62 protein-coding genes and 10 tRNA genes (1 of these 72 cut by a window edge) are annotated in these 56485 nt (G+C 40.7%); 49 read left to right on the forward strand and 23 right to left on the reverse strand.

All coding sequences use genetic code 11. The features are described from left to right. Positions 1–297: 297 nt before the first annotated feature. From fbaA to tkt, 4 genes are all read right to left on the reverse strand, one after another. The gene (fbaA, locus tag AACV33_RS20215; protein ID WP_012549366.1) at positions 298–1374 is read right to left on the reverse strand and encodes a class II fructose-bisphosphate aldolase; all 1077 of its coding nucleotides are present in this window, start codon (positions 1372–1374) and stop codon (positions 298–300) included. A gap of 154 nt (positions 1375–1528) precedes the next feature. Next, positions 1529–2692: a phosphoglycerate kinase gene (locus AACV33_RS20220; RefSeq protein WP_017020416.1), complete on the reverse strand. Its 1164-nt coding sequence runs from the start codon at positions 2690–2692 to the stop codon at positions 1529–1531. Positions 2693–2858: 166 nt separating this feature from the next. Further along, complete coding sequence (epd, locus tag AACV33_RS20225) at positions 2859–3878, reverse strand: erythrose-4-phosphate dehydrogenase (protein WP_182699606.1); 1020 nt, start codon at positions 3876–3878, stop codon at positions 2859–2861. Between the two features lie 139 nt (positions 3879–4017). After that, positions 4018–6015, reverse strand: coding sequence for a transketolase (gene tkt, locus AACV33_RS20230; RefSeq protein WP_182699578.1), 1998 nt, complete (start codon positions 6013–6015; stop codon positions 4018–4020). A 386-nt stretch (positions 6016–6401) separates the two neighbouring features. Here tkt and metK point away from each other — a divergent pair, with 386 nt between their 5' ends. From metK to ruvX, 7 genes are all read left to right on the forward strand, one after another. Then, positions 6402–7556, forward strand: coding sequence for a methionine adenosyltransferase (gene metK / locus AACV33_RS20235; protein WP_017022762.1), 1155 nt, complete (start codon positions 6402–6404; stop codon positions 7554–7556). Positions 7557–7672: 116 nt separating this feature from the next. Beyond that, positions 7673–8158 carry a SprT family zinc-dependent metalloprotease gene (locus AACV33_RS20240; RefSeq protein ID WP_023604094.1) on the forward strand — a complete coding sequence of 162 codons (486 nt, stop codon included), beginning with the start codon at positions 7673–7675 and terminating at the stop codon, positions 8156–8158. Between the two features lie 99 nt (positions 8159–8257). Then, positions 8258–8962: an endonuclease gene (locus AACV33_RS20245; protein WP_023604093.1), complete on the forward strand. Its 705-nt coding sequence runs from the start codon at positions 8258–8260 to the stop codon at positions 8960–8962. 63 nt (positions 8963–9025) lie between these two features. Further along, entirely contained in the window at positions 9026–9757 is a 732-nt protein-coding gene (rsmE, locus tag AACV33_RS20250; protein ID WP_023604092.1) for a 16S rRNA (uracil(1498)-N(3))-methyltransferase, read from the forward strand. A gap of 13 nt (positions 9758–9770) precedes the next feature. After that, positions 9771–10727 carry a glutathione synthase gene (gshB, locus tag AACV33_RS20255; RefSeq protein ID WP_023604091.1) on the forward strand — a complete coding sequence of 319 codons (957 nt, stop codon included), beginning with the start codon at positions 9771–9773 and terminating at the stop codon, positions 10725–10727. Positions 10728–10801: 74 nt separating this feature from the next. Then, the gene (locus AACV33_RS20260) at positions 10802–11365 is read left to right on the forward strand and encodes a YqgE/AlgH family protein (protein WP_065611634.1); all 564 of its coding nucleotides are present in this window, start codon (positions 10802–10804) and stop codon (positions 11363–11365) included. Next, a complete protein-coding gene (gene ruvX / locus AACV33_RS20265; RefSeq protein WP_012549355.1) occupies positions 11362–11787 on the forward strand; it encodes a Holliday junction resolvase RuvX in 426 nt (141 codons plus the stop codon). The genes AACV33_RS20260 and ruvX overlap by 4 nt, the downstream gene beginning before the upstream one ends. 102 nt (positions 11788–11889) lie before the next feature. Here ruvX and AACV33_RS20270 read toward each other — a convergent pair whose 3' ends face one another. Next, a complete protein-coding gene (locus AACV33_RS20270) occupies positions 11890–12996 on the reverse strand; it encodes a PilT/PilU family type 4a pilus ATPase (RefSeq protein WP_012549354.1) in 1107 nt (368 codons plus the stop codon). 2 nt (positions 12997–12998) lie between these two features. Then, positions 12999–14036, reverse strand: coding sequence for a type IV pilus twitching motility protein PilT (locus AACV33_RS20275; RefSeq protein WP_017022756.1), 1038 nt, complete (start codon positions 14034–14036; stop codon positions 12999–13001). Positions 14037–14059: 23 nt separating this feature from the next. Here AACV33_RS20275 and AACV33_RS20280 point away from each other — a divergent pair, with 23 nt between their 5' ends. The 7 genes from AACV33_RS20280 to hemW all read left to right on the forward strand — a co-directional run bounded on the left by AACV33_RS20280 (position 14060) and on the right by hemW (position 18814). Beyond that, positions 14060–14764: a YggS family pyridoxal phosphate-dependent enzyme gene (locus tag AACV33_RS20280; protein WP_182699579.1), complete on the forward strand. Its 705-nt coding sequence runs from the start codon at positions 14060–14062 to the stop codon at positions 14762–14764. A 49-nt stretch (positions 14765–14813) separates the two neighbouring features. Further along, on the forward strand, positions 14814–15632 hold the full coding sequence (gene proC / locus AACV33_RS20285; protein WP_182699580.1) for a pyrroline-5-carboxylate reductase: 819 nt from the start codon (positions 14814–14816) through the stop codon (positions 15630–15632). Positions 15633–15706: 74 nt separating this feature from the next. Further along, positions 15707–16261 carry a YggT family protein gene (locus tag AACV33_RS20290; RefSeq protein ID WP_012549350.1) on the forward strand — a complete coding sequence of 185 codons (555 nt, stop codon included), beginning with the start codon at positions 15707–15709 and terminating at the stop codon, positions 16259–16261. A 28-nt stretch (positions 16262–16289) separates the two neighbouring features. Further along, the gene (gene yggU, locus AACV33_RS20295; RefSeq protein WP_026025546.1) at positions 16290–16583 is read left to right on the forward strand and encodes a DUF167 family protein YggU; all 294 of its coding nucleotides are present in this window, start codon (positions 16290–16292) and stop codon (positions 16581–16583) included. Between the two features lie 28 nt (positions 16584–16611). Continuing rightward, positions 16612–17043, forward strand: a complete 432-nt coding sequence (locus tag AACV33_RS20300) for a DUF4426 domain-containing protein (protein WP_182699581.1) — start codon at positions 16612–16614, stop codon at positions 17041–17043. Positions 17044–17053: 10 nt separating this feature from the next. Beyond that, a complete protein-coding gene (locus AACV33_RS20305) occupies positions 17054–17650 on the forward strand; it encodes an XTP/dITP diphosphatase (RefSeq protein ID WP_182699582.1) in 597 nt (198 codons plus the stop codon). A 3-nt stretch (positions 17651–17653) separates the two neighbouring features. Then, positions 17654–18814 (forward strand): radical SAM family heme chaperone HemW, encoded by a 1161-nt coding sequence (gene hemW / locus AACV33_RS20310; RefSeq protein WP_182699583.1) that lies wholly within the window; start codon positions 17654–17656, stop codon positions 18812–18814. A gap of 307 nt (positions 18815–19121) precedes the next feature. On the opposite strand, the gene glsB is transcribed toward hemW, so the two are convergent. Further along, positions 19122–20042 (reverse strand): glutaminase B, encoded by a 921-nt coding sequence (gene glsB / locus AACV33_RS20315; RefSeq protein WP_017022751.1) that lies wholly within the window; start codon positions 20040–20042, stop codon positions 19122–19124. A 106-nt stretch (positions 20043–20148) separates the two neighbouring features. Further along, entirely contained in the window at positions 20149–20865 is a 717-nt protein-coding gene (gene trmB, locus AACV33_RS20320; protein ID WP_017022750.1) for a tRNA (guanosine(46)-N7)-methyltransferase TrmB, read from the reverse strand. Between the two features lie 217 nt (positions 20866–21082). Here trmB and mutY point away from each other — a divergent pair, with 217 nt between their 5' ends. From mutY to AACV33_RS20390, 14 genes are all read left to right on the forward strand, one after another. Then, on the forward strand, positions 21083–22135 hold the full coding sequence (mutY, locus tag AACV33_RS20325) for an A/G-specific adenine glycosylase (RefSeq protein ID WP_182699584.1): 1053 nt from the start codon (positions 21083–21085) through the stop codon (positions 22133–22135). Positions 22136–22137: 2 nt separating this feature from the next. Further along, a complete protein-coding gene (locus tag AACV33_RS20330) occupies positions 22138–22410 on the forward strand; it encodes an oxidative damage protection protein (RefSeq protein WP_012549342.1) in 273 nt (90 codons plus the stop codon). 111 nt (positions 22411–22521) lie between these two features. After that, on the forward strand, positions 22522–23658 hold the full coding sequence (gene mltC / locus AACV33_RS20335; protein WP_182699585.1) for a membrane-bound lytic murein transglycosylase MltC: 1137 nt from the start codon (positions 22522–22524) through the stop codon (positions 23656–23658). 109 nt (positions 23659–23767) lie between these two features. Continuing rightward, positions 23768–23843: transfer RNA gene (locus AACV33_RS20340), tRNA-Phe, on the forward strand. Between the two features lie 76 nt (positions 23844–23919). After that, positions 23920–23995: transfer RNA gene (locus tag AACV33_RS20345), tRNA-Thr, on the forward strand. A 7-nt stretch (positions 23996–24002) separates the two neighbouring features. Next, positions 24003–24078, forward strand: a tRNA-Phe gene (locus AACV33_RS20350). 6 nt (positions 24079–24084) lie between these two features. Beyond that, positions 24085–24160, forward strand: a tRNA-Asn gene (locus tag AACV33_RS20355). Positions 24161–24203: 43 nt separating this feature from the next. After that, positions 24204–24279, forward strand: a tRNA-Thr gene (locus AACV33_RS20360). Positions 24280–24312: 33 nt separating this feature from the next. Then, positions 24313–24388: transfer RNA gene (locus AACV33_RS20365), tRNA-Asn, on the forward strand. Positions 24389–24463: 75 nt separating this feature from the next. Further along, positions 24464–24539: transfer RNA gene (locus tag AACV33_RS20370), tRNA-Thr, on the forward strand. A gap of 7 nt (positions 24540–24546) precedes the next feature. After that, positions 24547–24622, forward strand: a tRNA-Phe gene (locus AACV33_RS20375). A gap of 7 nt (positions 24623–24629) precedes the next feature. Then, a tRNA-Asn gene (locus tag AACV33_RS20380) sits at positions 24630–24705 on the forward strand. 151 nt (positions 24706–24856) lie between these two features. Beyond that, a complete protein-coding gene (locus AACV33_RS20385; protein WP_017022401.1) occupies positions 24857–25243 on the forward strand; it encodes a diacylglycerol kinase in 387 nt (128 codons plus the stop codon). Positions 25244–25318: 75 nt separating this feature from the next. After that, positions 25319–25576: a DUF2999 domain-containing protein gene (locus AACV33_RS20390; RefSeq protein ID WP_023604083.1), complete on the forward strand. Its 258-nt coding sequence runs from the start codon at positions 25319–25321 to the stop codon at positions 25574–25576. A 148-nt stretch (positions 25577–25724) separates the two neighbouring features. On the opposite strand, the gene AACV33_RS20395 is transcribed toward AACV33_RS20390, so the two are convergent. After that, positions 25725–25809, reverse strand: a tRNA-Leu gene (locus AACV33_RS20395). A 179-nt stretch (positions 25810–25988) separates the two neighbouring features. Here AACV33_RS20395 and AACV33_RS20400 point away from each other — a divergent pair. Beyond that, positions 25989–26453 (forward strand): RDD family protein, encoded by a 465-nt coding sequence (locus AACV33_RS20400; protein ID WP_026025514.1) that lies wholly within the window; start codon positions 25989–25991, stop codon positions 26451–26453. Positions 26454–26530: 77 nt separating this feature from the next. On the opposite strand, the gene lptG is transcribed toward AACV33_RS20400, so the two are convergent. Both lptG and lptF read right to left on the reverse strand, forming a co-directional pair. Next, entirely contained in the window at positions 26531–27607 is a 1077-nt protein-coding gene (gene lptG, locus AACV33_RS20405) for an LPS export ABC transporter permease LptG (RefSeq protein WP_182699586.1), read from the reverse strand. After that, on the reverse strand, positions 27600–28712 hold the full coding sequence (gene lptF / locus AACV33_RS20410) for an LPS export ABC transporter permease LptF (protein ID WP_012549336.1): 1113 nt from the start codon (positions 28710–28712) through the stop codon (positions 27600–27602). Before lptF ends, lptG begins: the two co-directional genes overlap by 8 nt. 189 nt (positions 28713–28901) lie before the next feature. Between lptF and pepA the strand changes: the two genes are divergently transcribed. The 3 genes from pepA (at position 28902) to AACV33_RS20425 (ending at position 33919) form a co-directional block, all read left to right on the forward strand. Continuing rightward, positions 28902–30410 (forward strand): leucyl aminopeptidase, encoded by a 1509-nt coding sequence (gene pepA, locus AACV33_RS20415; RefSeq protein WP_012549335.1) that lies wholly within the window; start codon positions 28902–28904, stop codon positions 30408–30410. 93 nt (positions 30411–30503) lie between these two features. Continuing rightward, complete coding sequence (locus AACV33_RS20420) at positions 30504–30947, forward strand: DNA polymerase III subunit chi (RefSeq protein WP_012549334.1); 444 nt, start codon at positions 30504–30506, stop codon at positions 30945–30947. A 110-nt stretch (positions 30948–31057) separates the two neighbouring features. Beyond that, positions 31058–33919 (forward strand): valine--tRNA ligase, encoded by a 2862-nt coding sequence (locus tag AACV33_RS20425; RefSeq protein WP_017022398.1) that lies wholly within the window; start codon positions 31058–31060, stop codon positions 33917–33919. A 134-nt stretch (positions 33920–34053) separates the two neighbouring features. Here the strand turns inward: AACV33_RS20425 and AACV33_RS20430 are convergent, their stop codons facing one another. Both AACV33_RS20430 and rraB read right to left on the reverse strand, forming a co-directional pair. Further along, complete coding sequence (locus AACV33_RS20430) at positions 34054–34890, reverse strand: glycosyl hydrolase 2 galactose-binding domain-containing protein (protein ID WP_017022397.1); 837 nt, start codon at positions 34888–34890, stop codon at positions 34054–34056. 87 nt (positions 34891–34977) lie between these two features. Then, positions 34978–35394, reverse strand: coding sequence for a ribonuclease E inhibitor RraB (rraB, locus tag AACV33_RS20435; RefSeq protein ID WP_012549331.1), 417 nt, complete (start codon positions 35392–35394; stop codon positions 34978–34980). A 152-nt stretch (positions 35395–35546) separates the two neighbouring features. Here rraB and arcA point away from each other — a divergent pair, with 152 nt between their 5' ends. The 5 genes from arcA to AACV33_RS20460 all read left to right on the forward strand — a co-directional run bounded on the left by arcA (position 35547) and on the right by AACV33_RS20460 (position 40080). Next, positions 35547–36767, forward strand: coding sequence for an arginine deiminase (arcA, locus tag AACV33_RS20440; protein WP_182699587.1), 1221 nt, complete (start codon positions 35547–35549; stop codon positions 36765–36767). Between the two features lie 96 nt (positions 36768–36863). Then, a complete protein-coding gene (gene argF / locus AACV33_RS20445) occupies positions 36864–37868 on the forward strand; it encodes an ornithine carbamoyltransferase (RefSeq protein ID WP_182699588.1) in 1005 nt (334 codons plus the stop codon). Between the two features lie 275 nt (positions 37869–38143). Further along, the gene (pyrB, locus tag AACV33_RS20450; RefSeq protein WP_182699589.1) at positions 38144–39073 is read left to right on the forward strand and encodes an aspartate carbamoyltransferase; all 930 of its coding nucleotides are present in this window, start codon (positions 38144–38146) and stop codon (positions 39071–39073) included. Between the two features lie 13 nt (positions 39074–39086). Further along, complete coding sequence (pyrI, locus tag AACV33_RS20455; RefSeq protein WP_012549327.1) at positions 39087–39551, forward strand: aspartate carbamoyltransferase regulatory subunit; 465 nt, start codon at positions 39087–39089, stop codon at positions 39549–39551. Between the two features lie 139 nt (positions 39552–39690). Continuing rightward, the gene (locus AACV33_RS20460) at positions 39691–40080 is read left to right on the forward strand and encodes a RidA family protein (RefSeq protein WP_012549326.1); all 390 of its coding nucleotides are present in this window, start codon (positions 39691–39693) and stop codon (positions 40078–40080) included. Between the two features lie 56 nt (positions 40081–40136). Here AACV33_RS20460 and idi read toward each other — a convergent pair whose 3' ends face one another. From idi to mlaF, 9 genes are all read right to left on the reverse strand, one after another. Then, a complete protein-coding gene (gene idi, locus AACV33_RS20465) occupies positions 40137–40679 on the reverse strand; it encodes an isopentenyl-diphosphate Delta-isomerase (RefSeq protein ID WP_182699590.1) in 543 nt (180 codons plus the stop codon). Positions 40680–40749: 70 nt separating this feature from the next. Beyond that, positions 40750–41475 (reverse strand): 1-acylglycerol-3-phosphate O-acyltransferase, encoded by a 726-nt coding sequence (locus tag AACV33_RS20470; RefSeq protein ID WP_017022392.1) that lies wholly within the window; start codon positions 41473–41475, stop codon positions 40750–40752. Positions 41476–41609: 134 nt separating this feature from the next. After that, entirely contained in the window at positions 41610–42878 is a 1269-nt protein-coding gene (murA, locus tag AACV33_RS20475; protein WP_012549323.1) for a UDP-N-acetylglucosamine 1-carboxyvinyltransferase, read from the reverse strand. Positions 42879–42890: 12 nt separating this feature from the next. After that, positions 42891–43148: a BolA family iron metabolism protein IbaG gene (gene ibaG / locus AACV33_RS20480; protein WP_012549322.1), complete on the reverse strand. Its 258-nt coding sequence runs from the start codon at positions 43146–43148 to the stop codon at positions 42891–42893. After that, a complete protein-coding gene (locus AACV33_RS20485; protein WP_017022391.1) occupies positions 43148–43468 on the reverse strand; it encodes an STAS domain-containing protein in 321 nt (106 codons plus the stop codon). The genes ibaG and AACV33_RS20485 overlap by 1 nt, the downstream gene beginning before the upstream one ends. Further along, entirely contained in the window at positions 43468–44109 is a 642-nt protein-coding gene (gene mlaC, locus AACV33_RS20490; RefSeq protein ID WP_017022390.1) for a phospholipid-binding protein MlaC, read from the reverse strand. Before mlaC ends, AACV33_RS20485 begins: the two co-directional genes overlap by 1 nt. Beyond that, positions 44109–44603, reverse strand: a complete 495-nt coding sequence (gene mlaD, locus AACV33_RS20495) for an outer membrane lipid asymmetry maintenance protein MlaD (RefSeq protein WP_182699591.1) — start codon at positions 44601–44603, stop codon at positions 44109–44111. The genes mlaC and mlaD overlap by 1 nt, the downstream gene beginning before the upstream one ends. Before the next feature lie 2 nt (positions 44604–44605). Continuing rightward, on the reverse strand, positions 44606–45382 hold the full coding sequence (mlaE, locus tag AACV33_RS20500; protein ID WP_158007230.1) for a lipid asymmetry maintenance ABC transporter permease subunit MlaE: 777 nt from the start codon (positions 45380–45382) through the stop codon (positions 44606–44608). 10 nt (positions 45383–45392) lie between these two features. Next, positions 45393–46199, reverse strand: a complete 807-nt coding sequence (gene mlaF / locus AACV33_RS20505) for a phospholipid ABC transporter ATP-binding protein MlaF (protein WP_023604074.1) — start codon at positions 46197–46199, stop codon at positions 45393–45395. A gap of 198 nt (positions 46200–46397) precedes the next feature. Here mlaF and AACV33_RS20510 point away from each other — a divergent pair, with 198 nt between their 5' ends. The 12 genes from AACV33_RS20510 to mgtE all read left to right on the forward strand — a co-directional run bounded on the left by AACV33_RS20510 (position 46398) and on the right by mgtE (position 55947). Beyond that, positions 46398–47366: a calcium/sodium antiporter gene (locus tag AACV33_RS20510; protein ID WP_012549316.1), complete on the forward strand. Its 969-nt coding sequence runs from the start codon at positions 46398–46400 to the stop codon at positions 47364–47366. A gap of 203 nt (positions 47367–47569) precedes the next feature. Continuing rightward, entirely contained in the window at positions 47570–48544 is a 975-nt protein-coding gene (locus tag AACV33_RS20515; RefSeq protein ID WP_023604073.1) for a KpsF/GutQ family sugar-phosphate isomerase, read from the forward strand. Next, positions 48544–49101: a 3-deoxy-manno-octulosonate-8-phosphatase KdsC gene (kdsC, locus tag AACV33_RS20520; protein ID WP_023604072.1), complete on the forward strand. Its 558-nt coding sequence runs from the start codon at positions 48544–48546 to the stop codon at positions 49099–49101. Before AACV33_RS20515 ends, kdsC begins: the two co-directional genes overlap by 1 nt. After that, the gene (gene lptC, locus AACV33_RS20525; RefSeq protein WP_023604071.1) at positions 49098–49661 is read left to right on the forward strand and encodes an LPS export ABC transporter periplasmic protein LptC; all 564 of its coding nucleotides are present in this window, start codon (positions 49098–49100) and stop codon (positions 49659–49661) included. Before kdsC ends, lptC begins: the two co-directional genes overlap by 4 nt. After that, positions 49642–50142, forward strand: a complete 501-nt coding sequence (gene lptA, locus AACV33_RS20530; protein WP_017022385.1) for a lipopolysaccharide transport periplasmic protein LptA — start codon at positions 49642–49644, stop codon at positions 50140–50142. Before lptC ends, lptA begins: the two co-directional genes overlap by 20 nt. Before the next feature lie 2 nt (positions 50143–50144). Continuing rightward, positions 50145–50870 (forward strand): LPS export ABC transporter ATP-binding protein, encoded by a 726-nt coding sequence (gene lptB, locus AACV33_RS20535; protein WP_012549311.1) that lies wholly within the window; start codon positions 50145–50147, stop codon positions 50868–50870. Between the two features lie 68 nt (positions 50871–50938). After that, positions 50939–52366 carry an RNA polymerase factor sigma-54 gene (locus AACV33_RS20540; protein WP_370527110.1) on the forward strand — a complete coding sequence of 476 codons (1428 nt, stop codon included), beginning with the start codon at positions 50939–50941 and terminating at the stop codon, positions 52364–52366. Positions 52367–52385: 19 nt separating this feature from the next. Then, positions 52386–52673, forward strand: coding sequence for a ribosome hibernation promoting factor (gene hpf / locus AACV33_RS20545; RefSeq protein WP_012549309.1), 288 nt, complete (start codon positions 52386–52388; stop codon positions 52671–52673). Position 52674: 1 nt separating this feature from the next. Then, complete coding sequence (gene ptsN / locus AACV33_RS20550) at positions 52675–53121, forward strand: PTS IIA-like nitrogen regulatory protein PtsN (protein WP_012549308.1); 447 nt, start codon at positions 52675–52677, stop codon at positions 53119–53121. 23 nt (positions 53122–53144) lie between these two features. Further along, complete coding sequence (gene rapZ, locus AACV33_RS20555; protein WP_012549307.1) at positions 53145–53999, forward strand: RNase adapter RapZ; 855 nt, start codon at positions 53145–53147, stop codon at positions 53997–53999. Between the two features lie 2 nt (positions 54000–54001). Next, positions 54002–54280, forward strand: coding sequence for an HPr family phosphocarrier protein (locus tag AACV33_RS20560; RefSeq protein WP_012549306.1), 279 nt, complete (start codon positions 54002–54004; stop codon positions 54278–54280). Between the two features lie 311 nt (positions 54281–54591). Further along, complete coding sequence (gene mgtE, locus AACV33_RS20565; RefSeq protein ID WP_017022382.1) at positions 54592–55947, forward strand: magnesium transporter; 1356 nt, start codon at positions 54592–54594, stop codon at positions 55945–55947. An 84-nt stretch (positions 55948–56031) separates the two neighbouring features. Here mgtE and pmbA read toward each other — a convergent pair whose 3' ends face one another. Further along, positions 56032–56485, reverse strand: partial view of a metalloprotease PmbA gene (pmbA, locus tag AACV33_RS20570; protein WP_012549304.1) — the end only. It continues 890 nt past the right edge of the window; the window shows 454 of its 1344 coding nt (coding positions 891–1344); its start codon lies beyond the right edge, outside the window; its stop codon occupies positions 56032–56034.

Consider the following 56485-nt stretch of genomic DNA (forward strand, 5'->3'; position numbering starts at 1 on the left):
AAAAAGCGGTGTTAGCAAAGAAAAATGCACCAAAGAAAAAGAAGAAGAAAAAGTAATTACATAAACCCCGTTAACTAAAGCATTACGCTCTAGATACAATAAAAGCAGCCTGTATTTTTACAGGCTGCTTTTTTATTGGAAGTCACTTAGGTACTAAGAACAAGAACGCTTCGGGTAAAAGTCAGAGCTAAAGACTTGTTCCTAAATCCTCGCCTCTAGTCCCTTTTTTACAAACATAAAAAAACCCGCTAATCAGCGGGTTTTTATTAACTCAATTCGAGCGGTCTATAATAAAAATTATAGTACGTCGATTGCGTTAAGGTCAGCAAATGCTTTTTCAAGACGCGTAACCATAGAAGCTTGACCTGCACGTAACCAAACGCGTGGATCGTAGTACTTCTTGTTAGGCGCAGATTCGCCAGTTGGGTTACCGATTTGACCTTGTAGGAAATCACGGTTTTCAGCTTCGTATGCACGAACGCCATCCCATGAAGCCCACTGAGTATCAGTATCGATGTTCATTTTGATAACGCCGTAACCGATAGATTCTTGGATTTCTGCTTCAGAAGAACCAGAACCACCGTGGAATACGAAGTTAAGTGCATCAGATGCGATACCGAATTTCTCAGCACAGTAAGCTTGAGAATCACGTAGGATAGTAGGAGTAAGAACAACATTACCTGCTTGGTAAACACCGTGTACGTTACCGAAAGATGCAGCGATAGTGAAACGTGGGCTGATAGCCGTTAGTTTCTCGTATGCGTATGCAACATCTTCAGGAGAAGTGTAAAGCTCAGATGCGTCCATATCAGAGTTATCAACGCCGTCTTCTTCACCACCAGTACAACCAAGTTCAATCTCGATTGTCATGTTCATTTTAGCCATGCGCTCTAGGTACTTAGCACAAGTTTCGATGTTCTCTTCTAGAGACTCTTCAGAAAGGTCTAGCATGTGTGAAGAGAATAAAGGCTTACCAGTTTCAGCGAAGAATACTTCACCAGCGTCTAGTAGTCCGTCGATCCATGGAAGAAGTTTCTTAGCAGCATGGTCAGTATGAAGAATAACTGGAACACCGTAAGATTCAGCAACTGCGTGAACGTATTTTGCACCCGCTACAGCACCAAGGATTTGTGCACCTTGGCCTTCAAGTTTAACGCCTTTACCAGCGAAGAAACCAGCACCGCCATTAGAGAACTGAACAACAACTGGTGCTTTAGCTTTAGAAGCAGCTTCAAGAACAGCATTGATAGTATCAGTATTCACTACGTTTACCGCAGGAAGAGCAAATTTGTTTTCTTTTGCTACTGCAAATACTTTCTGTACGTCGTCGCCAGAAATAACACCAGGTTTTACAAAATCGAAGATCTTAGACATGGAAGTAGTCCTATTTATTCTATCGTTTTAAAATTAAAAAACTTACGTTCAAATTTTTGCAAACGTTTGCTCACAACTTTTTCTATTGTATCAATAAACATTAGTGGCAACAAACGTAAAAAGCGGGAATGTTCAATTCCCGCCCTTTAAATAATTACGCTTTAGCACGCTCTTCAAGCATTGCTACTGCAGGAAGTACTTTACCTTCAACGAACTCAAGGAATGCACCGCCACCTGTAGAAATGTAAGAAACGTCAGCTTTGATTCCGAACTTATCGATAGCCGCTAGCGTATCACCGCCACCCGCAACAGAGAAACCTTCAGAATCAGCGATTGCTTTAGAAATACCAGCAGTACCTGCTTCAAAGTTTTTGAATTCAAATACGCCAACTGGGCCATTCCAAAGAATTGTTTTTGCATTCTTAATGATGTCAGCTAGAACCGCTGTTGAATCAGGACCAAGGTCGAAGATCATGTCGTCGTCTTGAACGTCTGCAACGTTTTTGATTTCAGCTTCAGCGTTTTCATCAAATGCTTTTGCACACGCAACATCAGTAGCAACAGGGATTGCACACTCTACCATCAGTTTTTTAGCCGTTTCAACTAGGTCAGCTTCGTATAAAGACTTACCTACGTTGTGACCTTGAGCTGCGATGAATGTGTTCGCGATACCACCACCAACAACAAGTTGGTCAGCAATTTTAGATAAAGACTCAAGAACCGTTAGCTTAGTTGATACTTTAGAACCACCAACGATTGCAACAAGTGGACGAGCAGGATTGTCCATTGCTTTGCCTAGTGCTTCAAGTTCAGCAGCTAGAAGAGGACCAGCACACGCTACAGGAGCGTTCATGCCAACACCGTGAGTTGACGCTTGAGCACGGTGAGCGGTACCAAATGCATCCATTACGAAGATGTCACATAGTGCTGCGTATTTCTTAGAAAGCGCTTCTTCGTTCTTCTTCTCGCCTTTGTTAAAGCGAACGTTTTCAAGAACAACTAGCTCACCAGCATTTAATTCAAGACCATCTAGGTAATCTTTAGCTAGTTTAACGTCACAATCTAGTGCGTCATTTAAGTAGTTAACTACAGGAGCTAGAGAGAACTCTTCGTTGTATTCGCCTTCCGTTGGACGACCAAGGTGAGAAGTAACCATTACTTTTGCGCCAGCTTCTAAGCAAAGCTTAATCGTTGGTAGAGATGCAAGAATACGTGCATCAGAAGTTACTTTGCCATCTTTTACTGGTACGTTTAGGTCAGCACGGATAAATACGCGTTTACCTGCAAGTTCCAGGTCAGTCATCTTGATTACAGACATGTTGTGTCCTCTCAATTAAATAATAAAAAGCTTTCAAGCTCGGCATCATTGCCAAACCGATTAAATTCTTACTGCATTATTCAATAAATAGGGATGGAGTTCACTTTTTTCAAGGTGAAAATTAATCTTTTTTCTCTTTCCATCACAAATTATTTGATTGATGCTTTTATTTTTTCATTACTAATGCGGTATCTAGCATCCGATTAGCGAAGCCCCATTCGTTATCACACCAAACCAGCATTTTAACTAAATGCCCGTTACTAACTCTTGTTTGTGAACCATCGACAATCGCGCTATGGGGATCATGATTAAAGTCGATAGAAACAAGTGGCGCTTCAGTATAATCAACAATGTTATGTAATGTACACTGAGATGCATTAACAATGGTTTGATTTATGTCATTAACTTTCACATTTGTATTAATTGTTACACTTAAATCCATCGCAGTGACGTTTACCGTCGGTACTCGCACAGAAATAGCCTCAAATTTGTTGGAAAATTTCGGAAAAATTCGTTCAATACCTTTATGCAGTTTTGTATCTACTGGAATTATAGACTGGCTTGCTGCTCGAGTTCGACGTAAATCAGTATGATACGCATCAATCACGGGTTGATCATTCATCGCAGAGTGAATCGTCGTAATCGTGCCAGACTCAATACCAAAAGCATCATCAATCGCCTTAATCACTGGGATAATACAGTTAGTAGTACAAGACCCATTAGAGACAACTCTATGCCCAGGAAGCAATGTGTCATGATTAACACCGTAAATGATAGTGTTATCTAAGTCTGCGCTTCCTGGGTGTGAAAATAAAACCTTTTTAGCACCCGCATCAATGTGCCTCTCGCCATCCGCTTTAGATCCATAAACACCAGTGCAATCCAGCACTAAATCTACTTGCAATGATTGCCATGGCAAAAGAGAAATATCGGCTTGATGCACAATACGAATTCGATCTTGAGAGCCATTAGGTAAATCGATATAAAGATATTCTTGATCATGGGTGACTTTATGCAGAAAACGTCCATGAGTTGAATCGTATTGAAGAAGGTGCGCCATTCCTTCTGGTTGTGATAATTCATTCACAGCCACGATTTCAATTTGATCACGCTTACCACTTTCATACAAAGCACGTAATACACTACGACCAATTCGACCAAATCCATTTATCGCCACTCTTAACATAATTCCATTCACTCAGATTTATTTGTCGTCTATTGTACTCTTTTCACTTTTTTCTTAAAGGATCAAAAAAGCGAAGCCACCTTTCGATAACTTCGCTTTTTATTCAATCACTCGCTTTTATTAAGCGAATAACTCTTGATTAAGCTAAAAGCTCTTTTGCTGTTTTCACTGCATTTTCAGTAGTGAAACCAAACATTTTGAATAGCTCAGCAGCAGGCGCTGATTCACCAAACGTTGTCATACCGATGATCTTGCCACCGAAACCAACATACTTATACCAAAAGTCAGCAATACCCGCTTCAATAGCAACACGTTTTGTTACTGCTGATGGAAGTACTGATTCACGGTAGGCTTCATCTTGCTTATCAAATGCATCTGTTGCTGGCATTGATACAACACGTACCGCTTTCCCTTCCGCTGTAAGTTGAGCCGCAGCTTCAACTGCAAGTTCAACTTCTGAACCAGTAGCGATAAAGATAAGTTCAGGTTGACCTTCACAATCTTTCAGGATGTAACCACCCTTTGCGATATTAGCGACTTGCTCTGCATCACGATCTTGTTGTGCAAGGTTTTGACGAGAGAAGATCAGAGCCGTAGGACCATCACGACGTTCAATCGCAAGTTTCCAAGCAACTGCAGATTCAACTTGGTCACATGGACGCCATGTGCTCATGTTCGGAGTTAAACGCAGTGAAGCAATTTGCTCAACAGGTTGGTGAGTTGGACCATCTTCACCTAGACCGATTGAATCGTGTGTGTACACTTGGATGTTCTGAATTTTCATCAGTGCAGCCATACGCATTGCGTTACGCGCGTATTCCATGAACATTAGGAACGTTGCGCCATAGGGTACGAAACCACCGTGCAGAGCGATACCGTTCATGATTGCTGTCATCGCAAATTCACGTACACCGTAGTGAATGTAGTTACCAGAGAAATCATCAGCGGTTAATGATTTAGAGCCAGACCACATCGTCAAGTTAGACGGTGCAAGGTCAGCAGAGCCGCCCATGAATTCAGGTAACATTGCACCAAACGCTTCTAGTGCATTTTGCGATGCTTTACGTGATGCGATGTTTGCAGGATTAGCTTGAAGATCAGCAATGATTGCAGATGTTTTTTCTTCCCACTCAGCAGGTAAACCACCGTTGACACGACGCTTATATTCAGCAGCGAGTTCAGGGTGTGCAGCAGCGTAGGCATCAAATTTAGCATCCCAAGACGCTTCTTTTGCTGCACCAGCTTCTTTTGCATCCCACTCAACAGCGACGTCTGTTGGAATTTCAAATGCGCCGAACTCCCAACCTAATGCTTTCTTAGTTGCTGCAATTTCATCAGCACCTAGTGGAGCACCATGACAGTCGTGTGTGCCTTGCTTGTTTGGAGAACCAAAGCCAATCACTGTTTTAGTACAGATCAACGTAGGACGACCTGTTTCTGCTTTTGCCGCTTCAATCGCCGCATTGATTGCGTCAGCATCGTGACCATCAACCGCAGGAATTACATGCCAACCGTACGCTTCAAAACGCTTGGGAGTATCGTCAGAGAACCAACCTTCCACTTCGCCATCGATAGAGATACCGTTGTCATCCCAGAAAGCAACAAGCTTACCAAGACCTAATGTACCCGCTAAAGAACATGCTTCGTGAGAGATACCTTCCATTAGACAGCCATCGCCCATGAATACGTATGTATTGTGGTCAACGATGTCGTGGCCTTCACGGTTAAACTGTGCAGCTAATGCTTTTTCAGCCATTGCCATACCAACGCCATTAGTGATGCCTTGGCCTAATGGACCCGTTGTTGTTTCAATACCTGGTGCATAGCCGTACTCAGGGTGACCTGGAGTTTTAGAATGCAATTGACGGAAGTTCTTTAAGTCTTCGATAGACAGGTTATAACCTGAAAGATGAAGCAGAGAATAAATCAGCATAGAGCCGTGGCCGTTAGAAAGAATGAAACGGTCGCGATCAGCCCACTCTGGATTCTGTGGGTTGTGATTTAGGTGACTACGCCATAATACTTCAGCGATGTCTGCCATGCCCATTGGTGCACCTGGGTGACCAGAATTTGCTTGTTGTACACCGTCCATGCTTAAAGCGCGGATTGCATTTGCTAAATGTTTACGTGAAGACATGCCTGCTCCTGAGAATTCGAAGGACTATATATTTATTGAGCTAGTTAACTCTTGATTAGTTACCCATATTTATGGATTAACTTAAATTTGCAGCGCCGTATTGTCGCAAAGCCTAATAGTGACTGCAAACGTTTACTTAGCAAATAAAGCGCTTTTTTTCACGATTTTGACAGAAAACCTTGTTTCTGTAGATAAATCCAATTGCAGAACGCAAACGATTGGTTATGTCTTATATTTATTTTCTTACCCCAAATGAGTTGTAATTAATCAAATTTTCTCTATTATGGCCGTCTAGATGGAAGAACACCTACACTGTTAAACGTATAGACTTATATATACTGTGGGTATTTTCTAAAAATTTATTACCTATAGAAGTGGAGCTCATCATGGCTAAACACCTATTTACCTCTGAATCAGTATCAGAAGGTCATCCAGATAAAATTGCCGATCAAATTTCAGATGCCGTACTTGATGCGATCTTAGAACAAGATCCCAAAGCACGTGTTGCTTGTGAAACGTACGTAAAAACTGGCATGGTTATGGTCGGTGGTGAAGTAACAACTTCTGCATGGGTTGATATCGAAGAAATCACTCGTGAAACCGTTCGTGAAATTGGCTATGTTCATTCTGACATGGGCTTTGATGCTAACTCTTGTGCTGTATTAAACACAATTGGTAAGCAATCTCCTGATATCAACCAAGGTGTTGATAAAGAAGATCCAAAAGAACAAGGCGCTGGCGACCAAGGCATCATGTTTGGTTACGCAACGAACGAAACACCAATTTTAATGCCTGCACCGATTACTTACGCACACCTTCTTGTTAAACAACAAGCAGAAGTACGTAAAAGCGGAAAATTGGATTTCCTACGCCCAGATGCAAAATCTCAAGTTACTTTTCAATACGACCAAGGAAAAATTGTTGGTATTGATGCTGTTGTACTTTCAACTCAACACAGTGATTCAGTAACGACTGCGGATCTTCGTGAAGCAGTAATGGAAGAAATCATCAAGCCAGTACTTCCTCAAGAATGGTTAAATAAAGAAACAAAATTCTTTATTAACCCAACAGGTCGTTTTGTTATCGGTGGCCCAATGGGTGACTGTGGTCTTACTGGTCGTAAAATCATCGTAGATACTTACGGCGGCGCAGCTCGTCATGGTGGCGGTGCATTCTCTGGTAAAGATCCATCAAAAGTTGACCGTTCAGCAGCATACGCAGCACGTTATGTAGCGAAAAACATCGTTGCAGCTGGCATGGCTGACCGTTGTGAAATCCAACTTTCATACGCTATCGGTGTAGCTGATCCAACATCTATCATGATTGAAACATTTGGTACTGAAAAAGTATCTCACGACATCATCATTGAATCGGTTCGTCAGCACTTTGACTTACGTCCATATGGCCTACAAGAAATGCTTAACCTTCTTCAACCAATCTACAAGAAGACGGCAGCATACGGTCACTTCGGTCGTGAAGAATTCCCTTGGGAAGCGACTGATAAAGCAGACATCCTTCGTGATTTCGCTGGTATTAAGTAATTCAAGACTTAAAAACTCTTTAAAAAAGGAAGCTTCGGCTTCCTTTTTTGTTTTCTAGCCCCATATACTCTTTATAGTTAAAAGCGTTAATGTGATATTCAAGATAAAGAGATTCAATGACCCCACTTCAACAAGCATCCGTAGCCAAAGCGCAACAGTGCATTCAACAGGCATCCACTTTTTTTAATCGCCCTTTTTCCTTACCCGCGATTAATTTTATTCAACGTGGAAAAATAGCAGGTACAGCACGACTTCAAGGTTGGGAAATTCGTATTAACCCTATTCTCTTAGAAGAAAATCAGCACACCTTTGTGAATGAAGTGATCCCTCATGAAATTGCCCATTTAATTACGTTTAAACTGTATGGTCGAGTAAAACCACATGGTAAAGAGTGGCAAGGTATAATGAATCAAGTCTTCAATTTACCAGCCCGAACTACACACAGTTTTAGCGTTGAATCAGTAAAAGGAAAAACCTTCCCGTATCGCTGTAAATGCACAACACATGAATTAACGGTCCGTCGCCACAACCGAGTCCAACGAAAAGAAACTCAATACCTTTGTCGACAATGCCAGTCACCATTAAAGATGGTCAAAAAATAGCCTTTACTATCATTAACTTCTATTACTCAATTTATCTATAAAGAGCTTTAACAATAAGCTACTCTTACTGCATTAATACAATAATCAGTAGTGTACTTTATGAAATTAATTCGCTTAGTTATCAGTCTTATTGCTATCAGTTTCACTGTTAATGTAATGGCAGCACCTCCTTCTTCTTTCTCAAAAGCAAAAAAAGAAGCCGTCAAAATCTATCTTGATTACCCAACCTCCTTTTATTGTGGCTGTGACATTACGTGGAAAAATAAAAAGAAAGGGATCCCTGAATTAGAAAGCTGCGGATACCAAGTCCGTAAACAAGAAAAACGAGCCAGTCGTATTGAGTGGGAGCACGTTGTTCCAGCATGGCAATTTGGTCATCAACGTCAATGTTGGCAAAAGGGTGGTCGTAAAAATTGCACTAGAAACGACAAGCAATTCAAATCAATGGAAGCCGACTTACATAATCTAGTGCCTGCGATTGGTGAAGTAAACGGGGACCGATCCAATTTCCGATTCTCACAATGGAATGGAAGCAAAGGCGCTTTCTATGGCCAATGTGCTTTTAAAGTCGACTTCAAAGGCCGTGTTGCCGAGCCACCAGCACAATCTCGTGGTGCCATTGCCCGAACGTATCTTTATATGAATAACGAATATAAATTTAACTTATCAAAAGCACAGCGACAACTTATGGAAGCATGGAACAAACAGTATCCAGTATCAACTTGGGAATGTACTCGTGATGAGCGTATAGCAAAAATCCAAGGCAATCATAATCAATTTGTTTATAAAGCATGCCGTAAATAGAGGTTGAAAAAGCACGTATTACCCCCCATCCTTAACCATAAGATAGATAAAGAAAAGTAGACCATGAGAATACCTAGAATCCACCATCCTGAAACCCTTCCATCACAAGGGAAAGTAAATTTAAGTGATGATGCAGCCAACCACGTTGGACGCGTTATGCGAATGAAAGAAGGTGAAGCTGTATTATTATTTGATGGCAGCGGCGCTGAATTCCCTGCAACCATTACCTCTGCATCAAAGAAAAGTGTTGAAGTGGAGATCAATGAACGCATAGAGCGTAGTATTGAATCACCATTGAATTTACATTTAGGGCAAGTTGTTTCTCGTGGTGATAAAATGGAATTCACCATTCAAAAATCGGTAGAACTCGGTGTTAATGTCATTACTCCTCTGATTTCAGATCGTTGTGGCGTAAAACTCAATAAAGAACGATTTGAGAAGAAACTCGAACAATGGCAAAAAATTGCAATCGCCGCTTGTGAACAATGTGGACGTAATACTATTCCTGAAATTCGTCCAATTATGTCATTAGAAGAATGGTGTGCTGAAGAATATGAAGGACTCAAATTAAACCTTCATCCAAGAGCCAAATATTCGATTAACACCCTACCAGAACCTGTTACTAATGTTCGTTTGTTGATTGGTCCAGAAGGCGGTTTGTCGTCTGAAGAAATTACCATGACAGAACAATATCAATTTGAAGAAACGTTGCTTGGTCCTCGGGTTTTAAGAACCGAAACCGCAGCACTTACTGCAATTACAGCCTTACAAGTTCGTTTTGGCGATCTTGGCTAACTGGAGAAACACAATGATCAAACTCGGTATCGTAATGGATCCTATTTCATCCATTAACATTAAAAAAGACTCTAGCTTTGCCATGATGCTTGAAGCTCAAAAACGCGGCTGGGAAATCCATTACATGGAAATGGCCGATCTTCACCTAGACCAAGGTAAAGCGGTTGCCGATACTAAAGTTGTTGAACTAAAAGAAGATCCTACTGGTTGGTACGAATTCAAATCAGAGCAGACGATTGATCTTGCTGAACTTGATGCCGTCTTAATGCGTAAAGATCCTCCGTTTGATACAGAATACATTTACGCGACCTACATTTTAGAGCGTGCTGAAATTCAAGGTGCTCTGATTGTAAACAAACCACAAAGCTTACGTGATTGTAATGAAAAACTGTTTACCGCTTGGTTCCCAGAACTGACACCAACAACGCTAGTTACTCGTAAATCAGACAAAATTAAAGCGTTCCGCGAAAAACACGGTGACATTATTCTTAAGCCGCTTGATGGTATGGGTGGTGCATCAATTTTCCGTGTGAAAGCAGGCGATCCAAACGTGTCGGTTATCATCGAAACACTCACTAACCACGAACAAAACTATTGCATGGCACAGACGTTTGTTCCTGATATTAGTAATGGCGATAAACGTATTCTAGTAGTTGATGGTGAACCAATGCCTTATTGCTTGGCACGTATCCCTGCAAAAGGCGAAACTCGTGGTAATTTAGCCGCTGGTGGTACCGGTGAAGCTAGACCACTCAGTGAAACCGATTGGGCCATTGCAAATGCGGTTGCTCCGACCCTAAAAGAAAAAGGACTTATTTTTGTTGGCCTTGATGTTATAGGCGACAAATTAACCGAAATTAACGTTACCAGTCCTACGTGTATTAAAGAGATCGAAGCCGCTTTTGATATCTCAATTACAGGAAAATTAATGGATGCAATAGAGCGTCGCATTAATGAGAAGTCAGCTTAAGTAAAATCACCTAAGCTAAAGATAAGCAGTGGGAAATCCCCCACTGTTTTTATCATACGATTTTAGGAGGCATTATGGATTTAAAAAACCATTTTCTGGTTGCTATGCCAAGTATGAATGATCCCGTTTTTACACGGAGTGTGATCTATATTTGTGAGCACGATTCCGATGGTACAATGGGGTTACGCATAAACCAACCAGTGCAAATTTCACTGAAAGGCATGCTTGACCAAATCAAACTGGATAATCCTTCCCCTATTATCTTCCCTCAAACGCTATCTCAACCGGTACTAAATGGCGGTCCAGTATCTGATGATCGTGGATTTGTTCTTCATTATCCAAAAGACAATTACAGTTCTAGTATTGAAGTCACCGAAGAACTTTCTGTTACGACGTCTAAAGATATTTTGGCAACCTTAGGTACCGAAGATCAACCTTATAAATATTTAGTCGCTCTTGGCTATTCTGGCTGGGATGCAGGGCAACTAGAGCAAGAATTATCTGAAAACACATGGCTAATCTTAGAAGCAGATTCTTCTGTTATTTTTGATACTCCTATTCCTGATCGTTGGCGCAGAGCTATCGAAATGCTAGGCATTAGTCCAGTAAATATATCCAGCGAGGTTGGACACGCATGAGTTCACGCACCATCATGGCATTTGATTTTGGCACAAAAAGCATTGGCTCAGCCATTGGGCAAGAAATCACAGGCACCGCAAGTCCATTAAAAGCGTTTAAAGCTCAAGATGGCACCCCTAATTGGGATGATATTGAAAAGCAAATTAAAGAGTGGCAACCTGATTTGATCGTTGTTGGTCTACCAACCGATCTTCATGGTAAAGAGTTAGACGTTATCACACCAAAAGCAAAGAAATTTGCTAACCGTCTGCACGGTCGTTTTGGTAATCAAGTTGAACTGCACGATGAACGCTTATCAACCGTAGAAGCTCGCGCTGATTTATTTGAATTCGGTGGCTATAAAGCATTATCAAAAGGCAATGTCGATTGCCAATCTGCCGTTGTTATTTTAGAAAGTTGGTTTGAAAGTCAATGGGGCTAAGGTCCAAAAACATAAAGCAGGGTTCAGAGGTACTCGTTGTGAGCGTAACACTCACCGCACACACCTCTGAATTCTAAACACAAAGCGTCCTGAATCCTGCTTTTAATCTAACGATATCGACACATTATCAAATTTTGATGTGGTAAATGAATCACCACGCTTAGTCTTCAGCATCAGCCTTAAGTCATTTGCAGAATCCGCACTGTGCAGAGCTTCTGTTTCTGTAATCTTGCCATCAATCACTAAATCAAATAAGCATTGATCAAACGTCTGCATTCCTGATTCACGAGAACGTGTCATTGTCCCTTTTAATTCATGCAGATCACCTCTACGAATTAAATCGGCGATTCGAGGAGTATTGAGTAATACTTCAAACACACCGTGACGCCCATTTCCCTGAGCATCAGGAACCAATTGTTGAGCAATCACACCTTTTAAATTCATTGAGAGATCAAATAAAAATTGCTCTTTATTCTCTTTTGGAACCAAATGTAAAATACGCTCTAATGCTTGATTTGCATTGTTTGCGTGTAACGTTGCCATACACAAATGCCCAGTCTCAGCAAACATCATCGCGTACTTCATCGTTTCTCTGGTTCGAATTTCACCAATCAAAATCATATCGGGCGCTTGGCGTAATGAATTTTTTAAAGCAACTTCATAACTGTCTGTATCTAGCCCAACTTCACGTTGAGTCACGATGCATTTATTATGTGGATGAACAAATTCAATCGGATCTTCCACCGTCAAAATATGACCCGATTTATGATCATTCCGGTACCCAGTCATCGCAGCCATTGTTGTCGATTTTCCAGATCCCGTCGCTCCCACAACTAGAACCAATCCTCGTTTAGCTACCGCCAAGTCTTTCATGATACTCGGTAAATACAGTGAATCCATGGATGGGATTTTAGTTTCAATTCTACGGATCACGGCCCCCGGTTGTTCACGCTGCCAAAATGCACTCACACGAAAACGACCACTCTCTTTTACAATGGCAAAATTGGCTTCTAATGTTTGAGTAAATTCTTTTTCTCGATCATCGTTCATCATCTCAGCCAACAGGGCAGTTACAGACTCTACCGTTTGCTTTGCCCCTGTCGCTTGTAAAACGCCATCAACACGTAATAAACACGGTGCATCCACCGTAATATAAATATCAGAGGCTTTCTGCTTCACCATCTGATTCAATAAATCATCCAAATTCATGATTAAAAACCCATACTGGTTATTTCAACTTTCTTTGCAACTTCATCAGGGTCAACTAACCCTTGAGCAATAATTTTCTTTGCATTTTGCTCCATGGTTTGCATTCCAAAAGCGGAACCAGTCTGAATGATTGAATACATCTGAGCGACTTTATCTTCTCGGATTAAGTTACGTATTGCAGGGGTTGCTATCATTATCTCATGACAAGCAATTCGTCCACCACCAATTCGTTTTAATAACGTTTGAGCCACCACGGCTCTTAATGATTCCGACAACATTGAACGCACCATTGATTTATCACTGCCAGGAAATACATCAATAATACGGTCAATGGTTTTTGCCGCAGAACTGGTGTGTAACGTAGCAAACACGAGGTGTCCGGTTTCCGCTGCTGTTAATGCAAGACTGATTGTTTCTTGATCTCGCAATTCCCCCACAAGAATAACATCAGGATCCTCACGCAATGCCGATCGTAATGCCGCTTTAAAGCTGTGAGTATCACGATGAACTTCACGTTGGTTAATCAAACATTTTTTATTTTTATGAACAAACTCAATCGGATCTTCGATCGTGAGAATGTGCTTATTATGATGTTCATTAACGTAATCAACCATCGCCGCTAATGTTGTTGATTTACCCGATCCTGTCGGCCCTGTAATTAATACCAACCCTTTTTGATATTTTGCGATATCAAGAAAAATATCAGGGGCATCTAATTGCTCAAGAGAAGGAACCTCAACAGGGATCGTTCTAAAGACAGCGGCACAACCTCGTGATTGATTAAACGCATTCACACGAAAACGCCCCACACTCGGAAGCTCAAAAGAAAAATCAACTTCTAACTTTTCTTCAAACTCACTTCGTTGAGCATCATTCATGATATCAGTCACTAAGCGATGAACATCAGCGTGTGTAAAATCAGGTAATGTGAGTTTACGAACCTCACCATCAACACGTACCATAGGAGGAACTCCTGCAGATAGGTGTAGATCTGATGCGTTTTGTTTTACACTAAAGTCCAGTAGTTCTGTGATATCCATAATTTTCCTCGGTAATCGTTTCTATGACTAGTATTAAGCAAAATATCCACCAAATCACTCTTCAGATAGAGAATAGCATTCAAAAATGTGGTCGATCCCCCGATTCAGTGCAACTACTGGCGGTAAGTAAAACCAAACCTATCGAGTTACTCGAACAAGCAATCGAATCGGGTCAACACTCTTTTGGTGAAAACTACGTTCAAGAAGGTGTTGATAAAGTCCACTATTTTCAAAAAAATCATTCGAATATCGAATTAGAATGGCATTTTATCGGACCAATTCAATCGAATAAGACTCGTCCAATTGCCGAACATTTTGATTGGGTGCATTCTATTGATCGTCTTAAGATAGCTCAACGTTTAAATGAACAACGTCCCTCTGATTTAGGTGAACTAAACATATTAATTCAGGTCAATATTAGCTCAGAAGACAGTAAGTCAGGCACCACGGCTAATGAGGTAATGGCACTGGCCGCGGCTATTCATGCAATGCCAAACCTAACACTTCGAGGATTAATGTCTATCCCGGCAAATGTCTCTAATTATGAAGAGCAATTAGCTGCATTCAAACAACTTGCTTCCATTCAAAACCAATTAGAAGCACAATATCCACAGGTTGATACCTTATCGATGGGCATGAGCGGTGATATGGATGCCGCAATTGAAGCAGGCTCTACGATGGTACGTATTGGTACTGCTATTTTTGGTGCAAGAAACTATACCAATTAAGTAATAATACACAGTAAGCGACTCTTAAAAATAAAAAATAGGAATACGAATGGAACATCGTAACATTGCTTTTATTGGTGCGGGAAACATGACTCGTTCAATCATTGCTGGCTTAATTAGCAGTGGTTATCCAAAAAAAAATATCACTGCAACAAACCCAAGCACTGACAAACTAAACAATTTAGAGCAATGCTATGGTATTAACATCAGTACCGATAACCTTGCCGCAGCTCAACAGGCTGACGTTATTGTTCTTGCTGTAAAACCACAAATGATGGAGACCGCAGCAAAGCCACTCCAATCCGTGGATTACTCTGATAAACTGGTTATTTCGATTGCTGCTGGTATTTCAGCTAAACGCTTAAATGAAATGTTCGCTGCCGAATTAAATTTGGTTCGAGTCATGCCGAATACGCCAGCATTAGTCGGTAAAGGCATGAGTGGCCTATTTGCCGTTGAGCATATTTCCGAACAAGACAAACATTTTGCAAGTGATTTACTTTCAGCCGTGGGGGAAGTCTGCTGGGTTGAAAAAGAATCGGGTATTAATTCTGTCATTGCAGCAGCAGGAAGCGCACCTGCGTATTTCTTCTTATTTATGGAAGCAATGCAGGCCGAAGCCATTAAACAGGGCTTTAGTGAGGATACCGCTCGTCTGTTAGTGCAACAATCCGCACTCGGTGCCGCCGAAATGGTCGTAGCAAATCCTGAAACACCATTATCAACACTGCGTGAACAAGTGACCTCAAAAGGTGGGACCACTGCTGAAGCACTTCGCACGTTTAATGAACATCATCTGCAAGAGATCGTCGCTAAAGCAATGCAAGCGGCCATAGCTCGTGCAGAAGAAATGGAAACGTTGTTTTAAAAACTGCTTTGCTTGAAGCAACTCTGTTTAAAAAACGCTATAAAAAAACCAATGATTTTTAAGGTTAACTAACTATGAATGCAATGAGCTTTTTAATCTCTACCGTTTTTGATTTATACATAATGGTTGTGATTCTACGAATTTGGTTACAAGTGGCACGTGCCGATTTCTATAACCCATTTTCACAATTTATCATCAAGGCTACGCAACCCGTTGTTTCGCCTTTACGTCGTATTATTCCATCAATAGGAAGCTTAGATTTAGCCACCGTTCTGTTTGCTTATGTTCTGTGTGTTGTTAAATTTGTTGCTCTGCAAGTTGTCGTTTCAGGCGGAATTACTTTTGGACCTGAGTTTTTAATCATTGGTCTTATTGCTCTTGCAAAAGCCGCTGGTGGTTTACTGTTCTGGATTTTATTAGTTCGAGCCATCCTTAGTTGGGTTAGCCAAGGCCGTAGCCCAATTGAATATGTAATGAACCAATTGACGGAACCAATGCTTGCTCCTATTCGTAAGATCCTTCCTCAAATGGGCGGGTTAGATTTAAGCGTATTAGTGCTGTTCATTGTGCTTCAATTTGCTAACTTCTTAATGGGTGATTTACTTGGCCCGATTTGGTATAGCTTGTAATCTGATCGATATTGGAATCTAAGCAATAATGCCAATTAAATACGATAACGATGATTTGGTCTTAAGACTTTACCTTCAACCGAAGGCCAGTCGAGACCAAATCGTTGGTATACATGGAGAGGAACTCAAGGTAGCGATTACCGCTCCTCCCGTTGATGGGAAAGCTAACGCACATTTGATTAAGTACTTCTCGAAATTATTTAAGGTTGCTAAAGGTAAAATCACAGTAGAAAAAGGAGAGCTTAATCGTCACAAACAAGTTCGAATTCACTCTCCTGAAATTATTCCTGATGCCATTCAAATACTGCTAGAGCCGAGTTAATTCTCGGCTTTTCTTTATGGAGATTAACATGAAAAAAACGCTGTTACTTTTATCCCTCTTTCTTTTTAGTTTACCCAGTTTTGCAGGGCAATTTGTACAGATAAAAAATATTGAAGTGCATTATTCCGCTTTTAATTCCACGTTTTTAACGCCTAAGGTGGCTCGCGCTTATCAATTAAAACGCTCTGGCTACACGGCATTAATAAACATCAGTGTTTTAGATATTTCACAAGCCGGAAAACCGGCGATATCAGCTCAAGTATCTGGCACTGCTAAAAATTTATTAGGCCAAACTAAGACTCTGACTTTCCGTGAAATAAAAGAGCAAAATGCCATTTATTATATTGCTGAGTTACCAATAACAAACGAAGAAACCTTTCGCTTTGATATTGATGTATCCGCTGATACCAAAGGCGCTGGCAAATTAAAATTCAATCAAAAGTTCTACGTAGAAGAGTAAGAGAATCATTATGAGCAAAATCGTATTAGCAACAGGCAACCAAGGTAAAGTTCGTGAAATGGCAGATATTTTGTCTGACTTTGGATTTGATGTTGTGGCACAAAGTGAGTTCAACGTCTCTGACGTAGCTGAAACAGGCACTACTTTTATTGAAAATGCCATCATCAAAGCGCGTCATGCGGCTAAAGAAACCGGATTACCTGCAATTGCTGATGATTCCGGTTTAGAAGTCGACGCATTACATGGCGCACCAGGCGTTTACTCTGCACGCTACTCTGGTGAAGGCGCAACTGATCAGAAGAACATCGATAAAATGCTAGCGGCAATGGACGGTATTCCTACAGAAAAACGTACCGCCCGCTTCCATTGTGTCTTAGTCTTAATGAAGCATGAGAACGATCCTACGCCATTGATTTGTCACGGTTCATGGGAAGGCCACATTACCACGGAGCAACAAGGTGAAAATGGCTTTGGCTACGATCCTATTTTTTGGGTAAGTGAAGACAATTGCTCTTCTGCAGAACTTGAACCAGCACGTAAAAAGCAACTGTCTCATCGTGGTCAAGCACTGAAAAAACTGTTCGCTGCATTAAAAGAAGGTCAATAATTGATGCTAGTCCCACCACCACTCAGTTTATACATTCATATTCCTTGGTGTATTCAAAAGTGCCCATATTGTGATTTCAACTCTCACGCGTTAAAAACAACAATTCCTGAAGCACAGTACATTTCAGCGTTAATTGACGATCTTGATACCGATCTTGCTCGTTATAATATGCAAAATGAACCGCGTAAACTGCATTCTATTTTTATTGGTGGTGGTACCCCGAGTTTAATTACCGCTCCAGAAATTAAGCGTTTACTGATCGAAGTTGAAAAACGCCTACCGTTTGCTGATGACATTGAAATCACCATGGAAGCGAACCCAGGAACGGTAGAAGCCGGACGATTCATCGAGTACCGCGAAGCCGGCGTTAATCGTATTTCTATTGGTGTGCAAAGCTTTCAACAAGAGAAGTTAGAAAAACTCGGACGAATTCACGGTAAGGATGAAGCCCTTCGCGCCGCTCGTCTTGCCCATGAAGCAGGGTTAAACAGTTTCAATCTCGACCTAATGCACGGTTTACCAAACCAAAGTATTGATGATGCTTTGTCTGATTTAAAACAGGCCATTGAACTTAATCCGCCGCATTTATCTTGGTATCAACTCACTATCGAACCAAATACGGTGTTTTACTACAAGCCCCCTACTCTGCCTGATGATGATGACCTATGGGATATTTTTGAACAAGGTCATCAAATCCTTGCCGATGCAGGTTACGTTCAATATGAAATTTCAGGCTACAGTAAAGTCGGTTATCAATGTCGTCATAATCTAAACTATTGGCGCTTTGGTGATTACTTAGGGATTGGCTGTGGTGCTCATGGCAAGCTTAGTTTTTCTGATGGCCGTATTGTTCGTACAACTAAAATTAAGCACCCACGCGGCTTTCTAGACTTAATGAAACCTTACTTGATTGATGAACAAAAGGTTGCGGATCATGACAGACCTTTTGAATTCTTTATGAACCGCTTCCGTTTACTGGAAGCTTGTCCTAAACAAGATTTCATTGATAAAACCGGGTTAGGTTTAGAGTCTATTCAAGAAATAATGGATTGGGCGAAAGAGAAGAAGTATTTAGAAGAAACAGAAACGCATTGGCAGATCACAGAGCATGGAAAATTGTTCTTGAATGATTTGTTGGAAGCGTTTGTGAGTGATGAGGAGTAAGATCAGGGTTCAGATCGCTTCGCTTAAAGGATTCAGGAGGAGCAAAGAATCGAAACTCTAAACTAAACCACTAGCAACCCCTCCTAGCCTCCCCTTATATCAATACTGACTACCAAGTAACATCGGTGAACAAGGGGAGGAACGGTATTGTGATCGTTGATATACCAGTATCAGAGAAGATTCTCCCCCTTTATCGACCAACCATTGAGATCGATAATGTTAATAGAAAGGGGAGTTAGAGGGGGTTGTTAGCTATAAAGCCTAAGATGCAGTGACACCGTTTATCCTGAATCCTACTCTTCCGGCTTTAAAATATCGAACGTCCAATACGCTCTGAAAGCAATTCTAACGCTTGGGTTCCTGCTAGCGAGTTGCCTGATGGGTCTAACTCTGGTGACCATACTGCAATCGTCATTTCACCCGGAACAATGGCAATAATACCGCCGCCAACTCCCGACTTACCCGGCATACCAACACGATAAGCAAACTCACCAGCACCATCATATAAACCACACGTCGCCATCAGTGCATTAATTTGTTTACTTTGCATAGGTGTAATAATGAATTCATTTGTCTCTGGTTGAATGCCTTTATTCGCTAAATAACCAAACGTTCTCGCTAAATCAACACAGCTCATATTCAAGGCACACGCATGAAAATAGTTCTTTAATACGGGCATAACTTCATTCTCAAAGTTACCAAATGATCGCATTAAATAAGCAATTGATGCATTTCGATCACTATGATCCATCTCCGAATTAGCGACGACACGATCATAAATAATATGTTCATTGCCAGAGAGCTTACGTACAAATTCTAATAAGCGATGTTTCGGAGCAGAAAAGCGACTAAACAGCATATCTGCCACAACAATCGCCCCCGCATTGATGAACGGATTACGAGGAACCCCTTGTTCCATTTCCAACTGGATCAATGAGTTAAACGCTTGTCCAGAAGGTTCTTTTCCAACTCTATGCCAGAGTTCTTCGGGCTGATACAGCTCCATAGCAAGCGTTAAACTCAGTGCCTTAGAGATTGACTGAATCGAAAATCGTTCGTTTGCATCGCCTGCTGTGATCATTTCACCATCATTAGTATAGACAGCAATACCCAGTTTATTACTCGGTACACAAGCAAGTGCTGGAATGTAATCGGCAACCTCTCCTTGTCCAATAAGAGGACGCACTTCATTCAAAATATCTTCTAATATTTGTTTTGTTGGCTTCATTATTTTTACTTCCTTTCACAGCAAGGACAAAAAAGCCAACACAGAGGTTGGCTTTAAATTTATAAGCAATGTATTAGACACTGCATCAGTTTACTACTGATTATAATTATGCGTTACGACGGAATTTAATATCCCATACGCCATGGCCTAAACGGTGACCACGAGCTTCAAATTTTGTTAATGGACGCTCATCTGGACGAGGAATGTAATCGCCATCAGTTGCTATGTTTTCGTAGCCTGGGGCCGCGTTCATTACTTCAATCATATGTTCTGCGTAGTTTTCCCAATCTGTTGCCATGTGGAAAACACCTTCAGCATTGAGCTTAGGACGGATCATCTCAGCAAATTCAGCTTTAACGATGCGACGCTTATGATGACGCGCTTTATGCCATGGATCAGGGAAGAATAATTGCAGAGTCGTCACTGATGAATCAGGGATCATCGATTCAAACACTTCAACCGCATCGTGACACATCACGCGTAAGTTAGTTACGCCCGCTTCTTTTGCAGCTGCAAGACATGCACCAACACCAGGGCGGTGAACTTCAATACCAAGGAAATTAACGTCTGGTGCTTTTTGCGCCATCTCAACCAAAGATGCACCCATACCAAAACCTATTTCTAAAACGACAGGGTTGTTGTTACCAAACACCTCGTTCCAATCAAGCATCTGCTCAACAAAATCGATGCCCATGGTAGACCAGCACTCAGTAATGGCGCCTTCTTGGCCTTTCGTTAAACGTCCTTCGCGGCGTACAAAGCTGCGAATTTTACGAACAATTTTACCTTCTTCGGTAAAGTCGTTTTTAGTCACTTCAGTCATGATTGGATAACCTGGTTATTCTCTGAACAAGGATTGTGGATCCGGCATTATCCAAAGTTTAGCCCAGTGTTCAAGCATTATCTTTCGTTTTCCGTATAAACACGGTAAATACTTTACTTTGAATACTTGTATGAATACCCCTATTTTCTATCGGGTGTACAAATTCATCACAGTATGATGCAATCCCCACCATTATAAAAAAGCAATCGAGCATGTCATGACTTCTTTTTCTCACGCCATCTTAGAATGGTACGATAATTACGGCCGTAAGACGTTGCCTTGGCAATTAGAAAAAACACCTTATAAAGTATGGTTATCCGAAATCATGCTGCAACAAACTCAAGTCACTACCGTTATTCCTTATTTTGAACGCTTCATGACTCGCTTTCCTACGGTAATTGACCTAGCGAACGCCGATCAAAATGAAGTTCTTCATTTATGGACTGGTCTTGGTTATTACGCCCGTGCTCGAAACTTACATAAAACCGCACAAATTATCGCAGAGCAATATAATGGCCGATTTCCTGAAACCATTGATGAAGTGATCGCCTTACCCGGTATTGGACGCTCTACCGCTGGTGCCGTACTTTCCTTGTCGCTTAAACAACGTCATCCCATTTTAGATGGTAATGTAAAGCGAACCTTATCTCGCTGCTTTGCTATTGAAGGATGGTCAGGGAAGAAATCTGTCGAAAATGCCATGTGGGCAATAGCAGAAGAACATACACCAGAGTTAGGAGTCGAACGCTACAATCAAGCCATGATGGATATGGGGGCGATTGTTTGTACTCGTTCTAAGCCTAAGTGTGAGATTTGCCCAGTGAATGATCTTTGCCAAGCAAAAGCACAAGATCGCCAATTGGATTTCCCGACCAAAAAACCGAAGAAAGAAAAACCAATGAAAGAAGCTTGGTTTGCCATTTATTATCACGATGGTGAAGTTTGGTTAGAGCAAAGACCTCAGACTGGAATTTGGGGCGGGCTTTTTTGCTTTCCTGAACAACCAGAGAATACCTTAGCTGATTTATCTGATCGCTATGGTGTCGAAATAAAATCCACTCAACAATTAATTGCTTTTCGTCATACCTTTAGCCATTACCACTTAGATATCACCCCTGTGCTTATCACTCTGGTGAAGAAACCGAACATGGTGATGGAAGGAACACGCGGAGTTTGGTATAACTTATCTCAACCAATGACGGTAGGATTAGCAGCACCAGTACAAAAACTATTGGATGCCCTTCCGTACGAAATTTCTAATGGAGAATAACCATGAGTCGCACTGTATTTTGCGTTCTTTTAAATAAAGAAGCCGATGGCCTAGATTTTCAACTTTACCCAGGCGAACTAGGTAAACGTATTTTTGATAACATATCCAAAGAAGCGTGGGGCCAATGGCAACATAAGCAAACCATGCTAATTAATGAAAAGAAACTAAACATGATGGATCCTGAGCACCGTAAGATGCTAGAAACAGAAATGGAAGGGTTCCTATTTGACGGTAAAGATGTTGTCATTGATGGCTACACCCCACCAAGCAAGTAATCATTTTTTCTTAAATAAAGCAGCCTAGTCGCTGCTTTATTTTTATTCTTTTTTAGTTCGAGGCCATTCTGCCGTTAACCTTATTATCGAGTTCTTATCTATATAGCCTTTATGAAAAAAATTATCTTAATTGTCTCTACATGTCTTTTTCTCACCAGCTGTAGCCGAGAATCCATAGAATCGACCTTTGGTATTAATTACGACACCACCAACCGCTTTGCTAAAAATTTAGCCCCTCTTCCTGGGCAATTTACCAAAGATCTAAAAGCTCTCGACTCTTTAATAAGCAGTTTTAATGGCAACATTGAGAAGCGGTGGGGGAAAAAAAACCTCATCACCGCAGGTAAACGTTCTTACGTAAAATACACGGATGGGTATCTGAGTCGCTCTCAAGTCGATTTCACGTCAGGACGAGTCACCGTCGAAACCGTAGCAGGAACCGAGCCTAAAGCGCATTTGCGTCAAGCTATTATCACCACCCTACTCACACCAGATGACCCTGCTGGTGTTGATTTGTATTCAGACGCTGATGTCACCTTAGGTGGAAAACCATTTCTTTATCAACAAGTTCTCGATCAAGATAAAAAACCGATTGAATGGTCATGGCGCGCAAGCCGTTACGCTGATTACCTCATTGCACATCATTTAAAACAAAAAAATATCGACTATAAAAAAGCATATTACGTTGATATTCCTATGGTTAAGAACCACGAACAACTGCGTGAATACCAATATGCCGATATTGTTCGTAAAGCATCTCAACGTTACGACATTCCTGAAAATTTGATTTACTCCATCATCAGAACAGAAAGTAGTTTTAATCCTTATGCCGTAAGTTGGGCCAATGCGTATGGATTAATGCAAGTGGTACCTAAAACCGCTGGACGTGATGTTTTTAAATTGGTGAAGAAAAAATCCGGAGATCCTACACCCGAGTATTTATTTAACCCACATAACAACATTGATACCGGCGCCGCTTACTTTCATATATTGAAAACACGTTACTTAAAAGACATTAGAAATCCGATTTCAAAACAATACAGCATGATTTCAGCTTATAACGGTGGTGCTGGTGGTGTATTTACTACCTTTAGCAGTAGCAGAAGTCGTGCAATTAACGACATTAATAGTTTAAATCCGAACCAAGTCTATTGGGCGTTGACTAAAAAGCATAAGAATGCGGAAGCAAGACGTTACCTAGAAAAAGTAACCGCCTATAAAAAAGAGTTCAATTCAGGGAAGATTTAGCGATAAAACAGCCTATTCGATGGATAATCAATCAAACGATCAAAAAAACGGACTATTTTGAAAAAAAAAGTTGACGGTGAGGGCAAAAATCCGTTTAATAGCGCTCGTTGCCCGGATAGCTCAGTCGGTAGAGCAGAGGATTGAAAATCCTCGTGTCGGTGGTTCGATTCCGCCTCCGGGCACCATACAATAAGATTGTTGGTGTAGTTCTAGATTTATTTATTAAATGCTAGATCACGAATAGTCAAAAGAATTTAGTGTGCCGACTTAGCTCAGTAGGTAGAGCAACTGACTTGTAATCAGTAGGTCACCAGTTCGACTCCGGTAGTCGGCACCATTCTTTTGCCTCGATAGCTCAGTCGGTAGAGCAGAGGATTGAAAATCCTCGTGTCGGTGGTTCGATTCCGCCTCGAGGCACCATACAATTCCCTTTTAGTTCAGTTGGTAGAACGCCGGACTGTTAATCCGTATGTCGCTGGTTCAAGTCCAGCAAAGGGAGCCATACAATTTAGTCTTTATATTTTAAAGATTAATAAAAAATTAGTGCCGACTTAGCTCAGTAGGTAGAGCAACTGACTTGTAATCAGTAGGTCACCAGTTCGACTCCGGTAGTCGGCACCATTTCTTCCTTGTAAGAAGAAACACAATACCTGTTCCCTTTTAGTTCAGTTGGTAGAACGCCGGACTGTTAATCCGTATGTCGCTGGTTCAAGTCCAGCAAAGGGAGCCACATTCAAAAGCCTTGTCATAGGACGAGGTTTTTTTATTGCTGATTTAATTCAGTAATTGCAAAAAAATATAGTGTGCCGACTTAGCTCAGTAGGTAGAGCAACTGACTTGTAATCAGTAGGTCACCAGTTCGACTCCGGTAGTCGGCACCATTTTTTTGCCTCGATAGCTCAGTCGGTAGAGCAGAGGATTGAAAATCCTCGTGTCGGTGGTTCGATTCCGCCTCGAGGCACCATTATAATTCCCTTTTAGTTCAGTTGGTAGAACGCCGGACTGTTAATCCGTATGTCGCTGGTTCAAGTCCAGCAAAGGGAGCCATTTAAAAAGCCTCGTCATTTGACGAGGCTTTTTTTATGCTTGTTATTTAATAAACTCGACACTACCATAATACCCATTCTTACCAATCCCAATTTCACGTATCATTTGATGTTATTGGACATTAATATTACTTCTCCATTAAGGCTACACCATGACAGATACTCCATCAGGGAAACCAGCAAACACCGGGATAAAACGAGTAATTAAAGCAACACAATTTTCTATGCAAGGACTGAAAGCTGCATTTAAGCATGAAGCCGCTGTTCGTCAAGAATTTGCAATGCTTGTCATTGCGGCGCCTATCGCTCTATTGCTTGATGTCACCATTGTAGAAAAGATCTTGTTGATTGGTGTCTTTGTCTTAATATTTATCGTTGAACTGCTTAATTCAGCCATAGAAGCCGTTGTAGACCGTATTGGACCTGAACATCATGAGTTAAGTGGTAGAGCAAAAGACATTGGCTCTTCGGCTGTCTTCGTCGCTCTATGCCTTGCCGGTTTTACTTGGTTGATGATTCTAGGCAGCCATTATTTATAGTAAATAGTTTTATGACTTTATGTTTGAGCCAGTAAACTCAAACATAAAACATCCATTTAAATGAGGATCGTTCTAATGAACCCAATTATCCAAACACTAAAAGAACACAATGTTAGCGATGAGAAAATCACAGAAGTATTTCAAGCGCTAACACAAAATCCATTAGCGGCAATGGCAACCATTCAAAGCTTAGGTATTCCACAAGAAAAACTACAACCATTAATGATGATGGTAATGACAAACCCTAGCTTAATTAAAGAAGCGGTTGAAGAATTAGGTTTGGATTTTTCAAAAGTAGAAGAAGCAAAAGCAAAGCTTGAAGAGAATCAATAATCGTTTTCTACAAACATTAAAGCCCTGACTTCGGTCGGGGCTTTTTTATATCTACAGAACTATTGAGTATTTTTCTATATCGCAGATACTTTCCATATTCCAGATACAACAAAGCCCCGATTTTCATCGAGGCTTTATCATTTAAATGTGGTACCGGTAGGCGGACTTGAACCGCCACTCCTTTCGGAAAGGGATTTTGAATCCCTCGTGTATACCAATTTCACCATACCGGCTTTATCAGCATTGCTGCTTGATATGGTTGATTATACTCAGAGATCATAGTCACGCAAGCTCTTTATTACTCTACCGTATTGTTTGCTGAAATATTCAACAGTTATTTACAATCAACTTTTCATTTTTAACTCTTCTGTCGTTATACTGCTGCTAGTTTTTTAAATTTATGGAAGAAAAAATGAAGACACAAAAACAAGCAGGCTTTATGCGTCGTATGGGAGCTTGGTTTTACGACACGCTCATTATCAGCGCTATTATGATGCTTACTGGTGGGATAATTGTAGCAACCCTTGAGATGCTCTATGGTATGGGATTAATTAGCTATGGTAGCTACCCTGATGTTAGCTCTTATCTAAATAACGACCCAATGTGGAGTAATTTATACCCAATCACTCTGATCTCTGTTTTTGTTGGATTTTTTGCCTATTTCTGGTGTAAAGGACAAACACTTGGTATGCGTGCATGGAAACTTCAAGTTCAACAGTTTGATGGTTCACCAATTACCTTAACTCAAGCCATTATCCGTATGTCGACCTCAGCTTTTGGATTAGGTAACTTCCTTGTTTTTATCTCTCAAGATAACTCAGCATTTCAAGATACATGGGCTAAGACACAAGTCATCGTATTAGACAAAGCGGTTTAGCTTATCTCTATTTTTTACGTATAAAAAAAAGGAGATACTTAGTCGTATCTCCTTTTTTATAATCAATACTATTTATACTAGATCTTTCTATTTAATAACCCTAAGGTAATCAAAAGAAAGACAAAACTGGGCCCCAAAGCGCCAAAAATAGGATGTATGTTATACACCAAGGTCATTGGGCCAAACACTTCATTGGAAATATAAAAACTAAACCCGGCAATCACACCAGAAAGTATTCTCGCCCCCATCGTTACACTACGTAATGGTCCAAAAACAAAAGATAGCGCTAAGAGCATCATTACCGCAACAGAGATTGGTTGTAACGCCTTACGCCAAAATGCCAATTCATAGCGGGAAGCATCTAATTCTGAATCTTTTAAATAGTTAACATAATCATACAGCCCCGTTAAAGATTGTTCTTCAGGCTTCACACTAACAACGGCTAATTTATCAGGCGTTAATGTCGTCGACCAACTTAAGGAATCGAGTTTTTTCTCTGTAATTATATTCTCATCTTTCATATCAGTGATGGAAACATCAATCAGTTTCCATCCTTCTTCTTTAGATTCATATTCTGCTTTTTTAGCAAAAATAATGTCATCCAACTTTCTCTCTTTATCAAACTGCCATAGCGTAACGCCATACAGCTTAGCTTGGTCATCAACGCGAGATAGATAGATGAAATCATTCCCATCTTTAGCCCACACACCAGTTCTCATTGAAGCAATATTGCCTCCTGAGATAGAGAATGCACGTAAATCACGAGCCATCTTCTGAGCTTGAGGCGCGCCCCATTGCCCTAGTGCCATTACCATCAGCATTAATGGAATGGCCGTTTTTAATACAGAGATACCAATATCTAACTTAGAATAGCCAGCCGCTTGCATTACAACTAACTCAGAGCTTGCCGCTAGCATGCCTAGGCCAATCAAAGCACCGAGTAAAGCAGCCATAGGGAAGAACATCTCAATATCACGTGGCATACTTAATATGACGAAATACAACGCATCAAGAAGATCGTATGTCCCTTTACCAACCTTACGTAACTGTTCAACGTACTTAATGATTGATGACAAACCGACTAACGTCACTAAACACAGTGATGATGTCGCGATAATAGTACGGCCTATATACCAATCTAAAATCTTAAACATGTTTTGGTTTTCTCCGCATCTTATCTTTCAGCTTTCTCACAAAAACACTGTCCATTGAGTTCAATATTATACCAATAATCAGTAACACGGCATTAATAGCCCACAATCCAACGGATGGATGTAAACTTCCCTCTTCTATCGCTGATTTACCCGCACTTAATGATAAGAAATAAGCCAGATACAATAAAATCGCAGGAGCAAGTTTAGCAAACCGCCCTTGTCGAGGGTTAACCGCCGATAACGGTACCACCACCATCGTCAATAATGGGATACACAAAATTAAAGAAATACGCCATTGCAATTCAGCTTTGGCTTCTAATTCTGTGCGTTTAATTAGATCTAACGTTGGAAGTGCATCCCAATCCCGACGTTTTTCTTTCACTTCTTTTTGACCAATAAGAACTTCGTAAGATTCAAAATTACTTTCAAGGTAATCAAGACGAGTCGGTATTCCTTCATAACGAGTGCCGTTATCAAGCACCAACACTTGGCGACCATCGTCTAATTGCTTAACCGTTCCTTTTTCAGAAATCAGGACACTTGGTCTCAATGAATCATTAGGTACTGGCTGTGCTAAAAATATATTAACTAAATGCTTTCCGCCTTTGTCGCTAATATCATCTATAAAAACAACGGCTTTACCATCCGGAGACGGCTTAAACTGCCCTTTCTGTAAGAGTTCAATACCGGCATCTGATTCTACATTTTCCATCAACTTGGTACTTTGCTCTTGGCTCCAAGGTGATAACCAAAGTGAGTTCACTGCCGCAATACTGCCTGTAATTAATGCAAGATAAAGCGCAGCTCGAATAAGGATTGAATTCCCCATCCCTGTCGCATTCATTACCGTAATTTCACTTTCTGCATATAGGCGACCGAAGGTCAACAAGATACCAATAAAAATACTCAGAGGCAGCATCAATAGCCCCATTGCAGGCATGTTATAGCCAACTAATGATAGAATTAATCCCCCCGGAATATCTCCATCCGATGCATCGGCTAAAATCTGTATAAATTTTTGGCTCATAAAGATCAAAAACAGCACAAAAAAGATCGCTAATTGGCTCTTTAATGTTTCCTTGATCAAATATCTAATAATAATCACGTCGAATCTACCTATAGAAAACTTGTATTTTTGCCAGAATCACTATAATTTCCGTGTAAACCATTTATTTTTTAATCTTTGGCTAAATGTTAGCCTGCGAAATCGGTACACTAATATTATAGTATCTAACTAGATTTTGCTCATTATCTAACATTTAGTTCTATTTGTCTTTAGGATGTAGGAGTACGCATGGAGTTCAGTGTAAAAAGTGGCAGTCCAGAGAAGCAACGCAGCGCATGTATCGTTGTCGGTGTTTTTGAACCACGTCGTTTGTCTCCAATAGCAGAACAGCTTGATAAAATCAGTGACGGTTACATTAGTTCATTACTTCGCCGTGGTGATCTAGAAGGTAAACCGGGTCAAATGCTGTTATTACATCAAGTACCAAATATTCTTTCTGAGCGTGTTTTATTAGTCGGTTGTGGTAAAGAGCGTGAACTTGGTGAGCGCCAGTATAAAGATATCATCAAAAAAACCATCAGCACACTAAATGAAACGGGCTCTATGGAAGCAGTATGTTTCCTTACAGAACTACACGTTAAAGGCCGTGATACGTATTGGAAAGTACGTCAAGCGGTTGAATCAACCAAAGACAGTTTATACACATTCAATCAATTCAAGAGTAATAAACCTGAGACTCGTCGCCCACTTCGTAAGTTAGTATTTAATGTACCAACTCGTAGAGAGCTTAGCTTAGGTGAGAAAGCCATCAATCACGGTCTTTCTATCTCTTCTGGCGTTAAAGCATCAAAAGATTTAGGCAACATGCCACCAAACGTTGCAAACCCTGCTTATCTTGCCTCTCAAGCACGCCGCCTTGCTGACGACTTTGAAACCGTAACGACAAAAGTTATTGGCGAAGAAGAAATGAAGAAATTGGGAATGACGTCTTACCTAGCAGTAGGCCAAGGCTCTCACAATGAATCAATGATGTCGGTAATGGAATACAAAGGCCACCCGAATCCTGATGCAAAACCAATTGTCCTTATCGGCAAAGGTCTAACATTTGATTCCGGCGGTATCTCTTTGAAACCTAGCGATAGCATGGATGAGATGAAGTACGACATGTGTGGCGCCGCTTCAGTCTTTGGCGCAATGAAAGCACTTGCGAAGCTAAACCTTCCATTAAATGTTGTTGGTATACTTGCTGGTTGTGAAAACATGCCAAGCAGTAACTCTTACCGCCCCGGTGATATTTTAACAACCATGTCAGGCCAAACCGTTGAGGTATTAAATACCGATGCAGAAGGTCGCTTGGTTCTTTGTGACGCATTAACGTATGTTGAGCGCTACGAACCAGATTGTGTGGTTGATGTCGCGACGTTAACCGGTGCATGTGTTGTTGCTTTAGGCCACCACATCAACGGTCTGCTTTCTAACCATAATCCATTAGCACATGAACTGATTAATGCGTCAGAGCAATCAGGTGATCGTGCATGGCGTTTACCAATGTCCGAAGAATACAACGAACAGTTAAATAGCCCGTTCGCTGACATGGCAAATATTGGTGGTAAAGCAGGTGGTACTATTACCGCTGGTTGTTTCCTTGCTCGTTTTGCTAAGAAATACAACTGGGCTCACATTGATAGTGCAGGTACCGCTTGGGTTTCAGGTGCAAACAAAGGCTCTACCGGCCGACCAGTCTCATTGCTTGTCCAATTCTTACTGAATCGTTCAGGTCCAGAAAGCGTAGAGTAACCCTCCTCACTTTCATGATATTAAGGGCCGATATTAAGGCCCTTTTTTAATGACTTTATTTCCGTCATTATGTTGTAAAATATAAGAGATACTATGAGCCAAGCTTTATTCTATGTACTTGAATCGACCTCACCTGCTGCAACCCAACCTGGGTTGTTAAAGTTTGTGTGTCAGCTCGCTCATTACTATTACTCTCAAAATGCCCGTGTTTATATTTTAAGTGACGATAAAGAACAGGCGTTATTGATTGATGAATTGCTTTGGCAAAATGATGTTTCTGAATTTATTCCTCATAATCTTATCGGCGAAGGACCAAAATCAGGGTCACCGATAGAAATAGGCTGGGGAACATTACGCCCATCAGGGCGACGTCATGTACTAATAAACTTAGCTCAAGAAGTCGCAACTTTTGCGGTTTCCTTTGCTCAAGTGGTAGACTTCGTACCCTGTGAAGAAAAAGTCAAACAACACGCTCGAGAAAGGTATAAAATATACCGAAATGCAGGCCGCGCCATGCAAACCGAGACATTGAAATAATGCCAATCATCATAGCTAACTGACTCAACTGATTACCATTTTTCAGATAGAGCCATTAACTATGATATTTGGCATTCCACTTTTTAATAGAGATATTCGTGACGAACACTATGGAAAAGACATATAACCCGCAATCGATAGAACAAGCTCTGTACCAGACTTGGGAAGAAAAAGGCTACTTTAAGCCTCATGGCGACACATCAAAAGAAGCTTACAGCATCATGATCCCGCCACCAAACGTCACGGGTAGCCTGCACATGGGCCACGCTTTCCAAGATACGATCATGGATACACTGATCCGTGCTGAACGTATGAAAGGAAAAAATACCCTTTGGCAAGTAGGTACTGACCACGCAGGTATCGCGACCCAAATGGTTGTTGAGCGTAAAATTGCGGCTGAAGAAGGCAAAACAAAACACGATTATGGTCGTGAGGCTTTCATCGATAAAATTTGGGAATGGAAAGCAGAATCTGGCGGCACAATTACAAAGCAACTTCGTCGTCTTGGTGCCTCTGTTGATTGGGATCGTGAACGATTCACAATGGATGACGGTCTATCTGCTGCGACTCAAGAAGTGTTTGTTCGTCTATTCGAAGAAGACCTTATCTACCGTGGTAAACGTCTAGTAAACTGGGATCCTAAATTGCACACCGCAATTTCTGATCTTGAAGTTGAAAGCAAAGACAAAAAAGGCTTCATGTGGCATTTCCGCTACCCACTAGCAAACGGTGTTAAAACGGCTGATGGTAAAGACTACATCGTAGTTGCAACCACTCGTCCAGAAACCATGCTTGGTGATACTGGCGTTGCAGTTAACCCTGAAGATCCTCGTTACAAAGATCTGATCGGTCAACACATTGAACTGCCTATCGTTGGTCGTTTAATTCCTATCGTAGGCGATGAGCATGCGGACATGGATAAAGGCACGGGTTGTGTGAAAATCACCCCAGCTCATGACTTTAACGATTACGAAGTAGGTAAACGTCATAGCCTGCCAATGATCAACATCCTTACTTTTAACGCTGATATTCGTGAAACCGCTGAAGTATTCACAACGAACGGTGAAGAAAGTGATGTTTACAGCGCTGAACTTCCTGCTAAATATCACGGCATGGAGCGTTTTGCTGCTCGTAAAGCTATCGTTGCTGAGTTTGATGAACTGGGTCTTCTTGAAGAGATCAAAGATCATGACTTAACCGTTCCTTACGGTGACCGTGGTGGTGTTGTTATCGAACCAATGCTAACTGACCAATGGTACGTACGTACTGCTCCTCTTGCTGCGCCTGCAGTTAAAGCGGTTGAAGATGGTCAAATCAAGTTTGTCCCTAAACAATATGAAAACATGTACTTCTCTTGGATGCGTGACGTTCAAGATTGGTGTATTTCTCGTCAACTTTGGTGGGGCCACAGAATCCCGGCTTGGTATGACAACAGCGGTAAAGTTTACGTTGGTCGTTCTGAAGAAGAAGTTCGTGAGAAAAACAACCTTGCACCTGTTGTTGTACTTCGCCAAGACGACGATGTACTTGATACGTGGTTCTCGTCTGCGCTTTGGACGTTTGGCACACAAGGCTGGCCTGAAAACACAGACGCACTTAAAACATTCCACCCATCAGAAGTTCTAGTATCAGGCTTTGATATTATCTTCTTCTGGGTTGCTCGTATGATCATGATGACCATGCACTTCGTGAAAGACGAAGAAGGCAATGCACAAGTACCATTTAAAACCGTTTACATGACAGGTCTTATCCGCGATGAAAACGGCGATAAGATGTCTAAATCGAAAGGTAATGTACTTGATCCTATCGATATGATCGATGGTATCGGCCTTGAAGAATTAGTTGAAAAACGTTGTGGCAACATGATGCAACCTCAACTGGCTAAGAAGATCGAAAAAGCAACGCGTAAAACGTTTGAAGGCGGTATCGAACCCTATGGTACTGATGCCCTACGTTTCACTCTTGCAGCAATGGCATCGACAGGTCGTGATATCAACTGGGATATGAAACGTCTTGAAGGTTACCGTAACTTCTGTAACAAACTATGGAACGCAAGTCGTTACGTATTGATGAACACAGAAGAGCACGATTGTGGCATGGCTGAAGGTGCAGAGCTTGAGTTCTCACTAGCTGACCAATGGATCACTTCTCAGTTTGAAGTTGCAGCGAAAGAGTTTAATGCTCACCTAGACAACTACCGTCTAGATATGGCAGCGAACACTCTGTATGAATTCATCTGGAACCAATTCTGTGACTGGTATTTAGAACTAACTAAACCGGTTCTTTGGAAAGGTACTGAAGCACAACAACGTGCAACTCGTTATACATTGATCACGGTTCTTGAAAAGACATTACGTCTTGCTCACCCTATTCTTCCTTACATCACTGAATCAATCTGGCAGAGCGTTAAGCCATTAGTTGATGGTGTGGAAGGCGAAACGATCATGACTCAAGCATTACCTCAGTTTAATGAAGAAAACTTCAACGCTGATGTTGTTGCTGATCTTGAGTGGGTTAAAGCATTCATTACAAGCATCCGTAATTTACGTGCAGAATACGACATCGCGCCAAGCAAAGGCTTAGATGTAATGATTAAAGTGGCTGATGAGAAAGACGCAGCGCGAATTAAGGCAAATGAGATTGTACTGACGTCTCTAGCAAAACTAGACAGTATTAAGGTTCTTTCTGACAATGAAGAGACGCCTGCATGTGCGACTTCTCTTGTTGGTAAATCTGAATTGATGATCCCAATGGCGGGTCTTATTGACAAAGATGCAGAACTTGCTCGTTTAGATAAAGAAGTAGCGAAAATCCAAGGCGAGATTAAACGTATCGAAGGTAAATTAGGTAACGAAGGTTTCGTTGCTAAAGCCCCTGAAGTTGTTATCGCTAAAGAACGCGAAAAGCTAGATGGTTATAACGAAACTCTTGTTAAGCTAGAAGCACAAAAAGAAACGATTGCGGCACTATAAGTAAACACTTATCGTGACGTATAAAAAAGGCCGATGTTATGCATCGGCCTTTTTATTATCTGTTCTTTTTCGCAATCAAAAGATAATACCAATACAGATGATTACGGGCATTACTATAAATTCACTAAAATGACTTACAAAGGAAAGTGAATCACATTTTCTGTTCGACATAAGCCAATTTCAAGCTCATGGTGCTGACCATCGAGTATAACGTCGATTACATAGAGATCATCTGAGTTTTGCATTTGATCATCCCAATATTTTGGCGCTTCTACTTGGAATAACGCCGACACATGATCACTTCTTACATCCACAGGAAGCGTCAATGTCATGCCATCAAACTTAATACTGGCAGAAATAAGATTGGGTTTATACGTATGGAAACGCACGTCTACTTTTAACTCACAACCATGGTGCCAAATTTGTTCGATACTAATATGATTTAAAGAAAGGTGTGGGATAGGCTGAAAAAAACAAACACCAAAAACTCCAATATCATCTTTTATATCAATACTTTGCACTGCACCAAAACGGCGATAATACGCTTGATTTATTTCGCAAACACCGCTGACTTCATTATCATCTAACAACCAGTCTTCATCGTCTTCTTCTAGAAAAAGAATTTCAAAACGATTGCCTCCTAACTGTAAGTATTCTTTGATGTCCTTACGATAACGCGTCATCAATTCATTACAATCAAATACCGCCACACCGTTAATTCTGACTTCAGCATAACGAGAAACACCACTCATCACTAACTCTATCGCAGGGTAGCTCAGTAAGGTTTCATCCACATCAAAAAAACGCATCAAGTGCCACTCTTGATGATTTGCATCTTCGACAGAAAGCACATCATAAGCGGATGCTACACCTTGTTGGATCGGAATATCTTTAATCGGTAGGCTTGTATCTGTTAATGGTGATAGCTGCCATAAGGCCTTTTCCCCATTAAGTAGAATTCTTGAGTTCATTGCTATATTCATCCCTAAAAAAATGCCCCAGTATCTGTTTATCAACAGGCCTAGGGCATTATCTTTTATTACCGTACTACGGTAATGTTATTCGTCGTCACCATCTTCAATAACGTCATACTCAGCGTCTTCGCCTTCGTAGTATGTACCCCAACCATCATAGATAATGTCGAATTTCTCAGCGATCAGAACTAATTTCTCTACTTGAGAGTCAATCACGTCAGCATCTAATGCACAATCCATCACTGCATCACAGCAAAGAATTTTAGCACCGTTTTCATCTTCAAGTTCTTCTGCTTCTAATACTTCAAAACCCATTTTAAATGCTTCAACAACGGCATTTTCAAGCGCTTTAAAGTCTTCAGCCATCAAGTGGTGCTCGATAGCATACAGTGCTTCAGGCTCACTTCCGTCAGCTTTTAGCGACTCAATAATTTCACGCGTTTCTATTTTTTGAAATTCAAGAAATTGTTCAACTGATAGATATTCGTCTTCTTGAGACATAGTAAGGCTCCACACTGTATAAAATAATAAAAATTAACTTAAGCATTATAGCCTGCCCAATCCAAATTCCCTAGCACTTCAATAATTAAAGAAATAATACTTTCTATACGGTATTATTTCTCTTATAGCAGTAAATATTAGAAAGGAATCTTATGAGTAAGCTATTTGTTGGCTCCGAAATTGGCCAACTTCGTCGTGTCATTCTTCATCGTCCAGAGCGAGCATTAAGCCATTTAACGCCAACCAACTGTCACAACCTTCTTTTTGATGATGTCCTCTCCGTTGAAAAAGCGCTTCATGAACACGATCAATTTGTTGCCACACTTAGACAGCAAGATGTTGAAGTCTTATTACTTCAAGATTTACTCGAAGAGATGCTCGCTCATCCAGAAGCGAAACAATGGTTATTAAGGCATCAAATTTCTCATTATCGTTTTGGTCCAACCTTTGCTAATCAAATTAGGGTTTTTCTACTCGAAAAAAACAACAAAGAGCTCGCCTCAATTTTATTGGGAGGATTAGCATTTATTGAATTACCATTCAAAGCGCCTTCAATGCTTCAACAATTGAGTGACCCGTTTGATTTTGTTATCGACCCGCTTCCTAATCATTTATTTACTCGTGATACTTCATGTTGGATTTATGGTGGCGTTTCAATCAATCCCATGGCAAAAGCCGCTCGTAAAAGAGAATCCAACCATTTACGAGCCATTTATAAATGGCATCCTTTGTTTTCAAATCAATCCTTCCCTCGTTACTTTGGGGATGAAAATCGCCACTACGATAACGCGACGATAGAAGGTGGGGATGTATTGATCATAGGCAAAGGAAATGTACTTGTTGGGATCTCAGAGCGAACAACCCCACAAGGTATTGAAAACCTAGCAAAACAGCTTTTCAGAACAGAACAAGCCAAACAAGTTATCGCGATTAAACTGCCTGAAAACCGATCTTGTATGCATTTAGATACGGTAATGACACACATGGACCATAATGTATTTTCAGTATATCCACGAGTTATCGATAAAAAGATGCCTTGCTGGTCAATCACTCCCTGTGGAGAGCAACAATTAGCCATTCAAGAAAGGCCTAATTTTGAACGCTCACTAATGCAGGCATTAGAACTCGACTCTCTTAATATTATTACCACCGGTGGGGATAGTTACGAAGCGGAACGAGAGCAATGGCATGATGCCAATAATGTGCTCACAATTAAACCTGGCGTTGTCGTCGCGTATGAACGTAATGTCTACACCAATGAAAAATACGATAAAGCGGGTATTACTGTTCTACCAATAATGGGGGATGAATTAGGTCGAGGTAGAGGAGGTGCTCGCTGCATGAGCTGCCCAATAGAAAGAGATGGTATTTAATAAAATCCACAAAACAATAAAAATATATATTCACATTTAATGCATTTATATGTTTAAATGGATTTTCAGATTTGGCACAACACCAAGGAGCATGGTATGGCTTTTAATTTACGTAATAGAAATTTTCTTAAACTGTTGGATTTCACACCTAAAGAAATTCAGCATTTACTCGATTTATCTGCTGATTTAAAAAAAGCAAAATACGCAGGTTATGAACAACCGCGTTTATCGGGTAAAAATATTGCGCTTATTTTTGAAAAGTCATCCACTCGAACTCGATGCGCTTTTGAAGTCGCTGCCTTTGATCAAGGAGCTAACGTCACTTATCTTGGGCCTTCTGGATCTCAAATTGGTCATAAAGAATCAATGAAAGATACAGCTCGTGTATTAGGCCGTATGTATGATGGCATTGAATATCGTGGCTTTGGGCAATCGATTGTTGAAGAGCTTGGTAAATACGCAGGGGTTCCAGTATGGAATGGGCTCACTGATGAATTTCATCCAACTCAAATTCTCGCTGATTTCCTTACTATGCAAGAATACGCAGAAGGTAAGCAATTAAATCAAATCAAATTTGCCTACCTTGGGGATGCCCGCAATAACATGGGTAACTCACTAATGGTAGGGGCAGCGAAAATGGGCATGGAGATCCGTCTCGTTGCACCAAAACAATTTTGGCCAGAAGATACGCTAGTAACACAAAGCCAAGAAATTGCGAGTCAAACAGGCGCTAAAATCATTCTAACCGAAGACGTAACAACGGGTGTTGAAGGGTGTGATTTTTTATATACCGATGTTTGGGTTTCTATGGGTGAAGCCCCTGAAGCTTGGGATGAACGTGTCGCTCTGATGACGCCATATCAAATCAATATGAACGTAATAAAAGCCACTAATAACCCCAATGTTAAATTCATGCATTGTTTACCTGCCTTCCATAATGATGAAACCGCTCTAGGTAAAGAGATAGCAGAAAAATACGGGATGAATGGGTTAGAAGTGACCGATGAAGTTTTTGAATCGGATTACTCCATTGTATTTGATGAAGCCGAAAATCGCATGCACACAATAAAAGCTATAATGGTCGCAACTCTAGGCCAGTAAATCTAAGATACCGAATAAGAACAAGAATAATCAAAAGAAGTTTGATGCAAACGCTTGCTTAGGATTTTGATACGAGTATAATTTCGCGCAATTTACTAGGAAATTATGATGTTATTAACTTATCTTCATACAGCGGTCGACCGAGTATCTGCACTCCCTACGTGCGGTGGTCCCCTATTTTTTGAGTTTCCTAATTACCGATATTTTTAAAGCCTCCTATTTTATAGGGGGCTTTTTTTTGATTTCAATATGATAAATAAAAGGGAAGAGAGACTATGGCTAACTCGCTATATCAAAAACATATCATTTCTATTCCAGAACTATCTCGCGAAGAGTTAGAGCTGATTGTGGAAACGGCAGGTAATATAAAAAAAGAACCTCAACCTGATTTGTTAAAAAACAAAGTGATTGCGAGCTGCTTTTTTGAAGCATCCACGCGAACGCGTCTTTCTTTCGAAACAGCCATTCAACGCTTAGGTGGATCTGTCATTGGTTTTGATAGTGCAGGAAATACTTCCCTTGCTCAAAAAGGTGAGACGCTAGCCGATTCAGTTCAAATCATTGCATCTTATGCTGATGCTTATGTTATGCGTCACCCTAAAGAAGGTGCAGCACGTCTTGCTTCTGAGTTTTCAAACGGCACCCCGGTAATTAATGCAGGAGATGGTGCAAACCAACACCCAACTCAGACCCTCTTGGATCTTTATACTATCTACGAAACTCAAGGACGCTTAGATAATCTAAATATCGCTTTTGTTGGTGATTTAAAATATGGCCGAACGGTTCACTCTTTAACTCAAGCATTGGCTAAGTTTAATGGCGTTAAATTCTTTTTTATCGCTCCTGAAGTATTAGCGATGCCTGATTACATTTGTGAAGAGTTAGATGAACTTGGTATTGAATACCAACTGCTAAATAGCATGGAAGAAGCCATTCCTGAACTCGATATTCTGTACATGACTCGAGTTCAAAAAGAGCGCTTTGATGAATCAGAATACGCACACATTAAGTCTGCATACATCTTATCTGCCGCGGATCTAAAACCTGCACGTGAAAACCTAAAAGTGCTTCACCCTCTTCCTCGTATTGATGAAATTAATATCGACGTCGATAAAACACCACACGCGTATTATTTCCAACAAGCTGAAAATGGGGTTTATGCTCGCCAAGCATTACTTGCTCTTGTTTTGAATGAATCACTATAAGGAAGAAAATCAAATGTCGAATAAAACTGAATTACGTGTTGAAGCAATCAAAAACGGCACCGTTATCGATCACATTCCTGCAAATATTGGTGTAAAAGTTCTTAAATTGTTCCAAATGGACAAAACAGCAGAGCGTGTGACCATTGGCTTAAACTTACCGTCTTCAGCGCTTGGCTCAAAAGATTTACTGAAAATAGAAAATACATTTGTCACACCAGAACAAGCGAGTAAATTGGCGTTGTATGCTCCACACGCAACCGTTAATCAAATTGAGAACTATGAAGTCGTTAAAAAGATACCGCTAATCCTTCCTAAGCAAATCACTGGGGTATTTGAGTGTCCGAACAGCAATTGCATTACTCATGGTGAGCCAGTAGATAGCAGCTTTAAAGTGATAGCTAAAAAAGGAAACATCCATCTGAAGTGCAAATATTGTGAAAAAGTATACTCTCAAGAAGTCGTGACCGATTTACATTAAGCAGACGACAACGAAAGTGAATTAAATTGTCTTCATCTTCTCAGCCTCGATATTCTCGGGGCTGTTTTCTTATCCGCATTTGTTTTATATTGAGTTTATCGGTGAGCTTAAGTTCACTTCATTCAAAAAGGAATAGATCATGACTAAAGTACTTCATACAGATAACGCTCCAGCGGCAATTGGTCCATACATTCAAGGTGTTGATCTTGGTAGTATGGTACTGACTTCTGGCCAAATCCCTGTTAATCCTGCAACAGGTGAAGTATCTGATGATATCGCAGAGCAAGCACGCCAATCTCTTGAGAATGTGAAAGCCGTTATTGAATCTTCAGGCCTAACGGTTTCTGATATCGTTAAAATGACGGTATTTGTGAAAGACTTAAATGACTTTGGTACAGTAAACGAAGTGTACGGCAACTTTTTTGATGAACATAACGTAGCAAATTACCCTGCTCGTTCTTGCGTTGAAGTTGCGCGTCTTCCAAAAGATGTTGGTATCGAAATTGAAGCTATTGCTGTTCGTAAATAACATTAACAAGCAATAAATGAAATCAGATAAGGCAGACTTAATGAAAAGTACCTGCCTTATTTTTTATCCAAAAATTGGATTACTTTCGAATACACCGTTTCAAACCAAACAGAAAATACAGTAGGGCTTACTGCTAACATCTGCTTAATTTTAGTTTCACTCCACCACTGAATGTCACTGACTTCTTCCGGGTTAAGTTCAAACCTAACATCAGGCGTATTCGCTAATAAGATATAATCTTGTTCATGCTCACTCAATCCATTTTCTAATTCGGCTTGATAGATAAACCAACCCAAATTATCAAATTGTTCGGCCTGAATTCCAGTAATACCCATCTCTTCAGCCAAACGACGAACACCTGCAGAGTCAATAGCTTCATTCACTCGGGGGTGAGAGCAGCACGTATTACTCCATTTCCCTTTGCTGTGATATTTACATTCAGCTCGTTTCTGCAAAAGAAACTCTCTACCCTCTTTTGTTTCACGGTAAAGCAAAACCGAAAATGCTAAATGCAGTAATCCTTTTTTATGTGCTTCTAATTTTTCCATGGTGCCAATGGCATCACCTTGCTCATTAACAAGGACAACTTCTTCTTTCATTATTTCTTCTACACATCAAAATAAAAAGGGTACACGGAGATCCGTATACCCTTAAAAATAATTATAAAATTTAAGCTTGGTTGCGTTCTGCAACTTCTTTGTTTAATTCTTCTAGCTTAACTTTCATTTGTTCACGACATTCATTCGCTAATTCACGAACGTTCGCTTTCGTGTAACCATCAAGGCTTACTGGCGGTAAAATTTCGACAATAACCACACCGTTATCCCAACGATTTAGTTTTACGCCTTCCGTATTACTACACACAATCGGAGTCACTGGAACATCAGCAGCGATAGCCGCATGAAATGCACCCGTTTTAAATGGCAATAAACCACGACCACGAGAACGCGTTCCTTCCGGGAACATCCATACAGAGACATTACGTTTCTTAATATTGTCCGCAACTTGTGAAATCGTACCTACCGCTTTACTGCGATTATTACGGTCAATAAGAATATTACCGGTGATCCAATACAGTTGACCAAACAACGGCATCCACGCGATGCTTTTTTTACCTACCGTCACTGTTCTTGGTTGAATTGCCCCAGAGACAGTAAACAAATCCCAGCTATTTTGATGGTTTGCGATGTATAAACTTGGTCCTGAATTTTTAACACTTTCAGGAACTCGCACTTCAAGTTTAATACCAAATACTCGCGACATACGAGCAAACCAAAGACCAAAAGTATAAACGTGTTTTGGGTTACGTGGGCTTAATAAGCAATAACCACAGCCAAATACAAACGTAAAGACAGCAAAGATAGCCAAAGCAATCAGGCGTAACAATGCAATCATAAGTGTTTCTCCTAAAATATATACATTCCACTCAATATCTAATTCAGTGTACTTATATTACAAACAATAAAAAACCGGGTCATATATACCCGGTTTCCACTTTAGTACTGATGTAGCCTAAATAATCGTGAAGATTATAATTCGCTACTGCGAACTCTTTCGATATTCGCGCCTAATGCGGTTAACTTGTCTTCGATCTTATCATAACCACGGTCGATATGATAAATACGATCAACAATTGTTTCACCTTTTGCTATACAACCTGCGATAACAAGGCTTGCAGAGGCTCTTAAATCTGTTGCCATTACTTGAGCACCACTTAAACCATCAGTATCACCACAAATAGCAGTATTACCTTCAATCTCAGCGTGAGCACCCATGCGTTGCAATTCAGGAATGTGCATGAAACGGTTTTCAAAAATCGTTTCCGTAATAATACCTGGACCTTTCGCCATCATATTTAACAATGTGAATTGCGCTTGCATGTCTGTTGGAAATGCAGGATGTGGAGCCGTACGGATATTTACCGCTTTTAGCTCTCGGCCTGTCATGTCTAAACTGATCCAGTCTTCACCAGATTCAACTTTAGCGCCCGCTTCTTCAAGCTTAGCCAAAACAGATTCAAGTAGGCTCGCTTTCGTATTTTTACATACAACTTTACCGCCAGATACAGCAGCTGCGACAAGGAACGTCCCCGTTTCTATACGGTCAGCAACCACTTCATGATATCCACCACCAAGACGTTCAACGCCTTCAATAGTAATCGTATCGGTTCCCATACCTGATACTTTCGCACCAATAGCATTAAGGAAATGAGCAGTATCTACAATCTCAGGTTCACGCGCTGCGTTTTCTAAAATAGTCGTGCCTTCAGCCAAAGTCGCTGCACACATAACCGTGATGGTTGCGCCAACACTGACTTTATCCATAACGATGTGCGCGCCTTTTAAGCGGCCATCAACTTCAGCTTTAACGTAACCGTCTTCAAGCTTAATAGTTGCACCCAGTTGCTCAAGACCGTGAATATGAAGGTCAACAGGACGAGCCCCAATAGCACAACCACCAGGTAAAGATACTTGGCCTTTACCAAAACGTGCAACCAATGGACCGAGTGCCCAAATTGATGCACGCATCGTTTTAACTAAATCATACGGTGCACAAAAGTTATTAACTTCGCTTGCATCAATATGAACTGAACCATTACGAGAAACCTTAGCGCCTAAGCGTTGCAGTAACTCTATCGTTGTATCAACATCACGAAGTTTAGGAACATTGGCAACTTCTACTGGCTCTTCAGCAAGTAATGCAGCGAATAAAATTGGTAGTGCAGCATTTTTTGCACCAGAAATCGTAACCTCTCCTGAAAGTGGTTTATCGCTTCCTTGAATTCGGAACTTATACATTCAAAAGGCCTCTTAGAATAAGCTATTTAATTTTTTATCACGTGCCCACTCTTCCGGAGTAAACGCTTTGATTGATAGAGCGTGAATAGTATTTGTTGAGATGTGTTCCATCAAAGGTCCATAGATGGTTTGTTGCTTTTTAACTCTGTTCATTCCATTGAACGATTCATCCACAGCAATAACTTCAAAATGGCTTCCTTCACCTTTAACGTGAATCTCTTGAAGTTGAAGTGCTGCGTCTAATAATTCTTTAATCTCGGCGCTATCCATTACTCTACCTTTTGCGTTATTAAGTGATCAGCAAACAATGATTCCACATTACTTAATTGAATTAAAGTAATGAGCTGATCAGGGACGAAAGCAAGCATTATATGACAGTTTTGTTTTTTTGCATGCTCTATTAGGTGTAAAAGTAACACAACACCTGCTGAGTCAATACGATTAACGTGAGTTAAGTCTACCTTTACTTGCTCAAGTTTAGGTTTCCATTCTGTCAATTTATTCCAAAGATTAGGCACAGTCTCACGATCAAGCGCCCCTTTGAAGCTAATTTCATCAGATTTGGCCTCACATAAATCCATTTCGCTCATTACTTACTTCCTTCTAAGCGAATAGGTTGAGCGGCTAATGAGGTTAATTCTTTACTGACTGACTCAATGCCTTCTTTACGAATCTTAGCACTCCATTCAGATTGCTTTGTCGATAATAAGCTCACGCCTTCCGCTACCATATCAAATGCTTGCCACTCTGATGTTTTCTTATTCTTACGTAATTTAAAATCTACTTTTACCGTTGGACGAGCTGAATCAAGAATATCAACACGAACACTAATGATAGATTTTTTTTCTGAAATCGCTTTTGGCTTCTCTAATACGATTTTTTGATCAGTATATAACGTTAATACTTGTGCGTATGACGACACGAGGTAACCACGAAAAGCCGTTACAAATTGTTCTCTTTCTTCTGCCGTGGTTTTCTTTAGATGAGGCCCAAGTAATTTATACGCGGCATATTTTACATTAACGTACGGCATCAATTCTTCTTCAACGACCGTTTTTAATATATTGGGATCTTTTTGAATAGCGACTTGCTCTGCTTTTAATCGAGCAAAAGTGTCTTCAGAGACTTTTGTCATCATTTCATAAGGTTTAGTTTTATCAATCGGTTCAGCTTGAGCGACACCAATAAAAAGGGAAAGTATGATCCCTACGATTTTCATCCCTAACTTCATTACTTATCCTCACTTTTCTCTGATGAATCATCACCAATGCTATACAGCACTTGCCCTATCATATCTTCTAATACTAATGCTGATTTGGTGTCTTCAATGTAGTCACCCTCACCAAGCATATCAATGTCTTCATCAATAAAACCAGGAACGATACCTACATATTGTTCACCAATTAATCCTGCTGTTAAAATTTGTGCCGCAGAAGTTTCAGGAAATTGGCCAAATTGTTTATCAATTTGCATACTGACAACCGGTAAGTAGCTTTCGATATCTAATGTAATACCGGAAACGCGGCCGACAACAACGCCCCCGATTTTAACCGGTGAGCGAGACTTTAAGCTGCCAATATTATCGAACTGTGCATTAATAGTGTAGTACTCACCACTGCCACCACTACGAACATCGGCCACTTTTAGTAGCAACATTAATAACGCTGCCGCGCCAGCCAAAACAAAAAATCCAACTAATAATTCTATTTTACGTGTTTGCTGCATGATTAATTCCCAAACATCAGTGCTGTAAGCACAAAATCAATACCTAATACCGCCAGTGACGAATGCACTACCGTTCGTGTTGTTGCTAATGAGATCCCTTCTGACGTTGGGGTCGCATCATAGCCATTAAATAAAGCAATCCATGTCACGACAAACGCAAACACAACACACTTAATTAAACTGTTAACAATGTCGTGGCGTACATCGACCGATGCTTGCATTACTGACCAAAAGCTTCCGTGATCAATACCTTTCCATTCAACACCAACAATTTGCCCACCCCATATACCTACAGCCATAAAAATCATCGCCAGTAATGGCATTGAAATAACACCCGCCCATAAGCGTGGGGCAATAATACGACGCAAAGGATCTATCGCCATCATTTCCATACTAGACAACTGCTCAGTCGTTTTCATTAACCCTATTTCTGCCGTTAATGCGGAGCCGGCACGCCCAGCAAATAAGAGTGCGGTAACCACAGGGCCTAATTCACGTAATAACGAAAGTGACACCAATTGGCCGAGACTGGTTTCTGCACCGTAATCGACTAAAATCACATAACCTTGAAGGCTTATCACCATGCCGATAAACAGCCCAGAGACCACGATAATAACAAGCGATAACACACCGACTGAATACAGCTGTTGCAATAATAATGGAAACATTCTTACGGGTTGAGGCTTTGCAATGATCGCTCCAAAAAGCATAAAAGTCGCTCGACCAATAGCTTCGCACGTTGAAAGCGCTCGCTTACCAATATTTTCAACAAATAAGATTAAAGAGAAATTACTCACTAGGAAATAACTCCTCAGCTAATGGTTTCGACGGAAAGCGAAAAGGAACCGGTCCGTCAGAGCGGCCATCTAAAAATTGTCGTACTTGAGGGTCTGGATTGTTTTCTAGCTCGAAAGGAGAACCTTGAGCAATAATTTTACCGTTAGCCAATAAATAGACATGATCAGCAATACTCATGACTTCAGGAACATCATGAGAAACAACAACCGAAGTTAACCCTAATGCGTCATTCAAATTACGAATTAGCTCAACCAAAACACCCATAGTGATGGGATCTTGCCCAACAAAGGGTTCATCGTACATGATCAAATCAGGATCTAACGCGATGGCTCGCGCCAATGCAGCACGACGCGCCATACCACCAGACAATTCGCTTGGCATTAATTCTGAAGCACCACGTAAACCCACGGCTTCTAACTTTAATAACACCAATGTTCGAATAAATTCTTCTGATAATTGAGTATGCTCACGCAATGGAAAAGCCACATTATCAAACACATTCATGTCGGTAAATAGGGCCCCAGATTGAAACAGCATCCCCATTTTTTTTCGGGCTAAATACAGGGCTTTTCGTCCCAATTTAGGAATATTCCACCCTTCAAAATGTATATCGCCTGATTCGGGTAAAATCTGTCCGCCAATCAAGCGCAACAACGTTGTTTTACCTATTCCAGAAGGCCCCATAATTGCGGTTATTTTGCCTTTTGGAACAAACAAACTAATATCATCAAAAATAACTCGATTTCCTCGTCTAAAGGTTAAGTTATCTACTTTTACTAAAATGGGCTGTGTATCCATATCACCACTTATTCATTTAAAACCATTCACCCTACGTATTAATGAAGTATACGTGAACTGGTTATAGTCTCTATGATTTTTTCCTTTAACTTAGAAACCACCATTTAAAGACAACCTTTTTCCTTTCTTTTTTGTCATATAAACGTCAAAATTAGGGGTTAACTATAATAATCATCATTACAAAAGGAAATTAATACAATGACAGAGCTGCTTATGCCATCTCTACTTCTTGTCGTAGGACTCTCTTTACTTGTTTGGGGCGCCGATAAATTGGTATTTGGTTCTGCCGCATTAGCGAAGAACTATGGTATCTCTCCCCTTGTCATTGGTATGACTATATTAGCGATGGGTTCATCTGCCCCAGAAATGATGGTTTCTGCTGCTGCCGCCTTAGATGGAAAAACAGACACAGCTGTTGGTAATGTCATTGGCTCTAACATCGCTAACATTGCATTAATTTTAGGTATTACTGCCTTAATTAAACCATTAGCCATTAGCTCTGGCATCATTCGCCGTGAATTACCTCTGATGTTGATCGTAACATTATTGGCTGGTGGCATCATGTATGATAACTACCTAGGATTTAATGAAGGTATTTTACTTGTTGCCCTTTTCATCGCTTTTATTCTTGCGATGTTATATATCAGCCGTAAAGAACAACCTAATGGTGACACGCTACTTAATGAACAAGAATCAGAGATCCCTGATGGTGTTCCTAACGGAAAAGCGATTTTCTGGGTGGTTGTTGGCCTTGCACTGTTACCATTAGGTGCAAATATGCTGATTGATAACGCGGTTATTATTGCAAAACATTTTGGTATGAGTGATTTAGTTATTGGTTTAACAATTATTGCTATCGGAACAAGCCTTCCTGAACTTGCCGCATCTGTTGCGGGTGTATTGAAAGGCGAAGATGACATGGCTGTTGGTAACATTATTGGTTCTAACGTATTCAATATTCTTGCCGTTATGGGGATCCCTGCACTTCTACACCCATCAAGTATCAGTGAATATATTATGAGCCGTGACTTCTACGTAATGTTAGGCGTTTCTGTTTTACTTCTTATTATGGCGTTGGGTAAAAGTCGCAGTATTAACCGTATTGAAGGTGGTATTTTAGTGACGTGTTTCCTTATATATCAAGGATTCCTTTTCTACACGATGTAATCATCTACCCCGTTTAATAGAAAAATAGGTAGGTTAGTTAATAAAAAACACTTTATTAATTAGCTACCTATCTATTTTTTACCTCCCCCTCCTTATAACTACCTCCGCAGCCTTGAACTACCTCTGGTATATGGCATAATAATTGTATACGCTATTCATCTAAACCATACATCTGCTATAACCAAAATAAAGGTGGTAACCCGATGGCAACTCAGTTTGATTTCTGCAAAGCAGGAAAGAATGTTCTTCAAATTGAAATTGATGCACTTACCCAACTGAACAATTACATCAATGATGATTTTACTAAAGCATGTCAATTAATGCTGGAATGCAAACGTAAAGTCGTTGTAATGGGAATGGGGAAATCGGGACACATAGGCAAAAAGATAGCAGCGACATTGGCAAGTACAGGTACTCCCTCTTTCTTTGTGCATCCAGGCGAAGCAAGTCATGGCGATTTAGGCATGATAGAAAAAGGGGATGTCATTTTGGCTATATCAAACTCAGGAGAAGCGGCCGAAATATTAGCGCTTCTGCCTGTCATTAAACGCCAAGGTATTACGTTAATCACCATGACAAGTAAATCAAGCTCAAGCATGGCAAACGTGGCAGATGTAAATCTACTCATCACCGTTCCACAAGAAGCATGCCCGCTTGCTTTGGCTCCAACATCTAGCACAACAGCAACGCTAGTCATGGGGGATGCATTAGCAATGGCTCTTTTAGAAGCTCGTGGATTCACCTCTGATGACTTTGCACTATCTCACCCGGGTGGTGCTCTTGGTCGTAAGTTATTACTTCATCTTGCAGATATCATGCACACAGACGATGAATTACCAATGGTAACGTCAGACGCATTAATTAAAACGGCCTTATTAGAAGTCTCAGAAAAAGGCCTCGGTATGACCGCTATCGTTGATGAAAACCAAAAAGTGATTGGCATCTTTACCGATGGTGATTTACGTCGCCTTCTGGATAATCGCATTGACATTCACACACAAACCATTGGTGAAGTTATGGCTCATACTCCTTCAGTTGCAAGCCCTAATTTATTGGCTGTTGAAGGGCTAAACCTAATGCAAGATAAAAAAATTAATGGCTTATTGCTATGCGATGAAAACAATCGCTTAGTCGGCGCATTGAATATGCATGACCTTCTAAAAGCAGGAGTAATGTAATGCCAACCATGATCGAAACCCTTTATGGTGAAGTGGAAGAATCAATCTTCTCTATCGCTAAAACAATAAAACTGCTCATTTGTGATGTTGATGGTGTCTTTTCTGACGGCCTTGTTTATATGGGCAATGACGGTGAAGAATTAAAAACCTTTCATACTCGCGATGGATATGGTGTTAAATCATTAATGTCCGCGGGTGTTGAAGTTGCAATTATTACAGGACGCAACTCTCAAATTGTAGAAAATAGAATGAGAGCACTTGGTATTTCACTTATCTACCAAGGCCAAGACAATAAATTACAAGCATATGAAGATATTTTAACTAAACTCAACATAGCACCTGAACATACGGGTTACATCGGTGATGATCTGATCGATTGGCCCGTAATGGAAAAGGTGGCACTTAAAGTCTCCGTTGCCGATGGTCATCCCCTACTGGTTAAACGTGCAAACTATGTGACAACAATTAAAGGCGGTCACGGTGCGGTTCGTGAAGTAAGCGACCTTATCTTGGAAGCAAAAGGGGAATTAGAGCAACATAAAGGCTTAAGTATATGACCCTAAGACACCTTTTTATGACCTTATTGTTATTGATCGCAAGTTGGTCAGGCTATTACTTGTATTATGAATACGCAAAAAGCGAACAACAAGTAATTCCTGACCTACAAACGCCTGTTTTTACAGGTAAAAATGTCAGTAATAATAACTATGATGAAAATGGCGTTCGCAATTACCAAATAAATGCAAAAGCACTTGCTCGCTTTGCTCAAACAGGTAACACCGATTTTACCGTACCTCATTTGTTCGTATTTAAAGAAGGCAAAGTAAAAGAATGGGAAATAATTTCAGATGTTGGTGTCCTAAATGAAGATCATACCCTCTATTTAACAGGAAACGTCATTATCAAAAACCTGTTACCTGAAGCTGCCTTTGACACCATGACAACTGACAGCATGACGATCGAACTTACCACAAAAGATTTTATGACAGATGATGTCGTCAATCTGGTTGGCCCAACTTTCGAAACTACTGGTGTAGGAATGAAAGGTAATTTCACTAGCCAACAAACGACCCTATTAGAGAATGTACAAGGTATCTATGAAGCTTTCACACGTTAGTCTACTTGCCGGTTTATTATTCAGTTCTTCAAGTTGGGCATTGAGCACCGATACAGAACAACCGATCCATATTAATTCAGACACTCAAAACTTTGATATGCAAAGTAACAGAGTGACCTTCAACGGTGATGTTACTTTAAAGCAAGGCAGCATTAAGATATTTGCAGATAAACTCATTGTTATACGTCCTCAAGGCCAAGAAGGCAGAGAAATTCTTGAAGCGTATGGAAAACCCGCTCGTTTTAGTCAATTAACCGATGACGGTAAAACACTGAAAGGGAAAGCAAATAAATTACGTTATGAGTTAGAAAATGAATTTCTAACAATGACGGATAATGCAGAACTAACCCAAGACGACAGTGTTATTCAGGGTAAAGTGATTACCTATAATATGAAGACACAAAAGTTAATTGCGGATGGTGGTAAAGACGAACGAGTCACTACTATTCTCCAACCTAGTCAATTAAATAAAAAACAATAATTATGGCCATATTAGAAGCAAAAAACCTCGCAAAAACATACGGCAGCCGTAAAGTCGTTTCTGATGTAAGCCTAACGGTTGAATCAGGGAAAATTGTTGGCCTTCTTGGCCCTAACGGCGCGGGTAAAACAACGTCTTTCTATATGATTGTTGGTCTAGTGTCTCGCGATGAAGGCTCTATCACTATTGATGGTGTCGATATTTCACTTCAACCGATGCATAACCGTTCAAAAATGGGCATTGGCTATTTACCTCAAGAAGCGTCTATTTTTAGAAAACTGTCCGTATTCGATAACATCATGGCAGTGCTTCAAACTCGCAAGGATTTATCTAAAGCAGAACGCTTGGATAAACTTGAGGAGTTATTGGATGAATTTAATATTCAGCACATTCGCAACAGCAACGGTATGGCTCTTTCTGGTGGCGAACGTCGTCGAGTTGAAATCGCTCGTGCATTAGCAGCAAATCCAAAGTTCATTTTACTTGATGAACCTTTTGCCGGTGTTGATCCTATTTCTGTAATCGACATCAAAAAAATCATTCAACATTTAAGAGATCGAGGGTTAGGTGTGTTAATTACAGACCACAACGTTCGTGAAACTCTCGATGTGTGTGAACACGCTTATATCGTAAGCCAAGGTCATATGATTGCAAACGGTACCCCCGAACACGTATTAAATGATGAACATGTAAAACGCGTTTATCTTGGTGATCAATTTAAGTTGTAATGGATTAATAAAGGTATCGCTAAATAATGAAAGCATCTCTTCAGCTAAAAATGGGCCAACAGCTTGCAATGACTCCTCAGTTGCAGCAAGCCATTCGATTATTGCAATTATCGACACTTGACCTGCAGCAAGAGATTCAAGAAGCTCTCGACTCTAACCCTCTTCTTGATGTCGAAGAAGAGCAATTAAGCACGCCTGAAAGTTTACTGTCTCCTGAACCAACACCAGAAAAAGAAACCGCCACAGCAGAACAAGAACCTTCTGTCACTGACAGCAGTGATGTCATTGATAGCAATAATATTTCTGAAGAATTAGAGATGGATGCTAGTTGGGATGATGTTTACAGTGCAAACAGCGGCAGTACTGGATTAGCGATTGATGATGACACCCCATTATACCAAGGTGAAACCACCGAAAGTTTGCAAGATTATTTAATGTGGCAAGCAGAACTAACTCCATTTACGGAAGTCGATCGCGCTATCGCAACCACCATTATTGAGTCATTAGATGAATATGGTTATCTAACCATTAGTTTAGATGACGTACTCGAAAGCATTGGAAATGAAGAAGTCGAGCTCGATGAAGTTGAAGCCGTTCTCAAACGCATTCAACATTTTGACCCTCTCGGCGTCGCTTCTCGAGATCTCGCTGAATGTTTAATGATCCAATTAGCGACCTATCCAGTAGATACTCCTTGGCTACCAGAAACTCAATTAATCTTAACAAAGCATATTAATTTATTAGGTAATCGTGACTACCGACAGTTAGCAAAAGAGACTAAGCTAAAAGAGTGCGATTTAAAACAAGTGATGATGCTTATCCATCAATTGGACCCTCGCCCAGGCAACCGAGTCATCGACACTGATACTGAGTATGTTATTCCTGATGTTTCTGTCTTTAAGCATAATGGAAAATGGGTCGTCACTATAAATCCAGACAGTGTCCCTCGCTTAAAAGTAAATGCTGAATATGCGGCATTAGGAAAAGGCTTAGGCAACAGTCCTGATGGACAATTTATTCGTACGAATTTACAAGAAGCAAAATGGTTAATTAAAAGCTTAGAGAGCAGAAACGAGACTCTGCTCAAAGTTGCACGCTGTATAGTTGAACATCAACAAGATTTCTTCGAGTATGGTGAAGAAGCGATGAAACCAATGGTATTGAATGACATCGCTTTAGACGTTGAAATGCACGAATCCACCATATCGCGCGTAACAACACAAAAATTCATGCATACCCCTCGTGGTATTTTTGAATTGAAATATTTCTTCTCTAGTCATGTTAGTACGGACAGCGGCGGTGAATGCTCATCGACGGCAATCCGGGCACTAGTGAAAAAATTAGTGGCAGCAGAGAATCAAGCCAAGCCACTAAGTGACAGTAAAATTGCGACCTTACTGGCTGAACAAGGCATACAAGTGGCACGACGAACCATTGCTAAATATCGTGAATCACTGGGTATTGCCCCATCAAATCAGCGTAAGCGTTTACTTTAATTAACAGAAAGGAAGTGTTATGCAAATAAACATCACAGGTCAAAACGTCGAACTAACCGATAGCCTTCGTGAGTACGTAGATACTAAATTCCAAAAATTAGAACGTTTTTTTGAACATATTCATAATGTACACGTTGTATTAAAGCTAGAAAAAGTTCACCATGTCGCTGAAGCAACACTTCATGTAAACCAAGGGGACATACACGCTCATTCTGATTCAGAAGATATGTATGCCGCGATTGATGGCTTGGTGGATAAACTTATTCGCCAACTCAATAAACATAAAGAAAAATTAAGTAGTCATTAACATGCAGCTAAGCACCATTCTTTCATTGGATTGTACCAAAAGTGCAGTCCAGTGTACTAGCAAGAAACGCGCACTAGAATTGATCAGTGAAATTGCAGCACCTCAACTGGGTCAAAATCCACAAGCGCTTTTTGAAAGCTTATTAAATCGTGAAAAAATGGGAAGTACAGGCATCGGCAATGGCATTGCTATCCCCCACGGTCGACTTCATAATTGTGATACTGCGGTAGCGGTATTAATCCAATGCCAAGAACCTATAGAGTTCGATTCTATTGATAATCGCCCTGTTGATGTTCTTTTTGCTTTACTTGTTCCTGATGAGCAATGCAAATTACACCTCAAAACACTGTCTAGTGTGGCTGAAAAACTCAATGACAAACAGATCTTACGTCAGCTTCGTCATGCTGAAAGCGATCAAGAGTTGTATCAAATTTTCACATCTGAATAGATTAAAAAGTTAAGGTTATAAACATGAAGCTAATGGTCGTTAGTGGTAATTCAGGCGCCGGTAAATCGGTTGCCCTGCGAGTGTTAGAAGATTTAGGTTATTATTGCGTTGATAATCTACCCGTTGATCTTCTTGCTCAATTTGTTGAATCTATCCAGCACAGTAGTCAGAATGTTGCAGTAAGTGTGGATATCAGAAACTTACCTAAAGACCCTTCATTATTAAAAAACACCTTAACTGAACTCAAAAAATCCCATGATGTCACCGTTATTTTCTTAGATGCTGAAGATAAAGAGCTAATTAAACGTTACAGTGAAACTCGCCGTTTGCACCCCCTCTCTCTCATTGGTGAGCAATGTTCATTAGAACAAGCGGTTGAACTAGAAAAGAGTATTCTTTGCCATTTTAAAGAAGACGCTGATCTCGTATTAGATACGACAAGTAAATCCATTCATGATTTAAGTGAAACACTCCGTTCTCGTATTCTTGGTCGAGAATCAAAAGAATTGGTGATGGTCTTTGAATCATTTGGTTTTAAACACGGCTTACCTACCGATGCAGACTATGTATTTGACGTCCGCTTCTTACCGAACCCACATTGGGAACCGACGTTACGACCAATGACAGGGTTAGATAAGCCCGTTGCAGATTACTTAGAAAAGCACGCTGAAGTCATTCAATTAAAAGAGCAAATACAGCACTTTTTAATGACTTGGTTACCCGCTTTGGAAAAGAATAATCGCAGCTATTTAACCGTCGCAATTGGTTGTACTGGTGGACAACATCGCTCCGTTTACATTACTCAACAACTTGGTGAGTATTTCAAACAGCAAGGCCAGCAAGTTCAAATACGACATAAAACCTTAGAGAGACATTAAGCATGCCTATCTCATCACGTCACCTCCTCATTAAAAACCGCCTCGGATTGCATGCGCGTGCAGCCATTAAATTAGTGGAAATGGCACAAAGTTTTAAGGCAACCATTACGATCACAAATGATGAGAATTTACAGGCAACAGCAGATGGCGTAATGGGACTTCTAATGCTAGATTCAGCTCAAGGTCAATATGTTGATGTCTCAGCGGATGGACCCGATGCAGTACAAGCGCTTAACGCTATTTGCGAACTAATTGAAGCCGGCTTTGATGAAGATGAGTAGATAATACCAATACCATCAACAGTTTGACCTAATCCTCACATAATTCACTTATCGTCCCCTCTAAATTGCGTTACTATTCAGCCCATTATCTAATCTAGATTGTCTATACTCATAATTCGAGTTAACAATCGGTCTTATCCAATAGCCTTAATTCAATGATCTATTTATTACGCAGGGAAACCACCTAAAAGCAAGACAGTGTTGTTTGGTAACTATTTATCCTAGTTACACTATGTCTACGTTGTTATTACGTGATTTAACCAGCAAGAATGTGCAAGTAATTAATATTATTGGAATCCATGGGGGAGAGTATGCAAGAGCTACAAGATTTCGATCAAACCCATCAAACTCTTCAAGAAGTATCTAATGCACTTGATAGTGGGATGTTTGTCCATGTTCGTCGTTTATTACAAGACATGGAACCCGAGGATATTGCCCATTTATTAGAAGCTTCACCGAGGAAGAGCCGTAACGTATTATGGCAACTGACCGATCCTGAAGATTATGGCGAGATCCTCGATGAGCTGTCTGAAGATGTAAAAGACGGCATCGTCTCTAGAATGAATCCTGAGAGCATTGCAGAAGCAACCGAAGGCATGGAGACAGATGATGTCGCTTATGTCCTTCGTAGCTTACCCAACGACCTCTCACGAGAAATATTAAGCCAAATGGACACGGTAGATCGCTTCCGTGTTGAAACTGCCCTATCTTATCCAGAAGATACCGCTGGCGGTATGATGAACACCGATTTCATCACCATTAGAGCGGATGTAGAGATCGACGTAGTTTTACGTTATCTGCGCATGAAAGGCGACCTTCCTGAATCAACCGATGCTTTGTATGTACTTGACGAAGAAAGCCGATTAATTGGCCACCTTTCGTTGACGACATTATTAACCACTCAACAAGACACTTTAGTTAGTGATGTCATGAGTGATGCTGATGAAGCCATTCCTGTAAATACGGATGACGGTGAGGTAGCAAATCTCTTTGAACGTCGTAACTGGGTTTCTGCTCCTGTCGTGGATGAAAATCACTTACTTCTTGGTCGAATCACCATTGATGATGTGGTTGATGTTATTCGTGAAGATGCTGAACACTCAATGATGAGTATGGCGGGTATGGATGATGAAGAAGATACCTTTGCACCCGTTGTAAAATCGGCCCGCCGTCGTAGTGTTTGGTTAGGCATGAACGTACTCGCCGCTTTAGCCGCCGCGTCAGTGTCTAATATGTTTGAAGCCACATTAGCGCAAATGGCCTCCATTGCGGTGTTAATGACCATCGTTCCTTCAATGGGGGGAGTTGCAGGAAATCAAACCGTTGCATTGGTGATCCGTGGTTTAGCCGTTGGTCATATCGGTGACAGTAACCAGAAAGAACTATTAATGAAAGAAGCAGGGATTGGTCTTCTTAATGGTATTTTATGGGCCTCTATCATTGGCGGTATCGTCATGGTTTGGAAAGGTGACATGATGCTTGGCGCGATTATCTCTGCTGCAATGCTCGTTAACCTAACTGTTGCCGGAATTGCAGGCGTAAGTATTCCATTGATCCTAAAGAAAATGAATATCGACCCGGCATTGGCAGGAGGAATGGCACTAACAACCATCACCGATATTATCGGCCTATTTGCTTTTTTAGGCCTCGCCACTATTTTGATGTAATACATAAAAATAACGTATTAAAAAGCGCGCTCTCATAATATGACAGCGCGCTTTTTTTATTCTTTTTATAAAACGATTAAAGTATTACTGACCGGCTATTTTCATCGATTCAATTAGGATTGAACCCGTTTGAATTTGTGAACGTGTTTCTACATCACTACCGACTGCAATAATGTTTTGGTACATTTCTGCTAAGTTGCCCGCAATGGTAATCTCTGACACAGGATATTGGATCTCACCATTCTCAACCCAAAAACCAGCGGCACCACGAGAGTAATCCCCCGTCACCGTATTTACGCCTTGGCCCATAAGCTCAGTAACAAGAAGACCCGTTCCCATTGTTTTGAGCATTTGATCAAAACTTTGGCCTGTTGATTTAACAAACCAGTTATGAATACCACCAGCGTGACCCGTTGGTGTCATATTCAATTTTCGTGCAGCGTAGCTCGTTAGTAAATACGTCGCTAATACGCCATCAGTGATTATTTCACGATCTTGTGTATACAGCCCTTCGCTATCAAATGGACTGCTTGCTAGA

Origin of the sequence: Aliivibrio sp. SR45-2 (genome assembly GCF_963890165.1) — a bacterium.
GTDB classification, from domain to species: domain Bacteria; phylum Pseudomonadota; class Gammaproteobacteria; order Enterobacterales; family Vibrionaceae; genus Aliivibrio; species Aliivibrio salmonicida.

Excerpts from the sequence above, each read along its gene's own strand:
- AACV33_RS20305 (WP_182699582.1), top strand. The coding sequence starts at position 17,054 with ATGAGCAAAATCGTATTAGCAACAGGCAACCAAGGTAAAGTTCGTGAA.
- kdsC (WP_023604072.1), top strand. The coding sequence starts at position 48,544 with ATGCCAACCATGATCGAAACCCTTTATGGTGAAGTGGAAGAATCAATC.
- pepA (WP_012549335.1), top strand. The coding sequence starts at position 28,902 with ATGGAGTTCAGTGTAAAAAGTGGCAGTCCAGAGAAGCAACGCAGCGCA.
- lptA (WP_017022385.1), top strand. The coding sequence starts at position 49,642 with ATGAAGCTTTCACACGTTAGTCTACTTGCCGGTTTATTATTCAGTTCT.
- ruvX (WP_012549355.1), top strand. The coding sequence starts at position 11,362 with ATGAGTTCACGCACCATCATGGCATTTGATTTTGGCACAAAAAGCATT.
- glsB (WP_017022751.1), bottom strand. The coding sequence starts at position 20,042 with ATGAAGCCAACAAAACAAATATTAGAAGATATTTTGAATGAAGTGCGT.
- AACV33_RS20470 (WP_017022392.1), bottom strand. The coding sequence starts at position 41,475 with ATGATTGCATTGTTACGCCTGATTGCTTTGGCTATCTTTGCTGTCTTT.
- AACV33_RS20290 (WP_012549350.1), top strand. The coding sequence starts at position 15,707 with ATGAATGCAATGAGCTTTTTAATCTCTACCGTTTTTGATTTATACATA.
- hemW (WP_182699583.1), top strand. The coding sequence starts at position 17,654 with ATGCTAGTCCCACCACCACTCAGTTTATACATTCATATTCCTTGGTGT.
- tkt (WP_182699578.1), bottom strand. The coding sequence starts at position 6,015 with ATGTCTTCACGTAAACATTTAGCAAATGCAATCCGCGCTTTAAGCATG.
- AACV33_RS20280 (WP_182699579.1), top strand. The coding sequence starts at position 14,060 with ATGACTAGTATTAAGCAAAATATCCACCAAATCACTCTTCAGATAGAG.
- AACV33_RS20220 (WP_017020416.1), bottom strand. The coding sequence starts at position 2,692 with ATGTCTGTAATCAAGATGACTGACCTGGAACTTGCAGGTAAACGCGTA.
- idi (WP_182699590.1), bottom strand. The coding sequence starts at position 40,679 with ATGAAAGAAGAAGTTGTCCTTGTTAATGAGCAAGGTGATGCCATTGGC.
- lptB (WP_012549311.1), top strand. The coding sequence starts at position 50,145 with ATGGCCATATTAGAAGCAAAAAACCTCGCAAAAACATACGGCAGCCGT.
- ibaG (WP_012549322.1), bottom strand. The coding sequence starts at position 43,148 with ATGGATAGCGCCGAGATTAAAGAATTATTAGACGCAGCACTTCAACTT.
- AACV33_RS20425 (WP_017022398.1), top strand. The coding sequence starts at position 31,058 with ATGGAAAAGACATATAACCCGCAATCGATAGAACAAGCTCTGTACCAG.
- mltC (WP_182699585.1), top strand. The coding sequence starts at position 22,522 with ATGAAAAAAATTATCTTAATTGTCTCTACATGTCTTTTTCTCACCAGC.
- AACV33_RS20510 (WP_012549316.1), top strand. The coding sequence starts at position 46,398 with ATGACAGAGCTGCTTATGCCATCTCTACTTCTTGTCGTAGGACTCTCT.
- lptC (WP_023604071.1), top strand. The coding sequence starts at position 49,098 with ATGACCCTAAGACACCTTTTTATGACCTTATTGTTATTGATCGCAAGT.
- AACV33_RS20515 (WP_023604073.1), top strand. The coding sequence starts at position 47,570 with ATGGCAACTCAGTTTGATTTCTGCAAAGCAGGAAAGAATGTTCTTCAA.
- murA (WP_012549323.1), bottom strand. The coding sequence starts at position 42,878 with ATGTATAAGTTCCGAATTCAAGGAAGCGATAAACCACTTTCAGGAGAG.
- hpf (WP_012549309.1), top strand. The coding sequence starts at position 52,386 with ATGCAAATAAACATCACAGGTCAAAACGTCGAACTAACCGATAGCCTT.
- fbaA (WP_012549366.1), bottom strand. The coding sequence starts at position 1,374 with ATGTCTAAGATCTTCGATTTTGTAAAACCTGGTGTTATTTCTGGCGAC.
- rsmE (WP_023604092.1), top strand. The coding sequence starts at position 9,026 with ATGAGAATACCTAGAATCCACCATCCTGAAACCCTTCCATCACAAGGG.
- rraB (WP_012549331.1), bottom strand. The coding sequence starts at position 35,394 with ATGTCTCAAGAAGACGAATATCTATCAGTTGAACAATTTCTTGAATTT.
- gshB (WP_023604091.1), top strand. The coding sequence starts at position 9,771 with ATGATCAAACTCGGTATCGTAATGGATCCTATTTCATCCATTAACATT.
- AACV33_RS20390 (WP_023604083.1), top strand. The coding sequence starts at position 25,319 with ATGAACCCAATTATCCAAACACTAAAAGAACACAATGTTAGCGATGAG.
- mlaD (WP_182699591.1), bottom strand. The coding sequence starts at position 44,603 with ATGCAGCAAACACGTAAAATAGAATTATTAGTTGGATTTTTTGTTTTG.
- rapZ (WP_012549307.1), top strand. The coding sequence starts at position 53,145 with ATGAAGCTAATGGTCGTTAGTGGTAATTCAGGCGCCGGTAAATCGGTT.
- AACV33_RS20540 (WP_370527110.1), top strand. The coding sequence starts at position 50,939 with ATGACTCCTCAGTTGCAGCAAGCCATTCGATTATTGCAATTATCGACA.
- mgtE (WP_017022382.1), top strand. The coding sequence starts at position 54,592 with ATGCAAGAGCTACAAGATTTCGATCAAACCCATCAAACTCTTCAAGAA.
- AACV33_RS20240 (WP_023604094.1), top strand. The coding sequence starts at position 7,673 with ATGACCCCACTTCAACAAGCATCCGTAGCCAAAGCGCAACAGTGCATT.
- pyrB (WP_182699589.1), top strand. The coding sequence starts at position 38,144 with ATGGCTAACTCGCTATATCAAAAACATATCATTTCTATTCCAGAACTA.
- AACV33_RS20420 (WP_012549334.1), top strand. The coding sequence starts at position 30,504 with ATGAGCCAAGCTTTATTCTATGTACTTGAATCGACCTCACCTGCTGCA.
- AACV33_RS20385 (WP_017022401.1), top strand. The coding sequence starts at position 24,857 with ATGACAGATACTCCATCAGGGAAACCAGCAAACACCGGGATAAAACGA.
- yggU (WP_026025546.1), top strand. The coding sequence starts at position 16,290 with ATGCCAATTAAATACGATAACGATGATTTGGTCTTAAGACTTTACCTT.
- trmB (WP_017022750.1), bottom strand. The coding sequence starts at position 20,865 with ATGACTGAAGTGACTAAAAACGACTTTACCGAAGAAGGTAAAATTGTT.
- mlaF (WP_023604074.1), bottom strand. The coding sequence starts at position 46,199 with ATGGATACACAGCCCATTTTAGTAAAAGTAGATAACTTAACCTTTAGA.
- AACV33_RS20330 (WP_012549342.1), top strand. The coding sequence starts at position 22,138 with ATGAGTCGCACTGTATTTTGCGTTCTTTTAAATAAAGAAGCCGATGGC.
- mlaC (WP_017022390.1), bottom strand. The coding sequence starts at position 44,109 with ATGAAGTTAGGGATGAAAATCGTAGGGATCATACTTTCCCTTTTTATT.
- AACV33_RS20245 (WP_023604093.1), top strand. The coding sequence starts at position 8,258 with ATGAAATTAATTCGCTTAGTTATCAGTCTTATTGCTATCAGTTTCACT.
- AACV33_RS20275 (WP_017022756.1), bottom strand. The coding sequence starts at position 14,036 with ATGGATATCACAGAACTACTGGACTTTAGTGTAAAACAAAACGCATCA.
- AACV33_RS20260 (WP_065611634.1), top strand. The coding sequence starts at position 10,802 with ATGGATTTAAAAAACCATTTTCTGGTTGCTATGCCAAGTATGAATGAT.
- AACV33_RS20485 (WP_017022391.1), bottom strand. The coding sequence starts at position 43,468 with ATGAGCGAAATGGATTTATGTGAGGCCAAATCTGATGAAATTAGCTTC.
- argF (WP_182699588.1), top strand. The coding sequence starts at position 36,864 with ATGGCTTTTAATTTACGTAATAGAAATTTTCTTAAACTGTTGGATTTC.
- metK (WP_017022762.1), top strand. The coding sequence starts at position 6,402 with ATGGCTAAACACCTATTTACCTCTGAATCAGTATCAGAAGGTCATCCA.
- proC (WP_182699580.1), top strand. The coding sequence starts at position 14,814 with ATGGAACATCGTAACATTGCTTTTATTGGTGCGGGAAACATGACTCGT.
- AACV33_RS20430 (WP_017022397.1), bottom strand. The coding sequence starts at position 34,890 with ATGAACTCAAGAATTCTACTTAATGGGGAAAAGGCCTTATGGCAGCTA.
- AACV33_RS20560 (WP_012549306.1), top strand. The coding sequence starts at position 54,002 with ATGCCTATCTCATCACGTCACCTCCTCATTAAAAACCGCCTCGGATTG.
- AACV33_RS20270 (WP_012549354.1), bottom strand. The coding sequence starts at position 12,996 with ATGAATTTGGATGATTTATTGAATCAGATGGTGAAGCAGAAAGCCTCT.
- pyrI (WP_012549327.1), top strand. The coding sequence starts at position 39,087 with ATGTCGAATAAAACTGAATTACGTGTTGAAGCAATCAAAAACGGCACC.
- AACV33_RS20300 (WP_182699581.1), top strand. The coding sequence starts at position 16,612 with ATGAAAAAAACGCTGTTACTTTTATCCCTCTTTCTTTTTAGTTTACCC.
- arcA (WP_182699587.1), top strand. The coding sequence starts at position 35,547 with ATGAGTAAGCTATTTGTTGGCTCCGAAATTGGCCAACTTCGTCGTGTC.
- ptsN (WP_012549308.1), top strand. The coding sequence starts at position 52,675 with ATGCAGCTAAGCACCATTCTTTCATTGGATTGTACCAAAAGTGCAGTC.
- epd (WP_182699606.1), bottom strand. The coding sequence starts at position 3,878 with ATGTTAAGAGTGGCGATAAATGGATTTGGTCGAATTGGTCGTAGTGTA.
- lptG (WP_182699586.1), bottom strand. The coding sequence starts at position 27,607 with ATGTTTAAGATTTTAGATTGGTATATAGGCCGTACTATTATCGCGACA.
- AACV33_RS20460 (WP_012549326.1), top strand. The coding sequence starts at position 39,691 with ATGACTAAAGTACTTCATACAGATAACGCTCCAGCGGCAATTGGTCCA.
- AACV33_RS20400 (WP_026025514.1), top strand. The coding sequence starts at position 25,989 with ATGAAGACACAAAAACAAGCAGGCTTTATGCGTCGTATGGGAGCTTGG.
- mutY (WP_182699584.1), top strand. The coding sequence starts at position 21,083 with ATGACTTCTTTTTCTCACGCCATCTTAGAATGGTACGATAATTACGGC.